The sequence below is a fragment of the Hoylesella enoeca JCM 12259 genome (genome assembly GCF_000613405.1).
GTDB lineage: Bacteria > Bacteroidota > Bacteroidia > Bacteroidales > Bacteroidaceae > Prevotella > Prevotella enoeca.
Map to the genome: position 1 here is coordinate 1 of NZ_BAIX01000017.1, position 44,478 is coordinate 44,478.

35 protein-coding genes, 3 tRNA genes and 5 pseudogenes are annotated in these 44,478 nt (G+C 46.8%); 31 read left to right on the forward strand and 12 right to left on the reverse strand.

Going from position 1 to position 44,478, the window contains the following annotated elements:
* From JCM12259_RS16725 to JCM12259_RS16155, 11 genes and pseudogenes are all read left to right on the forward strand, one after another.
* Nucleotides 1-907: pseudogene (locus JCM12259_RS16725) on the forward strand (hypothetical protein); the annotation flags it as partial.
* Entirely contained in the window at nt 892-1,095 is a 204-nt protein-coding gene (locus JCM12259_RS16510) for a hypothetical protein (protein WP_148299590.1), read from the forward strand. The pseudogene JCM12259_RS16725 and the gene JCM12259_RS16510, both read left to right, overlap by 16 nt.
* Nucleotides 1,096-1,447: 352 nt before the next feature.
* Entirely contained in the window at nt 1,448-2,371 is a 924-nt protein-coding gene (locus JCM12259_RS06725; protein WP_025065877.1) for a DUF6261 family protein, read from the forward strand.
* Between the two features lie 306 nt (nt 2,372-2,677).
* Nucleotides 2,678-2,980: pseudogene (locus JCM12259_RS17275) on the forward strand (T9SS C-terminal target domain-containing protein); the annotation flags it as partial.
* Nucleotides 2,981-2,990: 10 nt separating this feature from the next.
* Nucleotides 2,991-5,837 (forward strand): excinuclease ABC subunit UvrA, encoded by a 2,847-nt coding sequence (gene uvrA / locus JCM12259_RS06735; protein WP_025065879.1) that lies wholly within the window; start codon nt 2,991-2,993, stop codon nt 5,835-5,837.
* A gap of 360 nt (nt 5,838-6,197) precedes the next feature.
* Entirely contained in the window at nt 6,198-7,058 is an 861-nt protein-coding gene (gene map, locus JCM12259_RS06740) for a type I methionyl aminopeptidase (protein ID WP_036888681.1), read from the forward strand.
* Nucleotides 7,059-7,080: 22 nt separating this feature from the next.
* Nucleotides 7,081-8,106 (forward strand): tRNA (adenosine(37)-N6)-threonylcarbamoyltransferase complex transferase subunit TsaD, encoded by a 1,026-nt coding sequence (gene tsaD / locus JCM12259_RS06745; RefSeq protein WP_025065881.1) that lies wholly within the window; start codon nt 7,081-7,083, stop codon nt 8,104-8,106.
* A gap of 37 nt (nt 8,107-8,143) precedes the next feature.
* A complete protein-coding gene (locus tag JCM12259_RS06750; protein WP_025065882.1) occupies nt 8,144-8,650 on the forward strand; it encodes a CinA family protein in 507 nt (168 codons plus the stop codon).
* A gap of 138 nt (nt 8,651-8,788) precedes the next feature.
* A complete protein-coding gene (rpmB, locus tag JCM12259_RS06755; protein WP_025065883.1) occupies nt 8,789-9,052 on the forward strand; it encodes a 50S ribosomal protein L28 in 264 nt (87 codons plus the stop codon).
* 6 nt (nt 9,053-9,058) lie between these two features.
* Complete coding sequence (rpmG, locus tag JCM12259_RS06760; RefSeq protein WP_025065884.1) at nt 9,059-9,247, forward strand: 50S ribosomal protein L33; 189 nt, start codon at nt 9,059-9,061, stop codon at nt 9,245-9,247.
* Nucleotides 9,248-9,270: 23 nt separating this feature from the next.
* Nucleotides 9,271-9,429, forward strand: coding sequence for a DUF4295 domain-containing protein (locus tag JCM12259_RS16155; RefSeq protein WP_021582986.1), 159 nt, complete (start codon nt 9,271-9,273; stop codon nt 9,427-9,429).
* A 268-nt stretch (nt 9,430-9,697) separates the two neighbouring features.
* On the opposite strand, the gene pheS is transcribed toward JCM12259_RS16155, so the two are convergent.
* A complete protein-coding gene (gene pheS, locus JCM12259_RS06770) occupies nt 9,698-10,735 on the reverse strand; it encodes a phenylalanine--tRNA ligase subunit alpha (protein ID WP_025065885.1) in 1,038 nt (345 codons plus the stop codon).
* Nucleotides 10,736-10,867: 132 nt separating this feature from the next.
* Between pheS and JCM12259_RS06775 the strand changes: the two genes are divergently transcribed.
* The 7 genes and pseudogenes from JCM12259_RS06775 to JCM12259_RS06805 all read left to right on the forward strand — a co-directional run bounded on the left by JCM12259_RS06775 (nt 10,868) and on the right by JCM12259_RS06805 (nt 17,998).
* The gene (locus JCM12259_RS06775; protein WP_025065886.1) at nt 10,868-11,719 is read left to right on the forward strand and encodes a DUF4348 domain-containing protein; all 852 of its coding nucleotides are present in this window, start codon (nt 10,868-10,870) and stop codon (nt 11,717-11,719) included.
* Nucleotides 11,720-12,736, forward strand: a complete 1,017-nt coding sequence (gene murB, locus JCM12259_RS06780) for a UDP-N-acetylmuramate dehydrogenase (RefSeq protein WP_025065887.1) — start codon at nt 11,720-11,722, stop codon at nt 12,734-12,736.
* The gene (locus JCM12259_RS06785) at nt 12,733-13,494 is read left to right on the forward strand and encodes an MBL fold metallo-hydrolase (protein ID WP_025065888.1); all 762 of its coding nucleotides are present in this window, start codon (nt 12,733-12,735) and stop codon (nt 13,492-13,494) included. The genes murB and JCM12259_RS06785 overlap by 4 nt, the downstream gene beginning before the upstream one ends.
* 693 nt (nt 13,495-14,187) lie before the next feature.
* Nucleotides 14,188-15,144 carry a LuxR C-terminal-related transcriptional regulator gene (locus tag JCM12259_RS06790; protein ID WP_025065889.1) on the forward strand — a complete coding sequence of 319 codons (957 nt, stop codon included), beginning with the start codon at nt 14,188-14,190 and terminating at the stop codon, nt 15,142-15,144.
* Between the two features lie 3 nt (nt 15,145-15,147).
* A pseudogene (locus JCM12259_RS14310) lies at nt 15,148-15,754 on the forward strand (helix-turn-helix transcriptional regulator).
* Nucleotides 15,755-16,182: 428 nt separating this feature from the next.
* Nucleotides 16,183-16,353 (forward strand): hypothetical protein, encoded by a 171-nt coding sequence (locus JCM12259_RS16925; RefSeq protein WP_172792988.1) that lies wholly within the window; start codon nt 16,183-16,185, stop codon nt 16,351-16,353.
* Between the two features lie 13 nt (nt 16,354-16,366).
* Nucleotides 16,367-17,998: a hypothetical protein gene (locus JCM12259_RS06805; RefSeq protein WP_051559225.1), complete on the forward strand. Its 1,632-nt coding sequence runs from the start codon at nt 16,367-16,369 to the stop codon at nt 17,996-17,998.
* A gap of 408 nt (nt 17,999-18,406) precedes the next feature.
* Here the strand turns inward: JCM12259_RS06805 and JCM12259_RS06810 are convergent, their stop codons facing one another.
* The 3 genes and pseudogenes from JCM12259_RS06810 to JCM12259_RS17280 all read right to left on the reverse strand — a co-directional run.
* Nucleotides 18,407-19,888, reverse strand: coding sequence for a RagB/SusD family nutrient uptake outer membrane protein (locus JCM12259_RS06810; RefSeq protein ID WP_234396573.1), 1,482 nt, complete (start codon nt 19,886-19,888; stop codon nt 18,407-18,409).
* 20 nt (nt 19,889-19,908) lie between these two features.
* Nucleotides 19,909-22,122 (reverse strand): SusC/RagA family TonB-linked outer membrane protein, encoded by a 2,214-nt coding sequence (locus JCM12259_RS14315; protein WP_234396574.1) that lies wholly within the window; start codon nt 22,120-22,122, stop codon nt 19,909-19,911.
* Nucleotides 22,123-22,238: 116 nt separating this feature from the next.
* Nucleotides 22,239-22,916, reverse strand: a pseudogene (locus JCM12259_RS17280) (TonB-dependent receptor plug domain-containing protein); the annotation flags it as partial.
* Between the two features lie 249 nt (nt 22,917-23,165).
* Between JCM12259_RS17280 and JCM12259_RS06820 the strand changes: the two are divergent.
* On the forward strand, nt 23,166-23,792 hold the full coding sequence (locus tag JCM12259_RS06820; RefSeq protein ID WP_025065892.1) for a sugar transferase: 627 nt from the start codon (nt 23,166-23,168) through the stop codon (nt 23,790-23,792).
* A 40-nt stretch (nt 23,793-23,832) separates the two neighbouring features.
* Here the strand turns inward: JCM12259_RS06820 and JCM12259_RS06825 are convergent.
* From JCM12259_RS06825 to JCM12259_RS06835, 3 genes are all read right to left on the reverse strand, one after another.
* Nucleotides 23,833-23,904 (reverse strand) — tRNA-Glu (locus JCM12259_RS06825).
* Between the two features lie 29 nt (nt 23,905-23,933).
* Nucleotides 23,934-24,020 (reverse strand) — tRNA-Ser (locus JCM12259_RS06830).
* A 211-nt stretch (nt 24,021-24,231) separates the two neighbouring features.
* Nucleotides 24,232-25,236, reverse strand: a complete 1,005-nt coding sequence (locus JCM12259_RS06835; protein WP_025065893.1) for a metallophosphoesterase family protein — start codon at nt 25,234-25,236, stop codon at nt 24,232-24,234.
* Between the two features lie 110 nt (nt 25,237-25,346).
* On the opposite strand from JCM12259_RS06835, the gene JCM12259_RS06840 reads away from it, so the two are divergent.
* Together JCM12259_RS06840 and JCM12259_RS15815 are read left to right on the forward strand one after the other, a co-directional pair.
* Nucleotides 25,347-26,438: a TIGR04133 family radical SAM/SPASM protein gene (locus JCM12259_RS06840; RefSeq protein ID WP_025065894.1), complete on the forward strand. Its 1,092-nt coding sequence runs from the start codon at nt 25,347-25,349 to the stop codon at nt 26,436-26,438.
* A 17-nt stretch (nt 26,439-26,455) separates the two neighbouring features.
* A complete protein-coding gene (locus JCM12259_RS15815; RefSeq protein WP_025065895.1) occupies nt 26,456-26,923 on the forward strand; it encodes a radical SAM-associated putative lipoprotein in 468 nt (155 codons plus the stop codon).
* Between the two features lie 296 nt (nt 26,924-27,219).
* Here JCM12259_RS15815 and JCM12259_RS06850 read toward each other — a convergent pair whose 3' ends face one another.
* The 5 genes and pseudogenes from JCM12259_RS06850 to JCM12259_RS06870 all read right to left on the reverse strand — a co-directional run bounded on the left by JCM12259_RS06850 (nt 27,220) and on the right by JCM12259_RS06870 (nt 35,006).
* Nucleotides 27,220-29,916 carry a 3'-5' exonuclease gene (locus JCM12259_RS06850; RefSeq protein ID WP_025065896.1) on the reverse strand — a complete coding sequence of 899 codons (2,697 nt, stop codon included), beginning with the start codon at nt 29,914-29,916 and terminating at the stop codon, nt 27,220-27,222.
* A gap of 412 nt (nt 29,917-30,328) precedes the next feature.
* Nucleotides 30,329-30,410: transfer RNA gene (locus JCM12259_RS06855), tRNA-Leu, on the reverse strand.
* A gap of 57 nt (nt 30,411-30,467) precedes the next feature.
* Nucleotides 30,468-31,487: a S41 family peptidase gene (locus tag JCM12259_RS06860; RefSeq protein ID WP_025065897.1), complete on the reverse strand. Its 1,020-nt coding sequence runs from the start codon at nt 31,485-31,487 to the stop codon at nt 30,468-30,470.
* A pseudogene (locus JCM12259_RS14325) lies at nt 31,488-32,323 on the reverse strand (DUF3316 domain-containing protein).
* Nucleotides 32,307-35,006, reverse strand: a complete 2,700-nt coding sequence (locus JCM12259_RS06870; protein ID WP_025065898.1) for a DNA gyrase/topoisomerase IV subunit A — start codon at nt 35,004-35,006, stop codon at nt 32,307-32,309. Before JCM12259_RS06870 ends, JCM12259_RS14325 begins: the two are co-directional and overlap by 17 nt.
* A gap of 286 nt (nt 35,007-35,292) precedes the next feature.
* Between JCM12259_RS06870 and JCM12259_RS06875 the strand changes: the two genes are divergently transcribed.
* The 10 genes from JCM12259_RS06875 (at nt 35,293) to JCM12259_RS14335 (ending at nt 44,339) form a co-directional block, all read left to right on the forward strand.
* Entirely contained in the window at nt 35,293-35,769 is a 477-nt protein-coding gene (locus tag JCM12259_RS06875) for a helix-turn-helix domain-containing protein (protein WP_025065899.1), read from the forward strand.
* A 19-nt stretch (nt 35,770-35,788) separates the two neighbouring features.
* Nucleotides 35,789-37,741 carry a dipeptidyl-peptidase 3 family protein gene (locus tag JCM12259_RS06880; protein WP_025065900.1) on the forward strand — a complete coding sequence of 651 codons (1,953 nt, stop codon included), beginning with the start codon at nt 35,789-35,791 and terminating at the stop codon, nt 37,739-37,741.
* Nucleotides 37,738-38,358, forward strand: a complete 621-nt coding sequence (locus JCM12259_RS06885; protein WP_025065901.1) for a DNA alkylation repair protein — start codon at nt 37,738-37,740, stop codon at nt 38,356-38,358. The genes JCM12259_RS06880 and JCM12259_RS06885 overlap by 4 nt, the downstream gene beginning before the upstream one ends.
* Nucleotides 38,359-38,421: 63 nt before the next feature.
* Nucleotides 38,422-38,883, forward strand: a complete 462-nt coding sequence (locus JCM12259_RS06890; RefSeq protein WP_025065902.1) for a Fur family transcriptional regulator — start codon at nt 38,422-38,424, stop codon at nt 38,881-38,883.
* 27 nt (nt 38,884-38,910) lie between these two features.
* Nucleotides 38,911-40,185, forward strand: coding sequence for an adenylosuccinate synthase (locus JCM12259_RS06895; protein ID WP_025065903.1), 1,275 nt, complete (start codon nt 38,911-38,913; stop codon nt 40,183-40,185).
* A 9-nt stretch (nt 40,186-40,194) separates the two neighbouring features.
* Nucleotides 40,195-41,562 carry a histidine--tRNA ligase gene (hisS, locus tag JCM12259_RS06900; protein WP_025065904.1) on the forward strand — a complete coding sequence of 456 codons (1,368 nt, stop codon included), beginning with the start codon at nt 40,195-40,197 and terminating at the stop codon, nt 41,560-41,562.
* Between the two features lie 4 nt (nt 41,563-41,566).
* Nucleotides 41,567-41,998 carry a Fur family transcriptional regulator gene (locus JCM12259_RS06905; RefSeq protein WP_172792989.1) on the forward strand — a complete coding sequence of 144 codons (432 nt, stop codon included), beginning with the start codon at nt 41,567-41,569 and terminating at the stop codon, nt 41,996-41,998.
* A gap of 478 nt (nt 41,999-42,476) precedes the next feature.
* Nucleotides 42,477-42,647: a hypothetical protein gene (locus JCM12259_RS16930; protein ID WP_172792990.1), complete on the forward strand. Its 171-nt coding sequence runs from the start codon at nt 42,477-42,479 to the stop codon at nt 42,645-42,647.
* A 73-nt stretch (nt 42,648-42,720) separates the two neighbouring features.
* Nucleotides 42,721-43,449: a fimbrillin family protein gene (locus JCM12259_RS16935; protein WP_199898771.1), complete on the forward strand. Its 729-nt coding sequence runs from the start codon at nt 42,721-42,723 to the stop codon at nt 43,447-43,449.
* On the forward strand, nt 43,371-44,339 hold the full coding sequence (locus JCM12259_RS14335) for a hypothetical protein (RefSeq protein ID WP_199898772.1): 969 nt from the start codon (nt 43,371-43,373) through the stop codon (nt 44,337-44,339). The genes JCM12259_RS16935 and JCM12259_RS14335 overlap by 79 nt, the downstream gene beginning before the upstream one ends.
* Nucleotides 44,340-44,478: the final 139 nt, after the last annotated feature.

The following is a 44,478-nucleotide window of genomic DNA, read 5'->3' on the forward strand; positions in this document are numbered from 1 at the left end:
TAAGGTAACGGCCAACCAGGCCATTGCGGGCACGTTCGATTTCGACGACAGCGGCCTCAAGCTCGCCTCGCGCCCGACGGCAGCGCCTGCCAACCAGACGATCGAGTTAGATTTGAGCACGATGAAATTCGGCGTACCCAAAGCCGTCGACATCGCGAAGAACGCCGCCACGATGGTCGTGGCGCCCGGCACCTACGCCACGCTGAAAGTGGAGTACACCCTCTACGACGCCGACACCCACGTAACCGGCACCGTTACCCGCAACTACTCGAACGTTACGTTCACGGCCGGTCTGAACAAGAAAGTGAGTGGCGACCTCGGCATCCCCGTCTACGAGAACAAATACTACCTCTGGGACGCCCAGCACGACGCCTGGTACGGCCATTACGATAGCCAGCCCACCTACGACGGCGCGCCCGCCGGCGAGCACTATCCTAAGAGCGAGACGGCCGACCCCGACCGCTGGTACAATAGTGCAATCACTCCAGGAAGCATCACTGCCGCCTCGCACAGTTGCAAGGACTGCCCCAACATCAACTTGACGAGTTGGTACGTCATGAAAGGCAACCCGCATTGGGACGAACAGACGCCGTGGTCCGTGCTCGGGCATTTGTATGTGGGTGGCGTATGGCTGAAGAAAGCCCAAAAGATCGCTGACGACGAGGGTACAAACCTAGCCGCGATGCAGACCGGATTCCCCGACCCCAACACGCATGTGATGACCGACTGGAGGATGAAGGAATCAGACGACTTCCCTACTTATTATACTACGGACGAACCTTCCAGCTCTCGGACTGGCTTCTACAATCCTACCCTCAAGCCTATCTCCGCCCTCGCCTCCACGGCCGACTATTTCTATCTGCCCGCCGCGGGATGCTTTTCTGGAAGCCGATGGGAGGCGTCATGAAAGCCACTTTCATCGCAGGAATGGGCACATATTGGTTGTCTAACGGTAACTATTATGGACCTTTAAGCTCTGTTACTTCCTCATCTACCGCTCCGGCATTGGTCTTTAGGAAGACGGGAGGCATATGGATTCAGAACAATACAGTCGCACAATGCGGCTTCTACGTCGAGCCGCAGCTGTTCAAGTAAGTTGGCAATTCTGCACCGGCGGGAGTCCCGACGAGCAGAAAACAGCGAAAATAACGCTTCCGCCCGGGCGGACGAGCAGAAAATTGCGCAAAACAGCGTTCCCTCCGGGGGGAAAATCAGAAATCGATAAAAAATGCGTTTCCCCCCGGGGGGAAAACGAAAAAACCGCGAAAACAGCGTTTCCCTCCGGAGGGAAAATCAAAAAACTGCAAAAACGAGGTTTCCCCCCAGGGGGAAAACGAAAAAACCGCAAAAACAGCGTTTCCCTCCGGAGGGAAAATCAAAAAACTGCGAAAACAGCATTTCCCCCCGGAGGGATAGCTTATTTTATAATCTAATCAATTTTCAAACTATGGAAATTAAACAACTTCACAAACAGTTGCTCCAAAACATGGAGCATTATCAGTTTGCGTCGCGCGTGTTGCAGCTCTGCAACGAGGCCAAAGTGGGGAAACTCACGGCGGTGCTGGGGCCGCTCACGGCCTGCGTGGCCGACGAAGATCGGGTGCTGAACCAGCCGCGCACCGGGGCCGACACCAAGGCGCTGGAAGAGGCCGACCGCAAGCGCGACAAATCCTATCAGTCGTTGCGGTTGCTCGTGGCGCTGCACCTCAACAGCGCCGACAAGGCCGTGTTGACCGCCGCCGAAGCCGTGGACCGCGTGATGAAGGCTTATCCCGACGTGGCCGCGAGCAATTACGACAAAGAGACCGGCCTGATCAAAAACCTCGTGGCCGACCTGCGCACGGCTGCACTCACGGCGCATGTGGCGCGACTCCAAGCGCAGGTGTATGTCAATCTGCTCGATGCCGACAACAAAGCGTTTGACACGCTGTTCCATGCTCGGGTGAAGTCGGGTGCTCCCGCCGGCTCGTTCGACATCAAACCGCTGCGCGCCGCCACCGACAAAGCGCTCAATGCCGTGCTGCGCCGCATCGACGCCCTCGACGAGCTGGAACCGTCGGCCCCAATCACCGCACTCATCACACAGTATAACAACTTGGTGGACAACCGCCGGACACTGTTGGCCGGTCGCGCGGCTACCAACAAGGCACATGCCGACAAACAGCTCGAGGCGCTCCGCAAAGAACTTACCCCGCTGATCCGCAAGTTTGAAGAAGCCAACGGCATCGCTCCCAATGTGCTCACTTTCACTGGCAAAACCAAAGGGACTGGTAAGAGCAAGGCCTATGAATTGGCGTATAGCACCGATCCGAAGTGGACGATGTGGGTTCAGAAGAACAAAGAAGGTGCGCTGCAAGAAGTGAAAGAGTGAAAAGGCTATTTAAAGGTGAAAGAGTGAAAGGGTGATTTAAAGGTGAAGAGAGATGGAAGGACATGTGCGAGGCTCTTCCATCTTTTTTTGTGGTGGGGAGGTGAGTGATGAAAGATGAAATAGGATTGATCTTATTGCGCCATGATTCATCGAATATCAACTTTATTACGTAATTTTGCACGATTATTGAATCGGAAAATGGAACTGAAACAGATATTAAGAGGTGGATTCGGGATCTTTTTGGCGATCTTTCTCATGGCTTGTAGTATGTCCGGAGACGATGAACTCGACGGGAGCAAGACCGAAGAGAGCAGACTGGAAATGCCTAACGCGTTTTCGCCTAACGGCGACGGAATCAACGATGTCTACAAAGCCAAAAGCAATTATCGGGCTATTGCGACGTTTGAAGCGACGATCTTCAATCGCTGGGGACACAAGGTTTATGAATGGACCGACCCTGCCGGCGGTTGGGATGGGCATGGCGCCGATGAGGGTGTGTATCTCGTCGTGGTGAAAGCTCGCGGCACCGATGGCAAGAAATACCACATTCGGCAAGCCGTGAATTTGATTAGGAACACGGCAGATCATGCAGGATCAACAACAGAATAGGGTAAAGATGATGGAAAGAGAAGACGAAAAAATCAATGTGTGGGGTGCTCGCGTTCACAATCTTAAAAATATCGACGTGGAGATTCCGCGCAATTCGCTGACCGTTATCACCGGTTTGTCGGGTTCGGGGAAGTCGTCGCTGGCATTCGACACGATCTTTGCCGAGGGGCAACGCCGTTATATCGAGACATTTTCGGCTTATGCGCGCAACTTCTTGGGCGGAATGGAACGCCCGGACGTGGATAAGATCACTGGATTGAGTCCTGTGATCAACATCGAACAGAAGACAACCAATAAGAATCCGCGCTCCACTGTGGGCACGACAACTGAAATCTATGATTATCTCCGATTGCTTTACGCCCGTGCAGGCACGGCTTACAGTTATGCGTCGGGCGAGAAAATGGTGAAGTATACAGAGGAGAAAATCATCGAGATGATCCTCCGCGATTATGCCGGTCGGCGTATTTTCATCCTCGCTCCATTGGTGCGCCAGCGCAAGGGACATTATCGCGAACTTTTCGAGAGCATGCGTCGCAAGGGATATTTGTATATGCGCATAGATGGCGAGATGAAAGAAATCGTTCGAGGAATGAAAGTCGACCGGTATAAAAACCACAATATCGAAGTGGTGATCGATAAACTGCAAGTGCAGGAAAACGACGACGAGCGGCTGCGCAGAACCATTCAAATCGCCATGAAACAAGGCGATGGCGTGCTGATGGTGATGGACAAGGATTCGGGTGAGGTGCACAATTTCTCCAAACGATTGATGGATCCCATCACAGGCATATCCTATGGCGAGCCCGCTCCAAATATTTTCTCGTTTAATTCGCCCGAAGGCGCTTGTCCGAAATGCAAGGGATTGGGTTATGTTAACGAGATAGATCTGGGTAAGGTGATTCCCGACAAGACTGCAAGTATCTATGACGGGGCCATCGCTCCGCTTGGGAAATACAAGAATCAGATGATCTTTTGGCAGATCAGCGCAATCTTGCAGAAGTATGATGGTGACATGAAGATGCCCGTTAAAGATATTCCCGCTGATGCGCTCGACGAGATTTTGTATGGCAGTTTGGAGAATGTGCGCATTTCGAAAGATTTGGTGCACACTTCAACCGATTATTTCATTGCTTTCGACGGCGTGATTAAATATCTCCGCAATGTGATGGAGAATGACGAAACGGCGGCTGGACAGAAGTGGGCCGATCAATTCTTGGCCACCTGCGAATGCCCCGAATGCAAAGGACAACGGCTCAAACGCGAATCGCTTTCTTATCGGATAGGGGATCACAATATTGCCGAAGTGGCCAATATGGATATTTCAGAGTTGCGAGATTGGCTCGATCATGTGGAAGAACATCTCGAACCCACACAGCGAAAGATCGCCACAGAGATTGTCAAAGAGATCAAAACGCGTGTGGGATTTCTCTTGGAAGTGGGCTTGGATTATCTCTCTCTCAACCGCCAATCGGCCTCGTTGTCGGGCGGAGAGAGTCAACGCATCCGACTGGCTACGCAAATCGGTTCGCAACTTGTCAATGTGCTTTACATCCTTGATGAGCCAAGCATCGGATTGCATCAGCGTGATAACGAACGTTTGATTCGTTCGTTGAAAGAACTTCGAGACTTAGGCAACACCGTGATCGTCGTTGAGCACGATAAGGATATGATGCTCAGCGCCGATTATATCATCGATATTGGCCCCAAGGCAGGGCGTCGCGGCGGCGAAGTTGTCTATCAAGGTGTGCCGCAGAAGATGCTCGATGCCCCCACGATAACGGCCGATTATCTCACGGGGAAGCGTAGGATCGAAATCAAGAAACCGCGTCGTGCCGGCAATGGGAAGAGTATTTGGATTCGCGGTGCACACGGAAACAATCTCAAAAACATTGATGTCGAGTTTCCATTAGGCCAACTCATCGTCGTGACCGGTGTGAGCGGATCGGGCAAGTCGACGTTGATCAATGAGACACTCCAACCCATCTTGTCTCAACATTTTTATCGATCGCTGAAGCGTCCGATGCCTTACAAGTCTGTTGAGGGAATCGATAACATCGATAAAGTGGTGAATGTGGATCAGAGTCCGATCGGGCGCACACCTCGAAGCAATCCCGCCACTTACACGGGCGTGTTCAGTGACATTCGTTCTTTGTTTGTCAACCTTCCTGAGGCGAAGATTCGCGGCTACAAACCGGGGCGTTTTTCATTTAATGTGAAGGGCGGACGATGCGAGGCTTGCGGTGGAAACGGCTATCGAGTCATTGAAATGAATTTCCTGCCCGACGTGATGGTGCCTTGCGAAGTGTGCCATGGCAAGCGCTATAATCGTGAGACGCTGGAAGTGCGTTATAAAGGAAAGAGCATTGCCGATGTGCTCGATATGACGATCAATCAAGCCGTTGAATTCTTCGAAAACGTGCCCAATATTCTTCAAAAGATCAAGACAATTCAGGATGTGGGCCTTGGTTACATCAAGTTAGGCCAACCCTCGACCACGCTTTCGGGTGGAGAGAGCCAGCGTGTGAAACTGGCCACTGAGTTGAGTAAGCGCGACACGGGTAAGACGCTCTATATCCTGGATGAGCCGACGACGGGTCTTCACTTCGAAGACATCCGTGTGTTGATGGATGTTTTGCAGAAACTTGTGGATAAGGGAAACACAGTTATTATCATCGAACACAATCTCGACGTCATCAAATTGGCCGACCACATCATCGATATGGGCCCCGAAGGCGGTCGAGGCGGCGGAACTGTCCTCTCCGTGGGTACTCCCGAGGAGGTGGCACGCAGCAAAAAAGGCTTCACTCCGCAGTTTTTGAAAGAAGAATTGGCTGCTCATGAAGAGCAGATAGAATGATCATAGCGGCAAGCCGAATCCCTTTTGAGCACCAGTCTGATTCTCTCTATATAGAAATGAACCGTTAGTTGCCTTGCGAAAAATGGCTTTTCGCAAGGCAACTAACACTTAATCGCGCTGCAACCAATGCTTGGTTATTATCCAACAAGTACTATCGTGTTGAATGAAAAGTACTATCGTGTTGAATGAAAAGTACTATCGTGTTAGCCAACAAGTACTATCGTGTTTGGTGAAAAGTACTATCGTGCAGTGCGACTTTGCTGTGCGATCGTTGTCTTTAAAAATGTATAAAAACAGGGGTGGAGACTGTTTGTCTCTCGGCTTTTTACTACCTTTGCACAATTCAAAAATTGAATGACAATGTTGAAGAAGAAAAGGAGATGGCATTGTCTGCCTGGTCAGCCGCTCACTGACCTTGACAAGCAGGTGATGTATTGGGAGAATAAGGGAAAGGAAGTGCCTACCCGCGAATTGATTAAAACTCCCGAACAGATTGAGGGGATACGCAAGAGTGGGGTGGTCAACACCGGCGTGTTGGACGAAGTGGCCAAAAGGATTCACGCAGGGATGAACACGCTCGAAATAGATCAGATTTGTTACGATTATTGTACGTCACACGGCGCTATCCCGGCATGCCTCAATTATGAGGGATTTCCTAAGAGTGTGTGCACCAGCATCAATGAAGTGGTGTGCCACGGAATACCGAAAGAAGAAGACGTTTTGCAAGAAGGCGATATCATCAACGTGGATTTCACGACGATTCTCGATGGTTATTATGCCGATGCTTCGCGCATGTTTATCATCGGGAAAACGTCGCCCGAGAAAGAACAGTTGGTTCGTGTGGCCAAAGAATGCCTCGAAGTGGGGGCCGAAGCAGCCAAACCCTATGGTTTTGTGGGCGATATCGGTCATGCGATTGAGAAGCACGCAAACATATATCACTATGGCGTGGTGCGCGATTTGTGCGGTCATGGCGTGGGACTTGATTTCCACGAAGAGCCCGACGTGGTGCATTTCGGACATCGGGGAACGGGTATGCTGCTCGTGCCGGGTATGGTTTTCACCATCGAACCGATGATCAATATGGGTACGTGGAAGGTTTTTATTGACGCCGATGACCCTTATGGATGGGAAGTTATCACAGGAGATGAAAAGCCGTCGGCCCAATGGGAGCACACTTTTGTGATGACCGAACACGGCGTGGAGGTGCTGACGCATTGACGATCGACAGGAAAACAGAGCGATGGAAGATATATATATATTAGGTATAGAGAGCAGTTGCGACGACACTTCGGCCGCAGTGCTCCGCAATGGTGTACTCTTGAGCAATGTCACTGCATCGCAAGATGTGCATAAAGCCTATGGAGGTGTGGTGCCGGAATTGGCTTCGCGTGCTCACCAACAGAATGTTGTGCCGGTTGTCGATCAAGCTATCAAGCGCGCAGGAATCACTAAGGAACAACTCAATGCTGTGGCCTTCACACGCGGTCCGGGATTGATGGGTTCGCTGCTTGTGGGTGTGAGCTTTGCCAAAGGATTCGCCCGATCGTTGGATATTCCGCTGATCGACGTCAATCATTTGCAAGGTCACGTGATGGCTCACTTCATCAAAGAGAATGACGATGACCAAACTGCGCCGCCATTCCCGTTTCTTTGTCTGCTCGTTAGTGGCGGAAATTCGCAGATTGTCAAGGTAAATGCCTATAATGATATGGTTGTTTTGGGGCAGACTATCGATGACGCAGCTGGTGAAGCTATTGATAAATGTTCGAAAGTGATGGGCTTAGGTTATCCCGGTGGCCCCATTATCGATCGTTTGGCACGGCAAGGCAATCCCTTGGCTTATCGCTTTTCAGAGCCGCATATCCCCGGAATGGATTACAGCTTTTCGGGTTTGAAGACCTCATTCTTATATAGTCTCCGCCGATGGATGGCTGATGATCCCGACTTTATCGAACATCACAAGAATGATTTGGCTGCAAGTCTGGAACACACAATCGTAGATATTCTGATGAAAAAGTTGCGACTGGCAGTCAAAGAGACCGGAATCAAACATGTGGCTGTGGCCGGTGGCGTGTCGGCCAACAATGGATTGCGCAACGCTTTTCATGAACATGCCGATCGATATGGCTGGACCATCTATATTCCGAAGTTCAGTTACACCACCGACAATGCTGCCATGATCGGCATTACGGGTTATTACAAATATTTGGATCACGAGTTTTGCAGCATCGATAAGCCTGCTTTCTCGAAGGTTACATTTCAATAACGACAGACAATATTACCGAATCAAAACATTAACAAACGTGGATTTAGAAAGCAAAGTATTGAGTAAAGAGATTCAAGAGAATTTCTATGATACCGGCCAAACACTGGGTACGGCCGAGAGTTGTACTGGTGGGCGCATTGCCGAAGCGATTATTGCCGTGCCGGGCGCCTCGAATTATTTCAAGGGAGGCATCATTTCTTATACCGATGAAGTGAAAGAAGCGATCCTCCATGTGGATCATCAGACTTTGGAAGAGCATACCGCAGTGAGCGAAGAAGTGGCTGTGCAGATGGTGAAAGGCGTTTGTGATGCACTGAAAGTGGACTATGCTATTGCTGCAACAGGTGTGGCTGGTCCTGGCGGAGGTACTCCCGAAATACCAGTTGGCACCATTTGGCTTGCATTTGGCACCAAAGACGATGTCGAAACATGCAAACTTGAAGAGGATTTTGGGCGTGATATCAACCTCGCCATTGCTACGAACAAATCTCTCCGATTGTTTCTTGATTATTATAAAAAGCGTCATCAGGTGACCGAAGAATAGCTTTTGCAACTGATTTGATCCGTAAAAATGCTTAATTCACTACATTCTTTTAGGAAATGTTTTGTCAGTCCGAGAATAAATTGTAATTTTGCATCCTGTTTGGAATAAGTATCAAAAAACGAAAAAAAATAGATAGCGATGTCAAAAGTTTGTCAGATTACGGGAAGGAGATCACATGTCGGCAATAATGTGTCTCACTCGAAGCATCGTACAAAGCGTAGCTTTGACGTCAACCTCTTCACAAAGAAATTTTATTATGTTGAGGAAGGTTGCTGGATCAGTCTCAAAATTAGTGCGGCCGGTCTTCGTCTTATAAATAAAGTCGGCTTGGATGCAGCTTTGAAGAAAGCAGTTGCCAACGGTTATTGTGACTGGAAAGACATTAAAGTGATAGGAGAATAAATCAAGATGGCAAAGAAAACGAAAGGCAATAGGGTACAGGTGGTGTTGGAGTGCACTGAAATGAAGAACAGTGGGCTGCCTGGTACGAGCCGTTATGTGACTACAAAGAACCGTAAAAACTCCCCCGAGCGTCTTGAATTGATGAAGTATAACCCCATCTTGAAGAAGATGACGCTTCACAAAGAGATTAAGTAAAACAAGAATAATCGTATAGAAATATGGCAAAGAAAGCGGTCGCAACCCTCCATGAAGGTTCAACGGATGGTCGCGCATATACAAAGGTTATTAAAATGGTTCGCAGTCCGAAAACCGGTGCTTATGTTTTCGATGAGCGCATGGTGCCTAACGAGGCTGTGAAGGACTTTTTCAAGAATTGATATAATTGATTAAGACAATGATACAAAAAGGCCGCAACTTATGTTGCGGCCTTTTTGTGTAGATATATTGAACTTTATCTCTCTTGTGATTAATAGTTGGACATTCGGCAACCGACCGTTACTTGCATGCTCGCTAATGGCTTCTTGCAATGCGATAAGCAGTCGATCAAAAGAGGAGAAGTTAGAAAGGGAATGGAAAGAAAGGCCGGCGAAATGATGAATTATTCTTGTCGCCTTTCTGTCCTTTCCCTTTTTGCGTTTTATTTGTTTAATTTGCGGCTTCGAACTCACGCAGAAAACGGACGTCGTTTTCGGAAAACATACGGAGATCAGCCACTTGATATTTGAGGTTTGTGATGCGCTCAATACCCAAACCGAATGCGTAGCCCGAATACACTGTGCTGTCTATGCCGCAGGCTTCGAGCACATTCGGATCCACCATGCCACAACCGAGAATCTCGACCCAGCCTGTGTGCTTGCAGAATCCACATCCCGTGCCACCGCAAATGTGACAGGAAATATCCATTTCGGCACTCGGTTCGGTAAAGGGAAAATAGCTCGGACGCAACCGAATTTCAGTGTTCTCGCCGAAAAGTTCACGTGCAAATGTGAGAAGAACTTGTTTTAAATCGGTGAACGACACATTTTTATCTATATAAAGACCCTCCAACTGATGGAAAAAACAGTGTGCGCGGGCGCTGATAGCCTCGTTACGATAGACGCGTCCGGGGCAAATCACGCGGATTGGAGGCTGATGCGTTTCCATGTAATGGCTCTGATCGTTGCTCGTGTGAGAGCGAAGCAAGATGTTGCGAGTCACATCATTGGGATTCTGTTCGATAAAAAATGTGTCTTGCATATCACGTGCGGGATGATCGGCAGCAAAATTCAATTTGGTGAAGACGTGTAGATCGTCGTCGATCTCCGGTCCTTTGGCCAATGTGAAACCCATCCTTTGGAAAATATCGATGATTTGATTTCTGGCGATTGTCAGTGGATGGCGTGTGCCCAGCGGTAACGGATAAGCCGTCCGGGTGAGATCCAATTCGTTGTCGGTGTCTTCTGTTGTGGCAAGCTGTTCTTTCAGCGCGTTGATTTTATCGGTGGCAGCCTGTTTCAATTCATTGATTTTGATGCCGACAGCCTTCTTTTGGTCGGCCGCCACATTGCGGAAGTCGGCCATCAGAGCCGTAATCTCGCCTTTTTTACTAAGATATTTGAGTCGGAGTTGTTCTATCTCATCTGCATTTTGTGCGGAAAGCATTTGCACTTCGCCAAGAAGTTGTTCTATCTTATCAGTTATCATCATCTTATGGATTATAAAATTGCTTGCAAAGTTAATCTTTTTGCATCAAATTAAGAAACATATCGAAATAAAGTTGTACATTTGCAGCGATTTGAGAGACCTATAAATAGAGATTGATAAGGAGTAAATGAAATGAGAAAAAGTGCATTCTTTTTCGTTCTTGCGGCAGTGATGACGCTTGTTGTTTTCCCTTTCGGTGCTTGCTCTGACAAGCGACCGGCGGCCGACACCCTGTCGTCGGATTCGACCATGACGGACACTGCCACCGTCGATACGTTGGAAACATTGATCTCGGAAACGCCGATGCCCAAGGCGGCCGATGAATTATTCGATGATTTTATCTTCAATTTCGCAGCCAATCGCAAGTTGCAGTTCTCACGAATCAAGTTTCCTTTGAAGGTGGACAAGGGCGGTCGGGTGGCCTATCTCGACAAAAAGCATTGGCGGATGGAGCATTTTTTTATGCGGCAAGGGTATTACACGCTGATACTTGATAATCGTCGACAGTTGAAACTGATGAAAGACACCACGATCAATCGTGTTACCATCGAGAAGATTCATCTCAAAGATAAAGCGCTCACACAGTTTGTTTTCGATCGATTGGGCGGACAGTGGATGATGACCGGTATCCATCACACACCGATGGAACGGAGTCTGAATGCCTCGTTCTTGCAATTCTATGAGCGGTTTTCGGTCGACAGCGCTTTCCAAGTGGCCAGCATGAACGATTTGGTGGAGTTTACCAGTCCCGACCCCGACGATGATTTCAGCACGCAGACGGGATCGATCATCCCCGATCAATGGCCTTCGTTTAAACCGGGACTGATTCCTTCGGGCGTTATTTATAACATTCTTTACGGTCAGAAATACACGGAGAGCAACCAGAAAATCTTTGTAATCCGTGGCATTGCCAACGGAATGGAAGAGGAACTCGTGTTTCGCAAACGAGGCGGAGCATGGAAGCTGATGAAGTTTAACAGTTAGATGAAAGACATCAGAGATTATAGTCTGCTGCGGCATAATACATTCGGCATCGATGTTCGATGTCGGCGATTTGTCGAATTTACGTCGGTCGGAGAGTTGCAGACGGTTATCAGTTCGTTGGCGGAGACGGATCAGCCTCTGCTTTTTATTGGTAGCGGCAGCAATCTGCTGTTCACAGCCGACTATCCCGGCACAGTTTTGCATTCGGCAATTCGTGGTGTGGAGCTTATCGACAGCGATTCGATCCATCAATACATTCGTTGCGGATCGGGCGAGACTTGGGATGACATTGTTGCGCAATGTGTGTCGCACGGTTGGTATGGCGCAGAAAATCTGTCGTTGATCCCAGGCGAAGTCGGTGCCAGCGCCGTTCAAAACATCGGTGCTTATGGTGTTGAGGTCAAAGATCTCATCGTTCAGGTCGAAGCAGTGGAAATCGAGACAGGCCGGCCCGTGTCGTTTACCAATGCCGAGTGTTGCTATTCCTATCGGAAAAGCCGTTTCAAGGATGATTGGAAAGGGCGATTCATCATTACGCATGTCACGTATGCCCTCTCCAAAACATTTCATCCGCACTTGGATTATGGCAACATACGGGCTGCTTTGGCGGCACGAAACATCTCGGAACCGTCTGCCGCTGAACTGCGTGACACGATAATTACCATTCGGCAAGCTAAACTTCCTGATCCGAAAGTGGAGGGAAATGCCGGGAGTTTCTTTATGAATCCTGTTGTTTCGATGCAGAAATACAAAGAATTGGCTCGCATGTATCCTGACATCCCGCATTACACCATAGACGGTGAACATGAGAAGATCCCCGCCGGATGGTTGATTGATCGCTGCGGATGGAAGGGTAGGGCGCTCGGTAAGGCCGGCGTGCACGACAAACAAGCACTCGTGCTTGTCAATAAAGGCGGTGCCACGGGAGCCGATATCGTGTATTTGTGCGACACGATACGGCACGACGTTTTACAAAAGTTCGGCATCGAGATCAAACCCGAGGTGAATATTCTATGAGATTGACTTTTCTCGGTACAGGCACCTCGGGTGGTGTTCCGGCTCTCGGCTGTGATTGCGCAGTCTGTCGAAGTACAGATCCGCACGATAAACGCCTGCGGACGGCCGCCCTCTTGGAGACAGAAACCACACGAATTCTCATTGACAGCGGTCCCGATATTCGTCAACAATTGCTCGCACAGCCTTTCCGAAAGATCGATGGCGTGCTTCTCACACACATTCATTATGATCATGTGGCCGGCATCGATGATCTCCGGCCGCATTGCGTATTCGGAAACATCGATATCTATGCCGACACTAACACTGTGGGCGGACTGAAACAGACGATGCCTTACTGCTTTACAGACAAACTCTATCCTGGAGTTCCACTGCTAAAATTACACACCATCGTGCCGCATCAGCATCTTCGTATTGGCGACATTGCGTTGACGCCCATCCGGGTGATGCACGATCAATTGCCCATACTCGGTTATCGGTTCGGTAAGTTGGCCTATATCACGGATATGAAAACAATCGATGCCGGCGAACTCAAATATTTGCGAGGCGTAGAAACGCTGGTGGTCAATGCGCTTCGGTTTGAGAAAGAGCATCATTCCCATCAACTGGTGGCCGACGCCATTAAGTTTTCCCATCGCATCGGAGCACGACGCACCTTTCTGATTCACGTCACTCATCAGATCGGTTTTCATGAGGTGGCCAACCATCGATTGCCCGAAAATTTCCAAATTCCCTATGACGGAATGGCTATTGAGGTGTGATATTCTGCTCTTTTATTATAAAAAGTGTTTTCTAACATATAAAAATATTTGTTTGAGGAGAGAAATGGGCCTACATTTGCAAATGTTATCCTGAATACAATCTTTTTACCTTAAAAGAGAACTAATACTTATTGAAATTAAATGCTCCCTCTGTGAAGAGGGAGCATTTACTGTTTTAAGCCATTGGTCAACGCTTTTTCCTCTATCACGCCCTTGTTTTTTCGTTCGTCAGCCGTGGCTGAAACGTTGTTTTTTTGGTTTTGAGGGTTTCAGCCGTGGCTGAAACGTTGTTTTTTTGGTTTTGAGGGTTTCAGCCGTGGCTGAAACGTTGTTTTTTCGGTTTTGAGGGTTTCAGCCGCGGCTGAAACGTTGTTTTTCTAATTTTTTACTCGTCGGGACCCCCCGACGGGCCGTTTTCCTAATTTTTTGGCTTTCGGGATTCCCCGAAACGTTGTTTTTGCAGTTTTTTGCTCGTCGGGACTCCCCGACGCGCTATTTTTTCTCCGGTCGACTCGTCGGGGCATCCCGACGAGCAGTTTCATCAATCGCGAGCTTCAACCTGAGCATATCTTTCTAATCGTTTTTTGTTCATCGTCTCTGTGTTTGGAATGAATTGCGTTAAACTTCCGAATTTCTGCAAATATTCCAACGATTTTATGTTACTTTGCAGCCCGTATATAAATGAATGCTTCGATGAAGAACCAGAAGATGTATGAGGCTGATGATAAAATGATCAACCTGATAAAAGATAATTACGATTTGTTGCAAAGTCTCGGATCGTTTGGGATTAGTTTAGGTTTTGGTGATAAGACAGTGCGGGAGGTTTGCGAAAGCCAAAAAGTGGATACGTATACGTTTTTGGCTGTGATCAATTTCACAATCAACGGTTATCGTGATTTTGACAATATCGATCGTCTCTCAGTGCCGACACTGATCCAGTATCTGCGGGCTTCGCACGAGTATTATCTCGATTTCCAACTGCCCAATATTCGGTCCGGATTGGTGAATGCGCTGGATGAGAATGATAATTTGGCCCGATTGATTCTCAAACTCTTTGATGAATATTCACATAGCATCCATTCTCACATGCGTTATGAAGAGAAAACAGTGTTTCCCTATGTGGAATCGTTGATGAATAACAATGTAACCGGAAACTATGATATCGCCACTTATTCCCAGCATCACGGGCAGGCTGATCAGAAATTGCGTGAACTGAAAAATATCATCATCAAATATCTGCCGAGTGACGGGCTGCATAACAATCAATTGGTGGCCACGCTCTATGATATTTATAATAATGAGCAATGGTTGTCTCGGCACGCCGAGGTGGAGGATGAGATCTTCGTCCCCGTGATTCGGAAGATGGAGCAGAAGTTCAGACAAAACGATGTGTCGGTCAAAATATCCAGCATGATCAGTCAGGGGTCCGATCATGTCGACACGCTGAGTGATCGGGAGAAGGATGTGATCGTGAGTCTGGTGCAAGGGATGACTAATAAAGAGATTGCCGACCACCTGTGTATATCCGTCAACACAGTGATCACGCATCGGCGGAATATCGCGCGCAAGTTGCAGATTCATTCTCCGGCAGGCCTCACCATTTATGCGATCGTCAACAATCTGGTAGACATTTCCACCGTCAAATTGTAATGAATGGAAGACAGGATGAAAGTCGGTCGTCCCCGCGTGGCGATCATCGATCCCAACACGTTGGCCGTCTTAGGACTGAAACAGATCTTGCAGAATGTGATGCCCATCATGACTGTCGAGACATTCAATTCATTCGAAGAATTGCAACAGGCGCAAGCCGATGACTTCGTGCATTATTTCGTTGCCGTGAATGAAGTGTTAGAAAGTGAGCCATTTTTCTTTGAGCGTCGGCACCGCACCATTGTTTTGACCACATCCCACAATCCCAACACCCAACTGAGTCGATTCCATAGCCTTTGTATCAATGTGCCGAAGATCAATTGGTGCGTTCTATCCTTGCTCTTGAACAGGCTGCGCACGCCAACGGCAAGAATCTTCCTCCGCTTCCGCGCGCTTTGCGTGCCCAGATTCTGACTGATCGGGAAATTGAAGTTTTGTCTCTCATTGTGCAAGGGCTGATTAATAAGGAAGTGGCCGACCGGCTTCACATCGGGATAACAACCGTCATCACGCATCGCAAGAATATTATGGAGAAGTTGGGCATGAAGAGTGTGAGCGCTCTCACTATCTATGCGTGATGCACGGCTATGTGGATATCAATAAGATATAGTGCAAGCGGGGTAGCATTAAGTAAATTTCTTTTAGGTTTACTTGTGTGGTTAAGATTTATTATTTACCTTTGCCGAGATTTTGATAATTGAGAGTTATAGACATGACAGGAAATGTAAATATAAATAGCGACAATAACGTGATGCAAAGAAACTTTGCCTTTCTTACATCTTTTAACGCTTTATATTTGCATATTCTAGAAAAAGTCTTAACACACACACACACACACACACACACACACATATAATACTATCTATTGAGTTCTCGCCTACGTGCGCGAGAAACATCTCCGATCTTTCCAAAGGCAGGGGAGAACTTTATAAACAAAGGACTCGGTTGAGTTTCCTTTGTTTCTCTCTTCATGTCCTTTTGCTAAATAGCATGAAGGGGAACAACGACAGATATTCAATTTAAACTAACAAGATAAGTATGAACAAAAAACAAATTCAGAAACAACATTATTTTGCGCCATGGTGTGAAATAATCTCGGCAGAAGCAACCAGTTTGATCTGTGCAAGTCCGCTGAAGCCAGAACTTACAGAGGATGATTGGGATAGTGAAACAATTATAGGTGATGGAGATGAAAACGAATTTGAATAAAAGAAACATAACAATGAAAGAGATGAAATCAAATGTATTTGCCTTTTGCCTGGCGGCCGGCATGCTTGCATTGACAGCATGTAGCAACGAAGATAGCACTGAAGCTGATAAGGAGGCGACTCAAACCGTACGGTTTAGTATAACAGAAGAAGATTTTGGCACAGATACCGAGCTTACTCGTGCGGGCATGCAAGGCATCAAGCCGGCAACGGCAGAGCTGAGCGATTGCGAGGTTGAAGTTTCGGCAGAGAATGAACCGGCAGAAAAGATGGCAGCGCCTACGCGTGCAGTCACTACGCCAGTGCACTACACCATTCGTGCTTATCAAAGTGGGGCGTTGAAATGTGAGTTGAAAGGTACGTTTAGTGCTTCGTCCTTTACGCCCGATGGGGGAAGTCCCGCATCTATCCAGTTGGCCCGGAATCAGACTTACGACTTCGTTTGTTTCAATGACCAAGTGACGCCCAACGGTAATAAGCTGGAAGTAAGCCTGGCAGATGCTGCCACGGCGCGCATCGGACATCAGCAGGTGACTATTGGTACGACCGATCAAACGGTTAGCCTTTCATCCAAGCATGCCGGTGTGCGTATGCGCACGCAGTTCACGGCCAAGAAAGACATACCAACAGCCATCAGTGCCACGCTCCAATCCACGGGCAATGATATTCCGACGCGAGTGTCGTATGATCCTGCAACGGGCACTTACACCAGTTTGTCCAGTGGTGCTGTAGCGGCTACGACCAACAACTCTCCTGCCAGCGCCGAGGCTAAATTCACAGCCTCGAACTATGGGCAAGCTTATTCTTATACTTCCACGGGCAAGTATCATTACTTCTTGCCCACGACGGATATGAGCCACTTCAAATTGAATGTTACCGGTGGCACCATCTTCTGGAAACCCCTTAGCGGAACAATCAACAAACTCAGCGGTAGCAGTGTGCAGGCCACGGCCAACAGCACTTATCTGATCAAGGCCAAGATGAAGCCGCAATACACTTACTTGATGAGCGATGGAACGACGGGCTTCTTTAAAGAGACCACCTATGGTGGCGGAACGAAAACGCCGATTGCCGTGGTCTTGGATACCGGACAACGTATCGCAATGGCTTTGACGGATGCTAATGCCGGCGGGACCTTGGTTTGGTGCACCAATGCGTATTGGACCACGCAGACTAACGTTATCACCCAGCCTGCAGCTCAATCATTAACCACCTATGCTCGGAGCGGACGGGAAGAAACCTGGAATCCTGTTTATAGCACGGGCGGCATCGGCGTGAAGGCAGTAAATCCGATCTTTGCTTCCTTCCATGCAGCTGGGCATTACAATCCGGGCGTGGCTTACACGGGTTCGCCGGCATTGGTTTGGTATCTGCCATCTTATCATGATTGGAAGTTGGCATTCTCCGTGTTAGGCTTTGGCAATGCGAGTGCCGTAACCAATTCGGGCAATTACACTTGGTATGGCTATTTGGCTGGCGGTTCCTATATACAAGTTGGTGGCAGCGGTGGTGACGAGTGGTATTGGACGAGCTCGGCAATCTCCATCTCCGGTTCTGGCACGTTAGGCTTTTTTGGCAATCGCATGGGCTGGGATAGTGCGGCCAAGAGCTATCACTGTGCCGTCCGTCCTTTCGTGGCTTATTGATGATCGACCAGTTTAGTCTGGTCAAAATTGCATACGTATGCAGCAAAATTTTCTCCCGGGAAGAAATAAATTTTCTCCCGGGAGAAAATTTATTTCCAACCGTATGAAAATTTATTTCACACTGTATGAAAATTTATTTCTATGCGGGAAGAAATTTTCTTCCAACCGTATGTAATTATTTTTCAACCATTCTGAGGGTTGATTTCTGCAATCTATAAAAACAAAATAATGACGAGTGCGCTGCCTGACAAGTAGCATGGCGCTGCCTGACAAGTCGTATCGCGCTGGTTGACAAGTAGCATGGTGCTAGCACATCATGAGGCTGGGTAAACAAAAGAATGACGAGTCGCTGTGATCACTTGGGCGACTCGTCATTCCTTTTTGATTTATATGGATCGTTGATCTGGGTTAGGGGAGCGTCTTGCTCCAATCCGTATTCTGCTCGACGCCAAAGCCCGTATTGATTTCATCGGCCGGGATCGGATAGACGAGATTGGATATGTCATAGTTGGTCACGCGGAATTTCACGTTGGGGGCGCTATAAGCCTCAACGCTTGCCTTGTCGCCCCAACGACGAAGATCCCACAGGCGGAAGCCCTCTTGGAACAGTTCGCGGGCCCGCTCGTCTTTCAGGAAGCTGTAAAGCGCGGTGAGTGTCTGGGGCAATTGCGTTGTGGACGTGATCGCCGTGTTGCGCCGAGCGACTGTGAGCAGAGCCGACTGGGCATCACTCAACTTGCCGAGCTTGATGTTTGCTTCGGCAATGATCAGAAACATCTCCGGTGCATTGACCAAATAATGGGTGGCATTGGCGGGATTGCCCGTTCTGAAAGCAGCGAATTTGCCGCCTCCATAGACCGGTGTTGCATCGGTAGAAGTGCTAGACCAGGTTTGGATGGCTGTCCGCACATCGGTGGAAGCATACATGCCGAGGAGTTTCGGACTCGGACTGAGGTTGTAGGTGCTCCATAGTGTGCCCGAGGAATTCGATGACCAGTTTTGCGTTTCGTTGATGTCGAGATAGAACATCGATTCTGTGTTGGATGCACCGCCATTGTAGAGTGCTTTATAATTGGCCCGGGTGTAAGTCAGCGAAGTGATTTCGGCACTGTTGAGTGCTTGCTGTGCATAGGTCTTTGCATGGCTCCAATCTTCTAGATAGAGATAAGTGCGGGCCAGAAGCGCGGTGGTTGCTGCCACGCCAATATAGCATTTGTCTTCGCGATCACCGCCTGCGGCTGTGAAGGCAGCGAGACTTTTCTGCAAGTCGGATAAGATTTGTGTGTAAGTTTCGCCCACTGTTGATCGGCTGACGCGCGTCTTTGCAGGGATCGGCGACTCGCTGATGACGAGTCCCGGTTGTGCAGAGAAATCCTGTCCGTTGACTTTGACCTGATGCGCAAACACGTTGACCATGACCAAATTGGCATAGGCACGCAGGGCATAAGCCTCTGCCAAATATTGATTCAGCACGATTTTGTCATCCTCGGTGGCGCCGGCGAGCTGTGCATTAACTGCCTGAATGATGCGGGCCGAATTGTCGACGATCTGATACCCATACTGCCAGATATCGGCCAAATAGAGGTTGGTCTCATCGAGCGAATATTGATAGATATCGTCCCAGTGGCCAGTCTTTGTGTTCCAGTAGCTGATATCGGTGGGAATATCACCGATATTGACCGCGTAATTGCCTGCAAACCGATAGTTGAACAGGCTATAATATACACCGGTCAGGGCCGACTGGATTAGTCCCGGCGTGTTTAAAGCGCCGTCGGTGGACACACCCGAATGGGAACTTGTGTCCAAATAACTCTCTGTGCAGCCGTTCATCCCGACCGAAAGCAGGACCGTTGCGATGCCGGCTACTATGTATCTTCTTATGTTTATCATCTTTTGAGTTGTTTAAATGATTAGAAACTGATCTGCACCCCGCCTACGAATGTGGTGGAAGCAGGATATTGCCAGGCGATGATTCCGGTGGAATAAGTCTCCGGGTTATAGCCCACAAAGTCGCTGGCAGTCCATGTATAGAGGTTGTCTGCCGATAGATAGATGCGCACTTTCTCCATCATTGCTTTGCGAATGAGCGTTTTGGGCAGGGTGTAACCGATCGAAATGTTGCTCAGACGCAAGAAATTGCCGCTCATCAAGAAGCGAGACGAATAACTGGTGGCATGATAGGGATCGCTGGTAATGTATTGCGGATATTTCGCATCTTTGTTGTTTGGTGTCCAAGAGTCGGTTGCCACGCGTTTCAGCGGTGTGTATTCTGACATTCCCCAACCTGTAAATGCAGCGCCGGAATCAAATACTTTGGCGCCAAGCCGATAGTTGAAAGCGATCGACGCATCAAATCCTTTCCAGTTGGCAGTGGTTCCGAAACCTCCGAAAACCTTGGGATCGGGCGATCCCAAATAGCGTTTGGCAGCGGCATTATAGTCGCTTGTCACCTCGTTGCCCGACTCGTTGAGATACCATGTGGGTTTGCCGGTTTCTCTGTCGACGCCTGCGTATTCTTTCAAATAGAAAGTTTGGTAAGCATAGCCGGGCTTAATGATATAGTAAGTGCCCTCGATCGGATCATCGGTCGACATTTTCAATACGCGATTTCGATTCCAAGTGAGGTTGGCATAAGCCGTCCAGTTGAGCTCGTTGGAATGCATAATCGTGGCGTTGAGTGTCCATTCGATACCCTGATTACGGATCGATCCGAGGTTCTGATATGTGTTCTCCAAACCCGAAGTCTGTGAGAGCGGCACCTCAAAAAGGGCGTCTGTGGTCTTCTCGTTATAATAGTCAAAACTCAACGTGAGGCGATTCAGCAGGCCGAGGTCAAAACCTACGTCGAATTTCCGCGACACTTCCCATGTCAGGTCGGGGTTTTCCAGACTTGTAGGACGTGTTCCCGGTAAGCTGTGATAGTTGAAACCAGCCGTGTAAAGACCGCGAGAAGCGTACCAGTCGATATCCTGATTGCCCACAGTTCCATACGAAATGCGCAACGTTCCGTTATTGATCACCTTGTTGTCTTTCAGTCCCAACCAGTCTTCATCGGTGAAACGCCACTTGCCTCCGACACTCCAAAAGGAGCCGAAACGATGTTTGGAACCGAATACTGAACTACCGTCGCGACGAAAAGAAGTTGATAAATAATAACGGTCTGCATAGGAATAATGAACGTCCCCGAAGTAAGACACAAGCCGAGCATCTTGCTTATCGTGGTTGGAGTCGCCCCAATGGCCTACCGTGGAGAGGTCTCTATTGCCCGCACTGGCAAAGGGGAAGTTATCACCTTGGATGGCGTCGTATTGGAAAGACTTGCGTTGCAATTCATGCCCCAGCATCACACTGAGGTTATGGAGATGATTAAACGTGCGGTTCCAACCCACAATGTTGTTCCAGGTAACGGTGCTTCGCTGCGAGTTATATTGCTGTCCGAGGCCGTTATAATCCATACCCTGTGGATTGTAAACGGCACTCCAATATTCATATTGGCGCAAACTGAAGACGTTGACACCCAATGTAGTCTTGTAATAGATGCCTTTTCCGAAATCCATCTGCAAGTAAGGACTCACCGTTGTGGTGTAAGTCTCCATCTTGTTGATGTCTCCCAGCCCCTTGTCATTCATCGCCAGAGGATTATAGCTCTCGAGATTCGCATAGTTTCCATGCTTGTCATAGAACGAATAGAAGGGTTGCATCAGCGTGATGGCTTCAACAATCGGATTGCTCAGAGAGCCGCTTGTTGCCTCGACTGCACCGTTCTTGATGGCGTAAGCATAAGAAACATTGGCACCGAAAGTGAAGATCTTGAATTTGCTATTGAGATTAGCACGACCCGAATAACGCTTGAAGTCGGAGCCGATAACGGTTCCTTCGCTGCTCAAATAGCCTCCGCTGACGTAGTAACCGGTGTTACCCGTCTGCCCACTCACGCTCAGATTGTAATCCTGATAATATCCCTTGCGGGTCACCGCATTAAACCAATCATAGTTGGAAACGGTATCCAACTCGTTCTCTTTGAGTAAATCACTATAATATTCTTGTTGGGTCTTATCCTTGTAGTGGGCTGCCCGACCTGCGGCATATAGTTGCAACGTTTGCTCTGCATCGGCAAACTCCATATATTATTATTGGCTATTGTCACGAAACCTTGCTTGACATCAAGATTCACATTAAACTTGCCTTGGCTACCGCTTTTGGTCTTGATCACGATGACTCCGTTTCCGGCACGTGATCCGTAGATAGCTGTCGCAGCGGCATCCTTCAACACCGTGACACTCTCAATGTCGTTTGGGTTGATCGAAGACATCGGATCCACAGCGTTATTGCTAGTCAACCTGAGTGCGTCACGATCCGAGTTGATCGGTACGCCATCAATAACATAGAGCGGTTGCGTACCTGAATTAAGTGAGCCTCGGCCTCTGACATACACAGCTCCCCATGTTCCAGGCGCACCAGAAGAGTTGCTCATCTGTACGCCGGTTACCGAACCTTCGAGCGATTTTACAAAGTTGGCATCGCTTTTCTTCTCGATTTTATCACCATTCAACAGCGAAGCTGCACCGGTGAATGATGCTTTGCGCTGTATGCCGTAGCCCGTCACAACCACTTCATCAATGTCTTTGGCATCGCTTTCAAGCAAAACTTTCATTCCATCGACTGCGGTCAGAGTCTGACTCTTCATTCCCACATATTGAATTGTGATCTTTGTCTTACCCGTAGGCATCATTATCGTGAACCGTCCCTCAATATTCGTCATGGCACCGGTCGTTGTTCCTACCACAAGAACAGATGCTCCGACCACTGGTTCACCGTCTTCGGCAGACAGCACCGTGCCCGACACCTTGCTTTGAGCTGCAGCCCATCCTACGAAAAGGAATAAACTGATCAAAGCCATCATTAATCTTCTTACCATAAACCTACACTTTAATTAAACAATAAACTTCTTTTCGATACATTTTATGGTTCGCAAAGTTATGAATTATAATTTTAAAAGCGAAATTTTTGATTGTTTTATACTTTTTGTCTTGTTGAAAATTGAAATTAATTAATCTATGTCAAGAAATCTGCTTGTTTCTTATTGCCCCGAAGCATCAATAAAAAGTATATTCAATTGCAATATTCAAACAAATCAAACGTTTATGATCATAAAGTATGCTTTATAATGACAGAGGAAAAGATCTATATTTATGATGGAATGAATGAATTAGAAAGAAACGTCAAACGGCTTTTTGATCTCTTTGTTTCTGCATCTTGTCTCATCCTTCTCTCTCCTTTATTTTTGGTATGTTATATTGTTGTTAGGCGTGCTGATCACGGTCCGGCTATTTTCAAACAAGAGCGAATCGGTCGTTTTGGAAGGCCGTTTTACATTTATAAATTTCGTAGTATGATTCTCAGTGCAGAGAAAAATGGCCCTGCATTGTATGGACATGCAAAGGACAAAAGGCTCACTCGGGTTGGAAAATTCTTACGCGAGCATCATTTAGATGAACTTCCGCAACTGTGGAATGTCTTTTGCGGTGAGATGTCTTTGGTCGGACCGCGTCCCGAACGAAAGTATTACATTGACCAGATAATCCAAAAAGATCCTCGTTATCCTTGCTTATATCAAATACGACCAGGTATAACCTCTTATGCCACTTTATATAACGGTTATACAGATACGATTGAAAAGATGCTCCGTCGGCTTGAATTGGATCTGTATTATTTGAAACACCGCTCGTGGTGGTTTGATATAAAGATCATGATAAACACATTTCTAAATGTGATTATCGGAAAGAAATTTTAGGGTTGTTGTGTATTTGAGAGGTTCTTAATCACTAAAAAAGTAGTGGATAGGGGAATCGAACCCCTATGCCAAGATTGAGAATCTTGTATCCTAACCGTTAGATGAATCCACCCTTATCATTCTGCAATGTCCAAAAGATTGCGGAAGCTGGGGGATTCGAACCCCCGGTACGCTAACGCGCACGGCAGTTTAGCAAACTGCTGGTTTCAGCCACTCACCCAAACTTCCTCTTCCGGTAAATTCGTTCACCGCAGCATTTTCTCTCAAATGCGGTGCAAAGATAAGGCTTTGTTTTTAAACAGCCAAACAAATGTGCATCTTTTTCATCTGAAATTTACGAAACGCTCTTTTCTTTCGATATGATTGATAATTGAAAGGTGTTGCAACCATGTGCGAATCCATAATCAAGCATTTGCCTATCCGTAGGTTGTTTGCATGTTTATTTTTCTCCTTTGCGTGTCTTCCAATTATCTTTGACGTAACTATTGGGGTAAGTTGTGGGGTAGAGAATGTTTCCGCCGCGTTCGTGTATATAGGTGTCGAAAGCGCGTTTACCCTCTTTCAAAATGATAACTCTTGCTCCGTTGCGCAGGTGATTATACTCGGTGTTGCCACCCGAAAAGCGTCCATGAGCCAGCAACACATTATAATATATGACCGAATAATCATTGTCGTGATCATGACCGCAAAAGATTCCCATCACGTCTCCGCATTCTTTCATGGCCGTGAACATACCCGAATTGAGATTGGGAGCATAAGCTCGTTCCATCCGAGTGCCGTAAAGGATACACTGAGGATTGTCGACGGCCATGTTATATTCTGGTAATGGGATGTGAAAAAAGGCCAATGCAGGAAGCGTTTTACCACCGTTTTTCGAACGAAAAGCCTCGCTTTGCCGACGATACCAACTGATTTGGTCGAATGTCAACCATTGATAGCCGTTCACACCAGCCATTCTGCTGTGATTATGACTGTCGAAACAATAGACCAAAGCTGCTGTCCGCGCACCGTTTGACGATTTAATAGGCAAGACATAATCCATCGTTTTGGTTATGTTTCGGTCGGGTTGGATATTATAAGGAGCTTTCCGCATCTGATCATAAAGCGCTGTGAGCGGCACATCTTGTTCTCCGTCGTGGTTGCCGAACGTCATCACGAAAGGCACTTTGTGTGCCGAGAGACAATCCAACACCTCTTGCAGCGCTTCGTTTCCGGGTTTTGAATAGATAATATCGCCCGTAACAACGATGAGATCAGGCATTTCCTGATTCACGATTTCATCAATACAAGCCAGCGCCACGTTTGAAGCGGGCGTGTTGGTTTTATAATGTAGGTCGGTGAATTGTACGATTTTAAACATCCCATTATGGAATTTCAGATTCTGTCCGACTGTTGTCAAACACAGCATAGCAGCCATTGCAACTATCGAAAGTCTTCTTTTCATATTCTCTGTTTATGTCAAATTTCGGTCGCAAAAGTACAAAATAACCCCTAAAAAGCATCTTTTGATGCAATATTATTCACCAAAAGGCGTTTTGATAATATCAAATCAGCATGAAGATGGATGTAGAATTATCAATAAGAAAGCGCCTCGGACTCGAAATCGAGCGCCGAATCTATCAGAATATGACTGCCGAGCACCCTCTCCGACAGCTATTTTGGGAATCTACATTGCGGTGTAATTTACACTGCCGACATTGCGGAAGCGACTGCAAAACATCTGCTTGCCAACCCGATATGCCGCGAGAGGACTTTCTACGTGTACTCGACAGCATTGCAAAACGCACAGATCCACACCGTGTCTTTGTTGTTGTGACGGGTGGCGAACCGCTGATGCGCGCCGATATTGCTGATTGCGGGCGCGAAATCTATCGTCGAGGATTCCCTTGGGGGATGGTAACCAACGGACTCTTCCTATCCGAACGAAAATTCAATGACCTGCTTTCGGCCGGTATTCATACGATGACGGTGAGTTTAGATGGGCTTAAAGAAAATCATAATTGGATGCGCGGACATACCAATAGCTTTGACCGGGTATTCGAAGCCTTATCGATGATGCACGAGTCGCCGTTATTAGACTATGATGTAGTGACTTGTGTCACCGAGCGCAACTATGAAGAATTGCCACGAATACGTGATTTTCTGATCGAAAAGGGTGTCAAGAAATGGCGACTTTTCACCGTTTTCCCTGTCGGAAGGGCTGCTTCCGATCCACGAATGCAACTCGTCAATGCACATTTTCGCGGTTTGTTGGATTTTATTAAAGCCACGCGTAGCAAAGGATTGATTCATGCCAGCTACGGTTGCGAAGGATTCTTGGGCAATTATGAAAGTGAAGTGCGCGACAGGTTCTTCTTTTGTCATGCCGGAATTACGGTCGGATCGGTACTCGTCGATGGGTCGATTTCATCCTGTCCCAGCATCCGAGCCGATTATCATCAAGGCAATATCTACGCCGATGATTTTATGGATGTGTGGGAAAAGCGATTCTTTCCTTATCGCAATCGCGATTGGATGCGCTGCGACGAATGTGCAGACTGCAAGTATTTCCGCTATTGTCATGGTAACGGAATGCATCTGCGAGATGGCAACGGCAAGTTGCTTACCTGCCATCTGCATCGTTTGGAAAACGCCAAAATCAGTTAGTTTCTAATATATACAGAATGAAAACAAAATTATTCAGCATGTTTAATCGGATTCTTTCAGGCTTGCTCGTAATCTTAGGATTCTCTGCCTGTCATGCGAATGATGAAACAGAGCCGTGCGAGTATGGATCTCCCACTGTAGATTATCACATCATGGGTCGTGTAACCGACGCTTCCGGAGCACCCATTAAAGGTATTCGTGTGACAGTAAAAGGCGTCGAACCCTATACCGAAGCACTACCTCCTGAATTGGCTAAAAAGGCCGTGGTATTCACCGATAACAACGGTTCTTACAGCACCGAAGATATCTCTACCGGCGGCATAGGCACCAGACTCCGCGTTGTTATGGAAGATGTTGACGGTCCGGACAATGGTGGTGAGTTTGCAAAAGACTCTGTGAAAGTGACCGAAATGGAGCGAAAACAGGTGAGAAAGAGAAGCAACTGGTATCTTGGCGAGTTTGAATTGAAAGCGACAAGATGCTGAAAAAGAATCATTCTCATTGAAAATTGAATTGATGCAGACATCTGATCCCAATCATTTTGGATGCGGTTACATGACTGCTTCAGGTGATGTGTCGGTCGGAAAAACGATATGCAGATATGCTTCGGTTTAAAAGTTGTAACCGGTTTACCGCTAAACGCCGTGCGAATAACCGTTAGTTGCACGCTGTTTAACGGCTTTTCGCAACGTGTTTAACGGTGTTTCGCAAAGTGATAAACGAACAGCTTGTATTGAAAGACTATCAGAACTGTAAAGCGCGGATATTCGGTCGTATTTCTTTAGTTGAAATATGACAGGATAGGCGTCATAAAACGGGTGAGCAGATTGGGGTGTGGCTGGTTGTGATAATCGATGCGTGACAAGCTCTGCGAAATATAAAGACGTTTGCGCGAACGCGACATCGCCACGTAAAATTTGCGCGCATCCTCGGCCAACAACTGTTCGTTGGTCTGGTTATAATAGTTTGGATAACGCCCGTCGATGGCGTCGAAGACAATAACGTTGTCAAATTCGAGGCCTTTGGCTTTGTGGACCGTGGTCACAAAAACGCGGTCTTGGATAACAGAACTGCTGCAAAGGTCGGCCTCTTTCAACGTGTTGATCTCCATGATATGCCTGTTCAATTGCTGTATCAACGCCTTTTCACGTAGCAAATCCACCACATCTTCTGTGAGATAAGTCTCAATATAGCCGATTCCATCTACCTTCTCTATTAATCCGTCGGCTAAAAGTGCATCATAAAAGAGCATTAATTCGGTTACCAATGGTGGTCGGTCAGTTGCAGAACAAGGCGCATACAACCGGCTGTGTGCATCAAGAAACAAGTCACGATAGTTGCGCCGAAGCCGTTCGCCACAGCTTTTCACTCGTTCACGGTCCATAAACGCTTGTTGAATAGGCAATAATTCCCTGGCTCGCTCATAACAATAGCTCACGACATGAGCCGTTGCCTGCACGTCAGCATCGGCCAAATGCGAGTTCTCTCCTTGCAAATGAAAGATCTCCAATAATGCTTTCAACTTGTATTGTTTTAAATCGGGTTCGAGAAGATGCACCAGTTTCAATGAGTCGAAGTATCGAGGACAACGCTCATGCAGGTTGATCTGCGGACAATAACGACGCAGGTTCCAATCGAGAATATGATAATCGTAATCTGCATTATGCCCCAATAGAATGCCGTCGCCCACATAATCGAGAAACATTTGCAACGCTTCGTCATGCGGATATTGCCTGTTGTGCTTCAATTCCTCTATAATTGGATTGGCAATGTCGCCCAAATGTGAAGGGATTTCACGGTTCGTAGTAATGAAGATCTTGAATTCCGAACCTTCGATCACGCGTCCTTCGCGCATCTTGACAGCTGCAATCTGCACAATGTCGTCTGTAAAAACATCAAGTCCCGTAGTCTCGGTGTCGAACACCACAAGTTCTTTCTCAGTGCAAATTCGCACAAAATCAGCGATATAAGAGCTGCTTTCATAGCGCAAAAAATCAGAAGGAAGCAGTCCGTTTTGTTGACATGAACGGACGAAATTGCGTGCCGCACTATTTGTCTCCACCACTTTTAAACCCTTGATCAGCCTCGACCACGCCATAAAATTGTGTTCGTTGGTCAGCACATTGAGGTGAGCGAACAACAATTTGACTTCATTCGTTGAGAAAAGATCAATACCCGATACTTTGAAATGTGGCAAATCAATGTCTCGCAAAGCTCGGCTCAACAGCTCGGCATCGCTATTTGAATTGACGATGATGGCTGTTGTCTCCGCCGTAAAATTGTCGTGCAGTTGTCGGGTGAATGCAGCCACATCGCGATATTCGGCATCCAAAGTATCGCTATACAGCAGTTTGAGTTCTCCTCCATCGCAAGTCGCCTCGTTATCAGCTGTCGGCAATAAATCGGAATTGATGTGCAGCACGCGTGAAGCATACGTGTTCAGCACGTCAAGCAGGTATTTCGGCGACCGATGATTGACTGTAAGGTGATGGATCCGCCCCTTGCAGCGCTCCCTCAGCACATCAAGCGTGTCGAGTTTGGCACCCATAAACGAGAAAATTGCTTGCTGTTCGTCGCCGAGAAACACCACTGTGGCATCGCCATCGGCTGTAATAGCATCAACAATAGCGAGCTGCAACGGGTTCAAATCTTGCACTTCATCTACTTGAATCCACGGGTATCGACGAACGTTTTGCCTTTGATTGCTTGTCAATGTGTCGTAAGTAAGCAACAGCAAGTCCTCAAAATCTACCAGTTTATGATCTGTTTTATATCGTTCATACTGCTTGGCGAGTTTCATTTTATGCAAAAGTGAGTCGAGAATGGTCATTTTTCCATAATCATAACCATCCATTCGCGAAGTATCCAGGTAAAAATCGGCATGCTCATAGATATCCATCATCGTCTCGGCAGTGAATGTCGTCTGTTGCACGCGGCATATCTCGCGCATTGCTGCGATGTCATTGGCATTGATACAATCGGTGTGTAGCCGCAAGGTTCGCGGATGTCGGCGATTCAATTGATACATCAAATGCGAGAAAAAGATCACTTCGTGGTAGTCGTGCAATCGTTTGTAAGTGGCTGCCACTTGCTTTTCGTCTTCGTCGAGAAAGCGTGCCAATATGCTGACAGCATCATCATCGTCGATCACAGAAGACTCTGCGGGGATGACACTATGTTCGAATAAGAAACGCGAACAGAAGCGATGAATATTTCCGATATACATATTCGCGACGTCATTATCTACGATATGCGTACGGATTCGCTCCATCATGCCACGTGCAGCACGATTGGTGAAAGTCAGGCAGAGCATGTCTTCATAAGCCGTTCCACACGCATGGGCCCGCTTCACACGTTCCGTCAGGATCTGGGTTTTGCCACATCCCGGAGGTGCTAACACCAAATGCTGACCTCCTTGCACGTCGATTACTTCGCGTTGGCTCTCATCTGGTTGCCAATCTATCCGCAATTCTTCCATCACTTCCCATCTTTTCAGTGATACAAAGATAGTATAATTCAGGGAAAGATGAATAAGAATGAGATGTGTTTTATAAATGGTTGGTGTCCAACCCATTATGAAGTGTTTTGCGAAAAGCTGTTAATTGCTGTGCAATTAGCCGTTAAACGCCGGGCATTTAAGCATTCTTCGCAGTCCTTTTTATGTGTAATGTCATCGTTTTTAATGAATTATACATTTGCTATTGAATTCTACACAATTTTTAAATTGAACAGCTTAAAGTGATTATCCGTGCCGGATGGTCACTTTTCTTTTGGTGTCGCTGAGGTTGAAAAGGTGAGATATTCAGGTAAATAGTAGTAAGAATTGTAGTCATATTATTAAAAAGAAAATGCTAAATAGTTGGCAATTAACTATTCAGCATTTTAAATTGTGCGCCTGATAGGACTCGAACCTACACGTCATAAGACACCAGATCCTAAGTCTGGCGCGTCTACCAATTCCGCCACAAGCGCAGTGAGAAAGTGTTTTCGACGGCTGCAAAGATATGGATTTATCTGTAAACAGCCAAATTATTGCATCAATAAATTGCGTGCGTATTCGATGATGGCATCGCGACCTTGCGTGATATCGGTCATTGTCAAGCCCACTTTGTAGTCGGGTTCGATGCCAAATTCGGTGGAGTTACGATCTTTGTCATACATCGGACATGCTGAGAAGCGGATGCTCCAACCGTTGGGCAGTTCGCTGGAAAACGGTAATCCCGCGCCGCCCCCTGTCTTGTCGCCTACGATCGTCGCTTTCGGACAACACCGCATGTATTTCACAAATTCATTGGCAGCGCTGTACACCCGCCTGTTGGTTAGTACGACGACTCGTTTCTGCCATCGAATGCCACGTGCAGGACGCAGCCGTTGCTCCCGCATCGACGAGAAATCGTCGTGTCCTTTGCCTGTTTTGTGTTGCATATATCCCACAAGCAGTTCTTTGTTTGTGAATCTTGCAGCCAGCGTTTCAGCACTAGTAATGAGTCCGCCACCATTATTTCGGATGTCGATGATCAGTCCGTTGCAGGGTGCAAAGTATGAGAGAATCTCGTCTAAGTTTCCTGCTCCTAATCCGTTTTGAAAACTGGCACAGCGCAGATAACCGATATTGTCGTCGAGAATGCGATATTGCAACCCGTTGGTTTGTCTATAATCGGTGCCGATATACTTATTATATAAGGTGTCGCTGAAGTTAGAAGGATAGTTCTCGTGCCATGACCAGTTGCGTGCCAGATTGAAACGGGAGTACATATTGACATGTCCGTCGCGCAGTTCGGCCAACATATTGCCCAAGACTTCAAACAATTGATCCTCTGACATACTGTTGTTGAATTGCGGAGCATATTTCTTGTGCACGGCATCCCAGTCAAGTCCGTAAGTCTGTCGTTTGTAGTCGAAAAAGCAATAGTGCTCATCGATCATACGCCAAAGGGCTTCGAAATTGCCGCGTGGGTCGTTATCGAATTCCGTTTCGTCTACACACGAGATGCAAACGATGGTTGACAGCAGAACGATGAATGCCAAAAGGGAATGTTTGAGAGTCATTTAGCGAATCTTGATGAATTTGAATTTCTTCACGATACCGATCACAACGGCATGCGTGTAGATATGAGATTTGAGAGAATTGACATGAGCTTGCCGGAAATCGCCTAAATAACCGATCCGGCAAACGGTCTTCAACAAGGGAAAATCAACAGCCAACAGATGTCGCATAGACGGTGCGTTGCCGATGAATGTTGGTGCGATGTTGCGGTCGTAATTGCCTTCTGAAAAAATCTCATAATAAGACTGTCCGTAATTAGGCTGAATCGCAGTCCGATTAACGGTATTTCGGCTTCTAAACTCACGTTAATTGCACGTCGTTTAACGGTGAATTGATAACTGATAGCGGCAGAAGGCGTGAGATTGAGTGCTGCTATGGCTTGTGAAGGATTGTTCCCGTTGCGCGTATTGTAGATGAAACCGAGATCGGCATCGATCATTCCGCCTGCTTTCAGATGCAGTCGACCATCCAATCCATACCAATTCAGATGCCAACCGTAACCGAATTGATAACGTCCTGCGATCTCATCGCCGTTGCCCGAGCGGTTGTCGGCCCTGGCAATGCTGCCTTGGTGAACCATTTCACGCGACCATCGACGTCCTTCGCGTTCACGAACGGTATGCGAGATATAGCGCAGTTCGGTGCCAGTATATTTCTCCGGAGAGAGATATGTGTCGAGTATTTGGGTTGCACCGATACCCACCAATCGGGCGTTGGTAATCACTTTGCGCCCCACGATGGTATCGGTCTGTGCCCGAACGGGCATGGAAATGAAACTGATGGCGACCGGCAGTGTGCATATCAGCCAACGTTTCAGAAAATTATTGACTGTCATCATCACCGAAAAGACTTAATTGTCCTGTTATTTCATCAATCACTTGCTGCTGACTTTTACCGGCATCAGGATCCAGATTCTCTGTATTTTCCGTTTCGTTTCCGGTCTTTTCGCTATCGTCTTCATCCTTTTCCGGGAAACGGGTCGGTTCCAATTCCTCTACGGTTCCCACTTGATACGTAGAGATCCGCTTGCCTTTGGCTCTGAAACCTTTCACACTGATAAACTCGTCGACATCAATTTCCATCGCGTCCCGGAATGAATCGTTGCCGGAAAAAATCACTTTCAGACGCGGATAAGCTTGGTCCGAGAGCAGAATCAGTTTGTTTTCAGGATTCTCGCCCAAGTAGTTCTGATGACGTTTGGTGGCTTCCATCAAGAAGCGTTTCACATAAGCGTAGCCTTGGTTATCTGCGTCGAAGAGCACGGCTGTCCATACTTTCTCTGCATTCCACTTCTCAATGATCTGTATATTATCCTCATAATGGTTGTTGGCATCAAAGTTTGTGATGTAAAATTCACCGTTATCAAGTACTACAAGAATGGCATCTTCGTCGTTAAATTCACCAAGATAGCGACCATGTTCCTCATAATTGATGCGGTTTATATCTGGATCGAACCACACTTTGCGGCCTCCGAGCGTGGAATGACCGTGACTTTTCAGCCCGATTCGATGCACAGATTCTTTCGTCAGCAGGTTCCCCTTCGACGTTCTGCCCTTGATCAGCACGTTAGAGAAGTCGCGTTCAAGGAATATGTTTTGCTTTTTCTTTTGAGGATTCGGGTCGAGTGTCACCTTGATTACTTCTGCTTCGCCATTCGGGTTAGCTGTAAAATAAACGACTTTCGAACCCGGTGTGCCTTGCGTTAAGTCGTATTCCTTGTCTCGAGTCATACTCGTTACATTGAAACGCTTATAATAATAGAAGCCCTGTCGACCGTCTCGGTAAACCACATTATAGATTGTGCGCTTGTCGTTTTTCTTAAACACCTGTACGTGCAGAATGTTTTTGCCCACGAAAATCTTGTCGGCCACACGGATAATTTTGTATTTTCCATCGCGATAAAATACGATGATGTCGTCGATATCAGAACAATTGCACACAAATTCATCCTTTTTCAGACCCGTACCAACGAATCCTTCTTGGCGATTGATGTAGAGTTTCTCGTTGGCTTCAACTACTTTGGCAGCTTCGATGGTGTCAAAGTTCTTGATTTCAGTCATCCGTGGGTGTGCCTTTCCATATTTATCTTTGATAAACTGGAACCAATTGATGGTGACGCTTACCATCTGTGCGAGGTCGCGATCAATCTCGTTGATCTCCTCCTGCATCTTAGCGATGAGTTCATCAGCCTTGTCTTTACTGAACTTTAAGATGCGTTGCATCTTGATTTCCATCAGTTTGAGAATGTCGTCGCGGGTTACTTCACGAATCAAATCGGGTTTGAAAGGTGCAAGGCGGTTGTCAATATGCGCCACAGCAATGTCCATATTCTCGGCGTTCTCAAACTTTTTATCTTTATAAATGCGCTCTTCGATAAAGATTTTTTCAAGTGAAGAGAAGAAGAGTTGCTCCAAAAGCTCGTCTTTCCGAATCTGTAATTCCTTACGAAGCAGCCCCATCGTGCTGTCAACACTATGCCGAAGCACGTCGCTCACGGTCAGAAAGCATGGCTTATTGTCTTCAATCACGCAGCAATTGGGCGAAATGTTTACTTCGCAATCGCTGAATGCGTAAAGCGCATCAAGTGTTTTATCCGACGAAACACCAGGAGCCAAATGCACCTGAATCTCAACTTCGGCAGCAGTATTGTCATCCACTTTCTTCGCTTTGATCTTTCCCTTGTCTATGGCTTTAAGAATCGAATCAATGAGTGTCGTTGTCGTCTTGCTGAAAGGAATTTCCTTGATGACCAATGTCTTGTTATCCTGCTTTTCAATCTTGGCTCGCACTTTCAAGACTCCGCCTCGTTGGCCGTCATTATATTTGCTTATATCAATGCTTCCGCCTGTGGGGAAATCGGGATAAAGCTGAAAATCCTCACCGCGCAGATATGCAATGGCTGCGTCGCAGATCTCGTTGAGATTGTGTGGTAATATTTTTGAACTCAGTCCCACGGCAATTCCCTCTGCACCTTGCGCCAAGAGCAGAGGAAATTTGACTGGAAGCGTAATCGGTTCCTTATTTCGTCCATCGTAACTTTGCTGCCATTCGGTGGTTTTCGGATTGAAAACCACGTCGAGCGCAAACTTCGACAATCGGGCTTCAATGTATCGGGGAGCTGCCGCACGGTCGCCTGTGAGAATATTTCCCCAGTTTCCCTGCGTGTCGACCAACAGATCTTTCTGTCCCAGTTGCACCAATGCATCGCCGATAGATGCATCGCCGTGCGGATGGAATTGCATCGTATGCCCCACGATGTTGGCCACCTTATTATAACGTCCGTCATCCATTCGCTTCATCGAATGCAATATACGACGCTGCACCGGTTTCAATCCGTCTTCGATATGTGGCACGGCCCGTTCGAGAATCACATAGGAAGCATAATCCAAAAACCAGTTTTGATACATTCCGCTGAGGTGATGCACGGCCGAAGCATCAAATCGATTCACCGGTTGATAATCGGAATGAGTTTCGGTATTCTGCTCATCCATTGCGTCGTTTTCTCTTATGTCGTCGTTCATCCTTTGTGTAATGATTTGTTGTAGGGGTAATAATTCAGATGCAAAGTTACGAAAATCGATTGAATCTTTTTATACTTTTTCTCGCCTGTTTAATAAAGTTTATGTAACCTTACTGCGCTTCTCATCGTTATAAATCTCCTCAATCAGAGTCTGAATAAGAATTATCGATTGTTAATTCTTAATTGGAAATAGCCTTTATTCACTTGACTTGGTATGCCAAAAAAGTCCAAGTAAGGCTTGATTATATGCGAGATTCTGTGTATTTTTGCATCAATTAGGTGGAGAAATGGCAAAATATAACATTACAGATAAGAAGATTACGGAGGCTGCATACCGCACGTTGGTCAGCCCGCAGATGATGGATGAATTGAAAGAGAAGATCATTCATGTTCTATTTGTCAAAAAGATGTATAAGGAAAAGAGTTATTCAGCTAAGCGCTTGGCCATGGATATCGGTACGAATACGCGTTATATATCGGCTGTTCTCAATGTTAGATTTCATACGAATTATGCTACTTTGGTCAACAGTTACCGTGTGGAGGAGGCTATGGCGCTGTTGGCCGACAAGCGTTATAGAGATTTGAATATTGAAGATATATCTGCGATGGTGGGCTTTGCGAATCGTCAGTCATTTTATGTTGCATTCTATAAAATCAACGGTTGTACGCCGCGCGCTTACAAATTACGGTATATTGCACCGCGAAAAGCCGTTAATGGGAAGACGACTAAGCGTCAAACGAAAGGTGAAAAAGCGTCTTTCTAACCCCTTGTCATAAAAAGATATGGAACAGGATTTTATATATACGGACGAGCATTTTGCCGACTTGCAATTGCTGCGTTACAAACTCAACGGCTTTGAAGAACTGTCTGCCCGGCAGAAAGCCTATATTTATTATCTGTCTCAGGCCACACTTGCGGGGCGAGACATCACGACCGATCAGTTTGGTCGATATAATCTGCGGATTCGAAAAGTTTTGGAGGCTATATATATAAGGTATAGCGGACCGAGAGATTGTGCCGATTTCAAGGCGTTGGAAGTGTACCTCAAACGACTGTGGTTCTCTAACGGGATTTATCATCATTATGGTTGTGAGAAGTTTCAACCGGAGTTCTCGGAATCTTTTTTGAAGAATGAGATCATGAAGTTGTGCAAATCCGATTGGCCTTTGGAACAAGAGGGGATACGGGCGCAGGATTTTATCGACGAGGTTTTCCCTGTGATCTTCGACGCATCAGTGCTGTCCAAACGCGTAAACAAGTCGGTTGGCGAGGATTTGGTGCAGACTTCGGCCTGCAATTTTTATGACGGTGTGACGCAAAAGGAGGTTGAGACGTATTATAACAGACTGAAATCGACCGAGGATGAAGAGCCGCCATCGTGGGGATTGAACTCGACTGTGGTGAAAGACGGTAATGAGATCCGTGAAATCCAATGGACGGAAAACGGACGATATGGACGTGCCATTCGTGCGATTATCCATTGGTTGGAGAAGGCAAAGGATGTGGCTGAGAACCAACAGCAGCAGCGTGTGATCCGATTACTCATCGACTATTATCGCACGGGCGATTTGAAGATTTTCGATCGCTATTCCATCGAATGGCTTCAAGAACAAGCGGGGCGGGTGGATTTCATTAATGGCTTTATCGAAGTCTATGGAGATCCGCTCGGTTTGAAAGGTTCTTGGGAGGGAATTGTTGAATATAAAGACATGGAAGCAACGCGTCGCACGCAGGCTATATGTCGCAATGCACAGTGGTTTGAGGATCATTCACCTGTGGATGAGCGTTTCCGCAAACGTGAGGTACGCGGCGTGACAGCCCATGTGGTGTGTGCTGCGATGCTCGGTGGCGATGAATATCCCTCTACAGCCATAGGAATCAATCTGCCCAATGCCGATTGGATCAGAGCGCGATATGGTTCGAAGAGTGTCACGATCGGCAATCTCACCGAGGCATATAATAAGGCTGCACACGGCAATGGCTTCTATGAAGAATTTGTTTGTGATGAAACGACACGGGCATTGATTGATCGTTATGGCGATCTCTGCGATGATTTGCACACCGATCTGCATGAATGCTTAGGCCACGGAAGTGGTCGGTTGCTCCCTGGAGTGGATTCAGACGCCCTCAAAGAGTACGGAAACACAATCGAAGAAGCGCGTGCCGATCTGTTCGGACTTTATTATATTGCTGACGACAAACTCATTGAGCTGGGACTTCTGCCCGATAAACAAGCTCATCAATCACAATATTACACGTATATGCTCAATGGTTTGATGACGCAACTCACGCGCATTCGTCCGGGGCATTGCATCGAAGAGGCGCATATGCGCAACCGTGCACTCATTGCACATTGGGTCTATGAACATGCCAAAGGAGCTGTCTCGTTGGTTTATCGAGGCGGAAAAACATCTGTGGTGATCAATGATTATCAGGCATTGAGAACTCTTTTTGCACAGCTCTTGGCCGAAATCCAGCGTATCAAGAGTGAGGGTGATTTCGACGCAGCGCGTAATTTGGTGGAGAAATATGCAGTCAGCGTAGACGAAGTATTGCATCGCGAGGTGTTGGAACGCTATGCCCGTCTGCATCTTGCACCTTATAAGGGATTCATCAATCCATGGATGAAACCCGTTTTGAATGAACAGAACGAGATCATAGATGTCAAGCTCGACTACACAGAGACTTATTCGCATCAGATGCTACGTTATAGCGAGGAATTCGGATTGTTATGACAGAGGAGACAAACACTAAGTTGCGAAAGATCAAACAGTCTTTCCGCCTTTATATGAACGGCGATGCATCGCGCTCGATGCGTGAGAAAGGAGTCGATTATAAATTAAATTGGGGCGTTCCCGTTCCCACGCTGAAAACGATGGCAACTGAATATGGCAAGGATTACGAGTTGGCCATTGCTTTGTGGAAGGAGAATATTCGCGAATGTAAGATTTTGGCCACAATGATTATGCCCGCAGAGAAGATGTTGCCCGAAGTGGTCGACATCTGGATGGAGCAGACTCCCACGCAGGAAATAGCCGAATTGGCCGCTTTCAATCTGTATCAGTATTTGGATTATGCACCGGTTTTGGCTTTCAAATGGATGGCTTCGGATGACGATCTTCGACAGATTTGCAGTTATCAGATACTTGCCCGTCTGTTCATGCGCGGTCAGGAACCGAATGCGCGAGGAATCAACGAATATTTGGATCAGGTTTATGCGGCTTTGCAAAGCAGTCATATCGGTGTCAGACGAGCGGCGTTGGCCAGCGTGGAGCGATTTATTCAATTGGGATATGTCTATGCAAATATGGCCCGAAAAGCGTTAAAACCTCTCAATATTGCTATATTTTGAAATCTCGGCACGGGTTAATTCAAGAAATAATTGTATTTTTGTGAGGATTTCAGAACAGCATAGATGAAAGAGAGTGTGAAGAAAGAAGTCAGACAAATACTCGATAATTATCTTGAAACGAGTCATCGTCGCAAGACGCCTGAGCGTTATGCCATCTTGGATACAGCTTATTCGATAGGCGGACATTTCACACTTGAACAGTTGGAAACGCATTTAGCCGAGCAGAAATTCTTTGTTTGCCGAGCTACCTTATATAATACGCTACGGCTTTTTATCAAACTTCGGCTGATCGTGCGTCATCGTTTGCTTGATGGAACGAAATATGAGGCTTGTTATGCCAATTCCAATCATAGTCATCAAGTGTGTACTGTGTGTGGCAAAGTGACGGAAATCATCGCACCTGATATTATTAAAGCAGTGGATGAAGCACGCTTGAAGCGATTTCGGAAAGATGGATTCTCGCTTTATATTTATGGTATTTGCAGTGCGTGTCAATCTAAAATGATGCGCAAGAAGACTGTCTGAATGCAAAAAGATCAAATAAAGGCAACAATGAATAACGGTAAAGTAGATGTTTTGCTCGGCTTACAGTGGGGCGATGAAGGCAAAGGCAAAGTTGTAGACGTGTTAACTCCCGACTATGATGTCGTTGCTCGTTTTCAAGGAGGCCCCAATGCGGGTCATACGTTGGAGTTCGAGGGACAGAAGTATGTGTTGCGGAGCATTCCGTCGGGCATCTTCCAGGGTGATAAACTCAATATCATCGGAAACGGAGTGGTGCTTGCCCCCGATCTATTTATGGATGAAGCTAAGGATTTGGAAAGATCCGGTCATCCGCTGAAAGACCGTTTGTTGATCTCGAAGAAAGCGCATCTGATCATGCCGACACACCGTCTTCTCGATGCAGCTCAGGAATCATTGAAAGGCAAGAACAAGGTGGGTACGACAGGAAAAGGTATCGGCCCGACTTACACGGATAAGGTTTCGCGCAATGGATTGCGTGTAGGCGATATCCTCGAAGATTTTGAAGCGAAATACAAGATTCATAAAGCGCACCATGAGCAAATGCTCGCGGCTTTGAATTATACGGATTATGATCTTGCAGAGACAGAGAAGAAATGGATGGAAGGAATCGATTATCTGCGTCAATTCACCCTTGTAGACAGCGAACATGAGATGAATCGGTGGATTTGTTCGGGTAAATCGATCTTGTGCGAAGGTGCCCAAGGCACGATGCTCGACGTTGATTTCGGTAGCTATCCTTATGTGACGTCATCCAATACTGTGTCTGCCGGTGCTTGTATCGGATTGGGGATAGCTCCTCAGAAGATCGGTAATGTTTATGGAATCATGAAGGCCTATTGTACGCGTGTGGGTTCGGGACCGTTTCCCACAGAGCTGTTTGATGAAACGGGTGATCTCATCCGCCAAATCGGTCATGAATATGGAGCCGTAACCGGTCGTGAACGGCGATGTGGTTGGATTGATCTGGTGGCCTTGCGTTATGCTATTATGGTTAACGGAGTGACTCAATTGATCATGATGAAGAGCGACGTGCTCGACAGTTTCGATACGATCAAGGTTTGCGTAGCTTATCGACAAAACGGCAAGCGGCTCGATTATTTCCCCTATGATATTGAAACTGGTATCGAACCTATATATGAAGTGTTGCCCGGCTGGAAAACAGACATGACGCAAATGACTCGTGAAGAAGAATTCCCAAAAGCGTTCAAAGATTACATCTCATTTTTAGAGACACAGTTGGAGACGCCTATTAAAATCATTTCTATTGGTCCGGACCGTTCGCAGACAATTGTCCGCAAATAAAAATCAGACATGATGAATAAACCCACTATACCCAAAGGAACAAGAGACTTCTCGCCAGTGGAAATGGCGAAACGTAACTACATCTTCGATACAATTAAAGAGGTGTATGCCCTCTATGGTTTCCAACAGATCGAAACACCTGCCATGGAAACGCTACATACGCTGATGGGCAAATACGGAGAGGAAGGAGACAAACTCCTTTTCAAGGTATTGAACTCTGGAGATTTTATGAATAAGGTTTCGGAGGATGATTTAGCCGACCGCAACTCATTGCATTTGGCATCGGTGTTGTGCGAGAAAGGATTGCATTATGATCTCACCGTGCCGTTCGCCCGCTATGTGGTGATGCATCGCGACGAATTGCAGCTGCCTTTCAAGCGTTATCAGATCCAACCTGTCTGGCGGGCCGATCGTCCACAAAAGGGACGTTATCGTGAGTTTTATCAATGCGATGCCGATGTCGTCGGGTCCGATTCATTGCTCAATGAGGTTGAACTGATACAGATCATCGATACCGTCTTTACCCGATTCGGAATCCGGGTGCAGATCAAGCTCAACAATCGTAAAATTCTGACGGGTATCGCAGAGGTGATCGGTGAGGCCGACAAGATGATCGATATCACCGTGGCCATCGACAAACTTGATAAAATCGGTATTGAGAAAGTCAACGAGGAACTGCGGGAAAGTGGACTGAGCGAAGAGGCAATCAAACGGTTGCAACCAATCATCTCATGGGAGGGAACAAATGACCAGAAACTTGATACTGTGTCGGAAGTGCTCGCTGCATCGGAGACCGGTCTCAAAGGCGTGGAAGAGGCACGGTTTATTCTTGACACGTTAGAGCGTATCGGTCTACAAAATGAAATCCAATTGGATCTCACCTTGGCACGAGGTCTCAACTATTACACGGGTTCTATCTTTGAAGTCAAAGCCTTAGACACTCCTATGGGTAGCATAACCGGTGGTGGACGTTATGACAACCTCACAGGCATCTTCGGTATGCCGGGATTGAGTGGGGTAGGGTTCAGTTTCGGAGCTGATCGTATCTACGATGTGCTCAATGCCTTAGATCTCTATCCCAAAGCCGTGGTCAACACGACGCAGGTGCTCTTCATCAATTTCGGCGCCAAAGAGGCAGCTTATTGTATGTCGGTGATCAAAACCGTGCGTGATGCCGGTATCAGTGCCGAACTATATCCCGACAGTGTCAAGATGAAGAAGCAGATGAACTATGCCAATGCCAAACAGATTCCGTTTGTGGTCCTTGCAGGCGAAAATGAGATACAAACACAAAAGATAACCCTTAAAAACATGGAGACCGGATCACAGCAAATGATCGACACCAACCAACTGATTGAGATCCTATCTAAACAGTAAAAAGATGTTACAGACGATAGAAAACGAAGCATATACCCGCTTGCAAAGGAGCGGATTGAAACCTTCCGTGCAGCGGATCGCCATTATGGAGTATCTGCTCACGCATTTCACCCATCCCACAATCGATGAAGTATATCAGGCACTTTGTCCTAAAATCCCAACGTTAAGTAAGACGACGGTTTATAATACACTCAAACTTTTCTCCGACCATCATGCCGCACAGATGATTACCATTGACAATCATCGCGTGTGTTATGACGGGAATATTGCACCTCACGTGCATTTTTATTGCAAGGAATGCGCCCGGGTGATCGACATGTTCGACGAAGAAGCCCCTCATCTTGTCGAGAAGCGTCATATCAACGGCAACATTGTCGATGAGATGCAACTGTATTATAAGGGTATATGTGCCGACTGCCAGCGTAAGAAATCATAATCTTTTAAAAGGCTTCTGAATGGGGAAGCCTTTTTTTATTTAAAAGATTTTTCGCCAAACACTTGTCTGTTTAAGATTAATTACCTACCTTTGCCGCCGGCTTCGCCCCTTTCGCCCCCTAAGTTAGGGGGATGGGGGTCTGAACAAGCGAGGCCGATCAAAAAGAGCAATCAAGATATGATAAAACAAGCAAATATAAACAGCAATAACGTGATGCAAAAGAACAGCAATTCTCTTGCATCTTTTAACGCTTTATATTTGCATATCTCGGAAAAAGTCTTAACACACACACACACACACACATCTTACCTGGCATAAACGCCTTTCACGTCTCACCCTACGCGCGCGCGAGGGGAGACGACTAAACACCAATAAACAAAGGGCTTTTCGGAGTTCCCTTTGTTCCTTTTTCCATGTCCTTTTGCCAACACGGCAAGGGGAAATAACGACGAAATTTCATTAAAAGTATAATGTTAATATGAAGAAGCAAGAATGTAAGAAAAGGGTGTATGAAGCACCTGAGTGCAACGTAATCAAATTAGAGAGTGAGTTGGATATTTGTGTCACCTCAGTAAGACTCGATGTTCCCAACACCACCGAAGAGGATTGGGACGAACACGAAGTAGAAGGAGGAGAGTTTGATTTATAATGTATCTTTTTGATTTCGCAAAAGCGAACTTCATGGATTAGAATTTAAGTAATAAGTTAAAATGAATAAGACAATGAAAAGATTAATATCAGTAGCAAACTTCATCTGTGCGATGATTTTATTGGCAGCATGTGGCAATGAAGAAACCACACCCGATCAATTGATAGATCTTGGCGCCCCAGGACATATCGTGATCAATACAGAAGAATTTAAGACCGATCAAGATAAAACACGGGCTGTAACTCTTAAAACCGAAAGTATTGATTTGGGCAATGGAGTTGTTGCCGAAGTTGCTATACAACCGGATAAAGAAGAAACAGCACCAACTCGTGCAGCAATGAACAATGGGCATTATACAATTTATGCTCTTGATGGTGGTGGCACGCGTAAAGCCACATTGACCGGAACGGTGAGTGGTACGACCTTCATCAGGGATGCTTTGTGTCCCCACATGCTACTTGATCCAGGTACTTATACTTTTGTCTGCATCAACGATGCCGTAACGATGAATGCTTCTGGTCTCATCGTCAGTGCAGGCACAGATAATCCGATGATCGGAACGACGACAGAGACCATTAGCGGACCAGTTTGGAAAGTGTCATTTGCAATGAAACATCAGGCAGCTCGCGTTCGAGTTAAGATCACATCTTACACCAACCAAGGTTCAGGTATCACAGCCACGCTTGCATCTGCATCAGCCAGCCCGCCACCGTCGGTTATCATTTGGATGCCACGGCAGACGCCACAGCCAATACTTCGACAGCACTCACAGCATCTTGTGCCGTGCACGAAAGTGCCGTGACGTTTTCGCCTATTGTGCAAACGGTTGAGCGTACGAGCAATTATCAATACTTCTTACCCGGCACACAAGGCAATGATTTCACCTTGACGTTTACGGGCGGAACGGTCTATGGCAAATCTCTTGCTGCGAAATCAATGGCGCTCACGATGCTTGGAACCTTAGCCCGCAACGACTCTTATACGGTGAATGTCAAATTCAAGACCACTCCTTACTATCTTTTCCAAGACGGAACCGTGGGTGCACTGGGCGATCAAACTTCTACGAGAAAGCCTATTGGTGTTGTGATCAAGGAGAAGACCGCTACCGAAAAAGGTCTTGCCGTTGCGCTAAATGAAATCAATCTTGGCGCAACAAAAGCAGTATGGGCTGCAACTTCCGGTATGCAGGATAATGTCAATATGTTTCCTCTACCTTATGATATACCTACTTACAATAACGCTATCAATATAGATGATGGCTATGAAAACACCTGGGGGCCCAGCAAGGATGGCGTAACTATCAAAGGCAATGAACAAACTCGATACCCTGCCTTCTATTTGGCCGGCCATTACAATGATAAATTAGCTGCCGATGGCATCGTCGTATCAGGTCATATGCTTGGCTGCAAATGGTTCTTGCCTGGATTTAAAGATTGGATGCAATTAATGGGCGTTTCTGCAATCTCTACGCTTGCGTTTCTTACTTGGCAAACGAATCTCGGTTTTAGAGATTGGATAACGCAAGCCGGAGGAACATTTAATCCTTCTTGGCATCTGGTTATGACGAGTATGGAGAGAGATGCTAATTCCTATACGATGATACATCTGAATTATGAGGACCCATCAGTATTCAATGTTTGGGATTCAGGAAAAGCAAATGGGTTGGCATTTTTGCCTTTCGTGCATTTCTGATCATGAAGCGTCTGGAGTGGAGATTCAGAAGGTGATGAAGCGAGGTTATTTCATTAATCGCCAGTGGCTGTCCGCGGAATAATCCTTATGTATGAGGCCGTGCACCTGCTGCATGGACCAAAAAGAATTTCCGACGGGG

Coding starts and splice junctions, on each gene's coding strand:
- JCM12259_RS16510 (WP_148299590.1), top strand. CDS start 892: ATGGGAGGCGTCATGAAAGCCACTTTCATCGCAGGAATGGGCACATAT.
- JCM12259_RS06725 (WP_025065877.1), top strand. CDS start 1,448: ATGGAAATTAAACAACTTCACAAACAGTTGCTCCAAAACATGGAGCAT.
- uvrA (WP_025065879.1), top strand. CDS start 2,991: ATGGAAAGAGAAGACGAAAAAATCAATGTGTGGGGTGCTCGCGTTCAC.
- map (WP_036888681.1), top strand. CDS start 6,198: ATGTTGAAGAAGAAAAGGAGATGGCATTGTCTGCCTGGTCAGCCGCTC.
- tsaD (WP_025065881.1), top strand. CDS start 7,081: ATGGAAGATATATATATATTAGGTATAGAGAGCAGTTGCGACGACACT.
- rpmB (WP_025065883.1), top strand. CDS start 8,789: ATGTCAAAAGTTTGTCAGATTACGGGAAGGAGATCACATGTCGGCAAT.
- rpmG (WP_025065884.1), top strand. CDS start 9,059: ATGGCAAAGAAAACGAAAGGCAATAGGGTACAGGTGGTGTTGGAGTGC.
- JCM12259_RS16155 (WP_021582986.1), top strand. CDS start 9,271: ATGGCAAAGAAAGCGGTCGCAACCCTCCATGAAGGTTCAACGGATGGT.
- pheS (WP_025065885.1), bottom strand. CDS start 10,735: ATGATAACTGATAAGATAGAACAACTTCTTGGCGAAGTGCAAATGCTT.
- JCM12259_RS06775 (WP_025065886.1), top strand. CDS start 10,868: ATGAGAAAAAGTGCATTCTTTTTCGTTCTTGCGGCAGTGATGACGCTT.
- murB (WP_025065887.1), top strand. CDS start 11,720: ATGAAAGACATCAGAGATTATAGTCTGCTGCGGCATAATACATTCGGC.
- JCM12259_RS06785 (WP_025065888.1), top strand. CDS start 12,733: ATGAGATTGACTTTTCTCGGTACAGGCACCTCGGGTGGTGTTCCGGCT.
- JCM12259_RS06790 (WP_025065889.1), top strand. CDS start 14,188: ATGAAGAACCAGAAGATGTATGAGGCTGATGATAAAATGATCAACCTG.
- JCM12259_RS16925 (WP_172792988.1), top strand. CDS start 16,183: ATGAACAAAAAACAAATTCAGAAACAACATTATTTTGCGCCATGGTGT.
- JCM12259_RS06805 (WP_051559225.1), top strand. CDS start 16,367: ATGAAAGAGATGAAATCAAATGTATTTGCCTTTTGCCTGGCGGCCGGC.
- JCM12259_RS06810 (WP_234396573.1), bottom strand. CDS start 19,888: ATGATAAACATAAGAAGATACATAGTAGCCGGCATCGCAACGGTCCTG.
- JCM12259_RS14315 (WP_234396574.1), bottom strand. CDS start 22,122: ATGGAGTTTGCCGATGCAGAGCAAACGTTGCAACTATATGCCGCAGGT.
- JCM12259_RS06820 (WP_025065892.1), top strand. CDS start 23,166: ATGACAGAGGAAAAGATCTATATTTATGATGGAATGAATGAATTAGAA.
- JCM12259_RS06835 (WP_025065893.1), bottom strand. CDS start 25,236: ATGAAAAGAAGACTTTCGATAGTTGCAATGGCTGCTATGCTGTGTTTG.
- JCM12259_RS06840 (WP_025065894.1), top strand. CDS start 25,347: ATGAAGATGGATGTAGAATTATCAATAAGAAAGCGCCTCGGACTCGAA.
- JCM12259_RS15815 (WP_025065895.1), top strand. CDS start 26,456: ATGAAAACAAAATTATTCAGCATGTTTAATCGGATTCTTTCAGGCTTG.
- JCM12259_RS06850 (WP_025065896.1), bottom strand. CDS start 29,916: ATGGAAGAATTGCGGATAGATTGGCAACCAGATGAGAGCCAACGCGAA.
- JCM12259_RS06860 (WP_025065897.1), bottom strand. CDS start 31,487: ATGACTCTCAAACATTCCCTTTTGGCATTCATCGTTCTGCTGTCAACC.
- JCM12259_RS06870 (WP_025065898.1), bottom strand. CDS start 35,006: ATGAACGACGACATAAGAGAAAACGACGCAATGGATGAGCAGAATACC.
- JCM12259_RS06875 (WP_025065899.1), top strand. CDS start 35,293: ATGGCAAAATATAACATTACAGATAAGAAGATTACGGAGGCTGCATAC.
- JCM12259_RS06880 (WP_025065900.1), top strand. CDS start 35,789: ATGGAACAGGATTTTATATATACGGACGAGCATTTTGCCGACTTGCAA.
- JCM12259_RS06885 (WP_025065901.1), top strand. CDS start 37,738: ATGACAGAGGAGACAAACACTAAGTTGCGAAAGATCAAACAGTCTTTC.
- JCM12259_RS06890 (WP_025065902.1), top strand. CDS start 38,422: ATGAAAGAGAGTGTGAAGAAAGAAGTCAGACAAATACTCGATAATTAT.
- JCM12259_RS06895 (WP_025065903.1), top strand. CDS start 38,911: ATGAATAACGGTAAAGTAGATGTTTTGCTCGGCTTACAGTGGGGCGAT.
- hisS (WP_025065904.1), top strand. CDS start 40,195: ATGATGAATAAACCCACTATACCCAAAGGAACAAGAGACTTCTCGCCA.
- JCM12259_RS06905 (WP_172792989.1), top strand. CDS start 41,567: ATGTTACAGACGATAGAAAACGAAGCATATACCCGCTTGCAAAGGAGC.
- JCM12259_RS16930 (WP_172792990.1), top strand. CDS start 42,477: ATGAAGAAGCAAGAATGTAAGAAAAGGGTGTATGAAGCACCTGAGTGC.
- JCM12259_RS16935 (WP_199898771.1), top strand. CDS start 42,721: ATGAAAAGATTAATATCAGTAGCAAACTTCATCTGTGCGATGATTTTA.